We start from the raw sequence: 57,473 nt of genomic DNA on the forward strand, positions 1-57,473 counted from the left end.
GTGTTGTCGTGTCCGTGGACAAGGAATTCCCGGTTGCGTCAACCACATATCCAATATCGGCGCCGGCTGTCCATCCGCTGGAACGGCGGAAATCGTTCAGCGCGTCTTCGGTCATGAAGAACAGGATATGCGCATATTGCTGCGCACCGATTTGCAGACCTGCGGTTCCGGAAACTGCGGAATAGTAATCGACCGTGGCGCCGTTGATGCGCAGCGCGCCTTGGCCATAGGCACCGCCAAAGAAGATCAATCCGGCGTCGGTGATCAGGGGCATAACCAACATGCCGTTGGCTTTGTTCGCGATTTCCACGGTGTTGGGGTACCGGCTGTACATTTCGGTCAGCGTGGCATCAACGCGGGCGTCGATCATGGCCGAGTTTGAATTGCCGACGCCGTTGCCGCATGCGGCGGTCAGGGACAGGCCTGCCATGCCCAAGGCAAAGCCGCGACGGTTCAGTCGGGGGGAGTTGGAACTGCTCATGGTTTTTTCTCTGTAACTGTGCCTGATATGTCGGGTGATCCCGATCTTGCCGGCAAGGATACGCCGATTAGGGCCTTGTGTCACGGGAAAGCTGCCCGCTCAAGGGGGCATGTCGGCGAAAAGTTGCGACTCTTCGGGGTTTTAGCCTTGCAGAATGCGGGCAACCTGAGGCGAGAAATAGGTCAGAATGCCGTCGCACCCGGCGCGCTTGAAGGCCAGCAGGCTTTCCAACATCGCCTTTTCTCCGTCGACCCAGCCATTCTGGGCGGCCGCCTGGATCATCGCGTATTCTCCCGATACCTGATAGGCATAGGTGGGCGCGCCAAAGCAGTCTTTCACACGACGGCAGATATCTAGATAGGGCATTCCGGGTTTGATCATCACCATGTCCGCGCCTTCGGTCAGATCGCGTTCGATCAGGCGCAGGGCTTCGTTCGAGTTGGCCGGGTCCATCTGATAGGTTTTCTTGTCACCGGTCAGCGCGCCCGAGGCGCCGACGGCGTCGCGGAAGGGCCCATAAAAAGCGCTTGCGTATTTCGCGGCATAGCTGAGGATCATCACGTTGTGATGCCCGGCACCTTCCAATGCGCGGCGCATTTCCCCGATCCGGCCGTCCATCATGTCCGACGGTCCTATGATGTCGGCACCGGCATCGGCCTGGGCAAGGGTCATCTTGACCAACGCTTCGATGGTCTGATCATTCACGATCTCGCCGTCGACGACATAACCGTCATGACCATTGATATTGTACGGGTCCAGCGCCACGTCCGTCATCACCGCAATGTCAGGGGCTGCCGCCTTGATCGCCCGGATCGCCCGGTTCGACAGGTTGTCGGGGTTCCAGGCCTCAGCGCAATCCTCGGTCTTGAGCGCGGAATCCGTGTAGGGAAAGATGCATATCGCCGGGATTCCAAGCGCTTGCGCTTCGACGGCCGCTTTTGCAATCAGATCCACCGACCGGCGAACCACGCCCGGCATCGAGGGAACGGGTTCTTCAACCCCTTCGCCGTCGCGGACGAAAACGGGCCAGATCAGGTCGTCCGTGGTCAAGGTGTTCTCGCGCACAAGTCCGCGGATTGCCCGGGATTGACGGGCACGCCGAAAGCGGGTCATGGGATAGGGGGCAATGGTCGGTTTCATGGCGCGTTCTCCTTGAACATTCGTGCATTGGGTGGCATGAATTCACAAAGGTCTCAAGGGTATCAATGGACGCGGCAGCGTGGCCAATCCTCCCTGAGTGGTTTGAATAAAGGGTTGGGTTTGGACTGGTACTCTTCGATCTTTGAAGTCATCGACATGCGCAGCTTTTCGAATCTCTGGTTCTGGATCGTGCTGGCGGTTGTCTGGTCTTCGGCGAGTCACTGGGTAATGGGCATTCCCTACGATCTGGTGGTGCGTGCCCGACGCATTGGCGGGCAGGTCGAGATCGACCTTCTGGACATCGTTCGCATACACACCAACCGGATCTTGTTGATCGTCGACATGTCAGGCACCATCCTGTTGGCATTCGGGTGTTTCCTGTTCACCGGGCTGGCCACGCTTGGTTTCTATTACGGCGTCGAATTCGCGCAGGCCGTGTTCCTTCTTCTGTTTCCACTGACGCTTGTTCTGTTGGTGAACATCGTGCACGCGCGACGATTGCGGCGGCAGGAACTGACGCTCGAGTCCGTTTCGAAAACCATTGCGCGCTGCCGGCTCTATACCCAGATCATAGGCATGATCTCGATACTGGTCACTTCGTTCTGGGGCATGTATCAGAACATCTCGATTGGCGTTCTGGGATAGCAAAATCTGAAAGGCGAGGCGATGAAGGCTCCGAACCACGTGACAGTTGGCGGCGCCCCCGAAGGGTTTGACGCGCAGCTTGTGCTGAACGAAATCGCCCGCAGCAACGGGCCGGTGGCCCATGTCGCACGTGACGACAAGCGGATGGAGGCGATGCGCGCGGCATTGGCCTTTTTTGCCCCCGACATGCCGGTCTTCGTGTTTCCGGGCTGGGATTGTCTGCCCTATGACCGGGTGTCACCCAATGCCGACATTTCAGCGGCCCGCGTTGCCACGCTGGCGGCTCTGGTTCACCAGATGCCGCAGAAATTCGTGTTGTTGACGACATTGAATGCGGCAACCCAACGCGTCCCGGCACGAGACGTGCTGCGCGAAGCTGCGTTCACCGCCCGTGTCGATCAGCGCATAGATGAGGCCGCGCTGCGCAACTTCCTGGTGCGCATGGGCTTCACGCAAAGCCCCACCGTGATGGAGCCGGGCGATTACGCCATTCGCGGCGGTATCATCGATATCTTCCCGCCGGGTGAATCGGGCCCGGTCCGTCTGGACCTGTTCGGAGACGTACTAGACGGCGCGCGCCGTTTTGATCCCGTGTCTCAGCGCACGACCGAAAAGCTGGACGTGGTTGAACTTGCGCCGGTGTCCGAGGTCATTCTGGATGATGCGGCCATCACGCGGTTCCGCCAGAACTACCGGATCGAATTCGGCGCCGCGGGCACGGATGATCCGCTCTACGAAGCGGTAAGCGCCGGTCGCAAGCATCAGGGTATCGAACATTGGCTGCCCTTCTTCCACGAGAAGCTTGAAACACTGTTTGATTATCTGCCGGATGCCACGATCACCGTCGATGATCAGGTTACACCGGCCAGACTGGCCCGATGGGAGACGATTGCCGATCAATACGAAACCCGGCGTCTGGCGCTGGAAAACCGATCCCGCATGGATACGGTCTATAAACCCACACCTCCGGGGTTGCTGTATCTGGATGATGCCGCGTGGGAGGCGGCTGTCGCGGATCGGCGCGTCATGCAGTTCAGTCCTTTGCCGCAGGCCTCGGGTCCGGGTGTCATCTATGCCGGTGGGCGGATTGGGCGCAACTTTGCTCCGGAACGTCAGCAGGAAAGCATCAGCCTGTTCGGTGCTCTGGCCAGCCACATCACCGCCAAGCTTGACAAAGGTCCGGTGCTGATCGCGTCCTATTCAGAAGGTGCGCGCGAACGTCTGACCGGCCTGATCGAGGATGAAGGTCTGGCCAAGGCGATTCCCATTGCCAATGGAACGCGCATCGGAAAGCGCGGCCTGCACCTTGCTGTCTGGGCGCTGGAACACGGTTTTGAGACGCCAGACCTGACGGTGATCGCCGAACAGGATGTTCTGGGCGACAGGCTGATCCGCCAACCCAAAAAACGCCGCAAGGCCGAGAATTTCCTGACCGAGACCCAATCCCTGAGCCCCGGTGATCTGGTGGTGCATGTGGATCACGGCATTGGTCGTTATATGGGGATGGAGGTCGTCACGGCCGCCGGTGCCGCCCATGAATGCCTGCTGCTGGAATATGCCGAGCAGGCAAAGTTGTACCTACCGGTCGAAAACATCGAACTGCTTTCGAAATACGGCCATGACGAAGGGCTCTTGGATCGACTCGGCGGTGGCGCCTGGCAGGCCAAGAAGGCCAAGCTGAAAGAGCGCATTCGCGAGATGGCGGACAAGCTGATCCGCATCGCGGCGGAACGTGCTTTGCGTAAAGCCCCCGTGATGGACCCTCCGCCGCACGCGTGGGAGGAGTTCAGCGCGCGTTTCCCCTATCAGGAAACCGATGACCAGTTGCGCGCCATCGCCGAGGTGATGGAGGATATGCACTCGGGCGCACCGATGGACAGGCTGATCTGCGGCGACGTCGGCTTTGGCAAGACCGAGGTGGCGATGCGCGCCGCCTTTGTCGCGGCCATGTCCGGCGTGCAGGTTGCGGTCGTGGCACCGACAACACTGCTTGCTCGACAGCATGCCGCAAGCTTCAGAGAACGGTTTCGCGGCTTCCCTCTGGAAGTGCGGCAATTGTCGCGTTTCGTCTCGTCCAAAGAGGCGCAGCAGACACGTGACGGGCTGGCAAAGGGCACGGTCGATATCGTGATCGGGACCCATGCGCTGTTGGCCAAGAACATACGGTTTCACAATCTGGGTCTGCTGATCATCGACGAAGAACAGCATTTCGGCGTGGGGCACAAGGAACGGCTGAAGCAACTGCGCAGTGACATCCATGTTCTTACCCTGACCGCAACCCCGATTCCGCGAACCTTGCAATTGTCGCTGACCGGGGTGCGCGATCTGTCGATCATCGGCACACCGCCCATCGACCGTCTGGCGATCAGAACCTATGTCAGCGAATTCGACGCGGTCACGATCCGAGAGGCGCTGCTGCGCGAACACTATCGCGGCGGGCAAAGTTTCTATGTGGTTCCGCGCATCTCGGATCTGCCCGAGATCGAGGAGTTCCTGAAAAGCCAACTGCCGGAACTGACCTATGTGGTCGCACATGGCCAGATGGCGGCGGGTGAACTCGATGACCGAATGAACGCGTTCTACGACGGTAAGTATGATGTGCTGCTGGCGACGACAATTGTGGAAAGCGGTTTGGACATTCCAACGGCGAACACGATGGTGGTGCACCGCGCTGATATGTTCGGTCTTGCGCAGCTCTACCAGATCCGGGGCCGGGTGGGGCGGTCCAAAACCCGGGCCTATGCCTATCTGACCACCAAGCCACGGCAGAAACTGACGGCCACGGCCGAGAAACGTCTGCGGGTTCTGGGCTCGCTGGACACGCTGGGTGCCGGGTTCACTCTGGCCAGCCAGGACCTCGACATTCGGGGCGCTGGCAATCTGCTGGGCGAAGAACAGTCTGGCCAGATGCGCGACGTGGGCTATGAGCTTTATCAATCGATGCTGGAAGAAGCGATTGCCAAGATCAAGGCGGGCGAGATGGAGGGGCTGTCGGATGCTGACGATCAATGGGCCCCGCAGATCAATCTGGGCGTCCCGGTTCTGATCCCCGAGGACTATGTACCCGATCTGGACGTGCGTCTGGGTCTCTATCGACGTCTGTCGTCGCTGTCGACCAAGGTTGAGCTGGAAGGTTTTGCCGCGGAATTGATCGACCGTTTCGGCAAATTGCCGAAAGAAGTTAATACTCTGATGCTGGTCGTGCGCATCAAGGCCATGTGCAAAAGGGCGGGCATCGCCAAACTGGACGGAGGCCCGAAAGGCGCGACGATCCAGTTCCACAACGACAAGTTCGCATCCCCTCAGGGATTGGTTGAATTCATTCAGAACCAGCGCGGCATGGCCAAGGTCAAGGATAACAAGATCGTCGTGCGCCGGGATTGGAAGAAAGACAGCGACAAGATCAAAGGGGCTTTTGCGATTGCCCGCGACCTTGCTGAAAAAGTGGTCGCGGAAAAGAAGAAGACCAAGGCTGGTTGATAGGCAGGATGGGGCTCTGCCCCCGATGCGCGTTCCGCGTATCTCCCCCGGGATATTTACGGCCAGATGAAGTCACGGATCCCAGCTTCATCTGGCTGAAAGTATCACCGCCGGAGGCATCGCGCGGCAGCGCGATCCCGCCTATACTTGCATTGCAGCCTGCGCGCAGAAGCAAGACGCTGCAACCGCCCGATCAGCACGGGCCAGAGCCAGATCCAGGCGTTGTTTGACCTGTCGGATTTCAACATCTTCCCCGCGGGCTTTGAGACAATCGTACAGCCCCTTCAGGCTCCAGACGTTGTCGGGATGGATCGAAGCGCGGCTGAGCGAGCCGCCTAGCCCAAGATCTTCGCGATAGACGGCCTCTGCTTCTGCCGCATGACCTTGTTCGAACAGCAATGCGCCAAGCGCGTGGCGGGTGGGCTGCATCCAGCCCCAGGGCTCGTCATAGGGCAAGGTGTCGTCCAATTGGACCGAGCGGCGCAGATGGGCAAAGGCGATCTCGAAATTGCCCTTTCGGTACTCGATCTCACCGCGCAGCATCTCCCCCGCGATTTCCAGCAGGTCGATCACACGATTGTTGTGCAACCGGCGTGTTTCCGGAACGCATTCCCTGGCTGCCAGAAACAGGTTCTCTTCCGCTTCGGCATGGACAACGTCACCGGTTGCGGCATGTGCGATGGCGCGGGCGTAATGGGTCGTGGCCGTCAGGGTGCGGTAGAGATCCGGATCGGAGGGCAGCTCCAGCGCCTTGGCCTCTTCCCAGCGGCCAAAGCGGATCAGGATGTGCGGCCCCATGGACATGTAGCTTTCGAAGTAATCCGCCATGGGGGGGCTTTCGATGCGCAGCATCTCCTCTGGTGTTGTATCCCACAAACCCTGATTGGCGCGCAGGGCAGGTTCGATCTGACCCAGAAACAGCGCGCCGTAGATGGCGAAGTGATAATTGTGTTGGCGGTAGCCGGTGTAGATATTGAACGCGCCTTCGCGTTCGTAATATTTCAGATCCGCATCCGAGGCTTTTTCGTTCCAATGCACCACGTTGTGATAATGGCCGCACAGCACATCAATATGTGTCGGCATATGCACCAGGTGCCCCGCATCGGGCACCAATGTGCGCAGGACATCACCGGCTTTCAAAGCTTTTTCCGGCGTGGGCGACATCTCCATCAGGTGAACATAAAGATGCAGCAGGCCGGGATGTGACAGGGCGGCCGGATCGTTGGCCATGGCCCATTCCAACGCCTCTTGCGCTTCAAGCGTTGCAGCGCCTTCTGCCGGTTGGCCTGTTTGCAGGTCCCACATTTTCCAGGGTGTCAGGTTCAAAAGCGCCTCGACGTAGATCGTGCGCAGGTCCGCATGATCGCGGTGCGCGGCGAAGGCTGCGCGCATCGCTTCGGCAAAATCGTGATCCCACCGGTGCATGTCCTCTGCCGGATCTCGTTGCGGATAGCGCGCAGGGAGGGCTCGGATCAGAGCTTGCTCGACGGGCGTACAGCCGTCTGCCAATCGAAGGGCGTTTTGCATGGCATCATAAGCCAGCGCTAGCGCCTTGCGGCGACCCCGCTCGTCCTGCAAGTCCCATGGCAGGTTGTAATTCGGTCCCGCCGCGTAGGCGACGCCCCAATATGCCATGGCGCATTGGGGGTCATGTTCAGCTGCGCGCTGGAAACAAACCACGGCTTCTTCGTGATTGTACCCATAGGTCCAGTTCAGGCCGCGGTCGAACCACAGCTGAGCCTCGGGAACGGAGGTCGTTACCGGACAGGAATAGCTGCCCAGATCGTAGTATTCACGCATCAGAAGCCCTCCGCTTGGTTCAGGTCGAGGGTAGCGTGTTTCTGACGAGTCGCACAGATCAGGCTGGCAGACGCTCTTCAACGCGGCCCATATGCAGCATAAGCCCGAAGGCCAGAATGCACATGCTCAGGATGCCGAAGGTCAAAGGCGTGATCGAACCGTCGAACAACAGCCCGATCGGTGCGGCGATGGCAGCGGCCAGCACCGTCGATATCGATCCGATGACCGAGGCTGCCATTCCGGCAATATGCCCCATCGGCTCCATCGCGATGGCGTTCAGGTTGCCCAGCGTCACGCCGGCCATGAAAAACACCATGGTTTGCCAGAACACGAACAGCGCGAATGAGGCGTCCGGCGAAAGATGCGCGGCGTTCAGGGTCATGACACAGGTGGTAATCAGGATTTGCGCCCCCAGTGCCCATGTCACCATCCGGCGCATGCCCACACGCACCACCAGTGCCGCGTTCAGCAAACTGGCCGACCCGGACATCAGCGCCACGAACCCGAACCAGAACGGAAAGCTCTCGGCGCGGTGATGGATTACGTCATAAACGGGCTGAACCATTGTCAGCATGGTGAACAGCACCCCCATGCACAGGGTCTGAACCATGATCGAAAGGCGCACGGTCGGATGCGCAAACATTTCTTTCGTGGCCGAGAACATCAACGGAATGCGGAAGGGGCGACGGTTTTCACGGGCCAGAGATTCCGGCAACCGAACGCCCATCCAGGAAATGATGATCAACGCAAACAGAATGAAAGACACAAAGATCCCGCGCCATCCGAACAAAGCGATCACACCGGCGCCCAGCATCGGTGCCGCCGCGGGCACCAGCGTGAAAATCATCATCGCGATTGAGATGATCCGCGCCATTTCGCGGCCCGAATACAAGTCGCGAATGATCGCCATGGCCACCACGCGCGGACCTGCGGCGCCCAGGCCCTGAACCACGCGTGCAATCAAGACCAGTTCCAGTGAGGAACTGGCCCATGCGACAGCAGACGCCGCAATGTACAAAGCCGCGCCGCCGTAAATGACGGGCTTGCGTCCCAGCGCATCCGAAAGCGGGCCGGTGAAAAACGTGCCGATCCCCATGCCCAACACAAATGACGTCAGGATCAGTTGGGCACGGTTGACGTCATCGGGGCTGAGCTGCGCGCCGATCTCGGGCAGCGCAGGCAGCATTGAATCGATCGAAAAGGCGATGGTGGCGAACATCATTGCAATCAGTGCAATGAATTCCGCCTTCGACATGCGATTGGCCATGAAGACCTCCTAACCCGTTCGCGCTATCACGGCGGGTCGGCATAGGCCAGACTGGAAATTTGCACAGACCTCTGTGCTATTCTGCAGGATAAGCCTCAAGTTGAGACATGATTTCAGCGATCACTTTCTCCCACATTTCAGGAGGTTGGGCACCGGGAACTGCGTGTTGATTGGCGACAATGAAGGTTGGGACCGAGCTCACACCCATTTTGCGGGAATGAGCATCGCGGCTGCGGATATCCTCGCGGTCGGCGTCTGATTTCAGCAGCTTCATGACCACGGCGGCGTCCATTCCGGCGCTGTCCGCGATATCGGCCAAGACTTCGTGGTCGCCGATGTCGCGACCCTGCACGAAATAGGCGTCGAACAGCGCGTCGACGACGGCATTCTGCTTGCCTTCGATGCCAGCCCAATGGATCAGGCGATGCGCATCCAGCGTGTTGGGGGTACGTTTCATGGCCTCGAAGTTGATGTTCAGACCGGCCTTTTCGGCATGTTCCACCACCGGCGCATAGGCGCGAACCGCGCCGTCCTTGCCTCCGAACTTGCGCTCGAGATATTCGCGCCGATCCATTCCTGCATCCGGCATGTCAGGATTCAACTGGAACGGATGCCATTCAATGACAAAGGGGTGGTCGGGTACGTTGGCCAGCGCCTTGTCCAGTTGAGTCTTGCCAATATAGCACCACGGGCAGATCGGATCGGACAGGATGTCGAGCTTGACGGTCTGGGTCATTTTGTTGGTGCCTCGAAATAGGCCGGCAGCGCCCGGCGCAGGAGTTTGCCATTTCCGCCGGTCGGCAGGGCGGGCAGATGGATGAAGGCGCGTGGTTGTTTGTAACGCGCCAGGTTGGCTTCGACATAGGTGCGCAAGGCCGCATCGTCCAGCTTTTCCGGGCCCGTATAGAAGGCCGCTATCACAAATGTGTCCGGTTTGACCTCGACCGCGGCGGCGCCGACCTGCGTGATGCCCGGAAAGCGGGACAGGGCGGCTTCGACCTCGACCGGTGACACGCGATAGCCACCCGCGTTCATCATATCGTCGTCGCGGCCCAGATAGCTGATCTGGCCATCCACGGCCATGGCGCCCTGATCGCCGGTCAGAAACCACTCTCCCCGCATCCGCGTTTCAACCTCATCGGGTGCGTTGAGATAGGTCAGCATCAAACCGGGGTCTGCGCGGTGAATGGCGATGGTGCCTTCTTGCCCCTTCGGCACCGGGCCGTCCGGACCAAGGATCGCCACGCGACGCCCCGGTTGCGGTTGTCCCAATGCGTCGCCGCGCGCGGGGTGATCCGGGCTGGAGGAAATGAAGGTAGAGCATTCGGACATGCCATAGGCTTCGAACAACTCGGTGCCGGTGGCCTTTCGCCATTGTTCGTGCAGCGCGCGCGACAGTTTCTCACCCGCGCACAAGCCGTGGCGCAGGTCTGGCAGCCCAATCTGATCGCGCCCTTGCACCATCTTGCGATAGACCCCGGGGGCCGCTGCAAAGATCGTTGCGCCATGCTGGCGCAGCAGGGCAGGCAGGGCCGCGACTTCGGTGCCGGGCGCGGGGATCAGGGCAGTTGCGCCCATGGTCCATGGATCCATCAGGCCGGTGCCCAGCGTATAGGTCCAGTTGAAGGCTCCGGCATGGCACAGCCGGTCGGTCTCGCGCAGACCATACCAGCCATCGACCATCATCTGCCGCGCCCAGATTGCCCGGTGGGCATGGGCCACGGCACGAGGCTTGCCCGAGGTTCCAGAGGTATAGACGACATAGGCCATACGTTCCGGATCGCCCATGTCAAATTCTGCCGGGGGCAGGCTTCGCATCGCTTTCAGCGCGTCCAACCCGATCTGTTTGGAATGCGAGGCGCAGGCAACGCCCGGATCACGCAGAATCACCGCCGGAGAAAGCTCGTCGATCATCTTTGCGGTTTCGGGTTCCGTCAGTTGTGACGATGTCGGCACCGGCACGATACCCACGGCAATTGCGCCCAGATAGGCAATCGGGAAATCCACCGTGTTTCCCAACCGCATCAGGGCGATATCACCGGGTTTCAAACCGGCCCGCAGCAACCCCGTGCCTGTGCCCAGCACGGCAGTTTTCAGATCGCGATAGGTCCAGTCCTGCGCGCCGTTCGGGTGCAATATCGACAAAGCCACTTTGTCCGGCGAGTGATCGGCGCGGCCCAGAACATGGGCCGCCAGATTGAATGGCGTGGGGCAGGGTGTGGGCGACCCCTGATCGAAGATTGACAACATGGCCTCTGGCTATCGCGCCGCCTGCCGCGTTGCAAGCGTGGCTGGCCGGGCCTATAGAAGGGTCATGAGCACTCAAGACCCCAAATCTCTGATCCGAATTGCCCGCGACTCTGGCGACCATACCGAAGTCGAACCGCTGGACCTTGGCGCACGTGTGCGAGAGCTGCGCAAAGCGCGGGAATGGACATTGGAACAGGCCGCCAGTCAGGCCGGATTGGCACGCTCGACCCTCAGCAAGATTGAAAACGGGCAGATGTCGCCGACTTACGACGCGCTCAAGAAGCTTGCGACCGGGTTGGAGATCTCTGTTCCACAACTGTTTACGCCGCCCCAGCGCGATCAGGTGATCGGACGCATGGCGATCACCCGTGTGGGCGACGGCACGGCTCATGCCACGACAACCTATGAGCATGAGCTTCTGGCCGAAACCCTGACCAAGAAACAGATGCTGCCCTATCGTGCGCGGGTCCGCGCAAGATCAATGGATGAATTTGACGGCTGGGTGCGCCATGACGGCGAAGAATTCATGTATGTGCTGACCGGTGTCGTCAAGCTGTACACCGAGTTTTACGAGCCGGTTGAGATGCGCAGAGGGGACAGCGCGTATTACGACGGCAGCATGGGCCACAACGTGATTTCCGTCAGTGACGAAGACGCGACGATCCTTTGGGTTACATCACTTGCCTAAAGCGGTTCTGCTGAATTCCCGGTTCAGCCCTTCGGTGAACAGGAAATCTTCGACCTCTTCATGCGCCTCATTTATCGTAAGTTGGTGACGTTCGGCCAAATAGGCTTCAAACCCTTTTCGATCCTTCAACACGCGCATCATGTCCTTGTCACGCAGGTTAGGAAAACGCCGCTTTGCGCGTTCGCATGCCGCATTCCAGTCGTTTGTAAGATCGGTCCAGTTCATCATCAATGAGCTTCCCTTAGCAACGATTAGGACTGCTCTCCCCCGCTTCAGAGTACGGATAGGGTGCCGCAACGTAAGACATGACAAAATGTCGCAGCGCTGGACCGCGCTTTTTTCAGGGGGATTTGTGCCCGCTGCGAAGTTTCCGCAACGGACCTGCGGGCCTACATTTGGTGTGAGTGGTGGCGGGCCCGGTTGTTCTGTAATCCGCAGCGCCAGATTGTCCCGGAAGGCAGAGAGGCGGGGTCATCGCCAGCTTGTTATTAAGCCTAAATGCGCAGTATTTATGCATATTTTCCAGACAAGTAAAACTGTTTGTGGGTGTTTCTTTCCGGATCGCTTGCATGTGACGATGTTGGACGCTGATTACGATGCTTCCAATGCGGCCAAACGATATCTTGTGTGGGATGGCAATGTGCTGAAATTTGCCGATTGGTGGAAATTTCTTGAGCGCTGGGTGTATGAAACAACTGGAACTTCAAGCTTCCGTCTTTCGGAAACTTCAATTGGAAAAGACCAGCCGATTTCACATGTGCATAGGCTGGTCTTGGGTTTGCGCCTTTTACCGGGCGTCGTACCACCAGACTTCGGGCATGTACTGCGGACCGTCGCCATAGATGGGCAGAGTTTCCGGGCGCTTAAGCTCTTTGACATGCGCGATGCGCCCGATGTCAAAGCTCCAGATCGGGATGACATAGCGGCCTGCCGTCAGTACCCGGTCCAGCGCGCGGGTGGCCGCGGTAAAGTCCTCGCGGGTTTTTGAGGCCAGCATGGCATCGATCATGGCATCAACTGCGGGCGAAGATACACCCATCAGGTTGCGAGTGCCGGGGGCATCAGCAGTTTCGCTGCCCCAATAAAGACGCTGCTCATTGCCGGGAGACAGGGAAAGCGCCCGGCGGAACGTCGTGACGTCAAAGTCCAGTTCAGACGTGCGCCCGACATATTGGGCATTGTCGACCTGTTCCGTCGTGACCCGGATGCCAAGACGCTCCAGCGCGCGGGAATAGATCTCGACCACGGTTTCCATCTCGCTGTCACCCTGTTGCAGCAGGAAAGTCATCTGAAAGGCATCACCATGTGCATTGCGTAACACGCCATCCTGAACGGTCCATCCCGCCTCGGCCAATAGTCCGGCGGCCTTGCGGAGGTTTGCCCTGTTCCGGGCGGACCCGTCGCCTTTCGGCAGTTCATAGCCTTCCAGCGTGCCGGGCAACAGGATGTCAGCGAAAGGAAGCAACAGGTCTTTTACCTGCCCCTGGGCCGGGCCGGGCTGCATCGCAAGGTCGGAGCCTGAGAAATAAGACGTGATCCTTGGTTGCGCACCACCGGTTACCGTGTCGTTGATGAACTCGAAGTTGAACGCAAGCATCAGCGCTTCGCGCACGCGCCAGTCGTCGAACGGAGCCTTTCTTGTGTTCATCACGAACCCGGTCATTCCCGAAGGTTTTCCATGCGGAATTTCGGTCTTGATGACATCGCCGCGCTGCACGGCGGGAAAGTTGTATTGCGTGTCCCATTTGTCGGCGTTGAATTCACGCACGGCTGACAGCTCTCCGGCCTTGAAAGCTTCGAACAAGACGCTGCCGTCGCCGTAGAATTCGATCCGCAGCTCATCAAGGTTCATGGTGCCGCGGCGAAACGGGATGTCGTTCCCCCAATAATCCGGATTGCGTCGCAGATTCACAAAGCGCCCGGCTTCGTAGCTTTCGATCACATAAGGGCCGGTTCCAATCGGCACATCATGCAGTTGCGCATCCGCGAAATCCTTGCCTTCCCATTGCGCCTTTTGCAGGATCGGACGCATCCCGGCCAGCAGCGCAAGCTCTCGGTCGGGTTCATTGAACGTGATCCGCACCGAACGCGGGCCGGTTTGTTCGATACTGTCGAACTTGCCCCAAAGACCGCGATAGCGCAGATGCCCCTGCGTGCCCAACGTTTCGTAAGACCAGATCACATCATCGACCGTGACCGGACTGCCGTCGGAAAACCGCGCCTCCTCCCGCAGGGTGAATTCGACCCAGGACCGGTCCGGATCGGTCTCAACTGATTCGGCTAACAGCCCGTAAAGTGTGAAAGGTTCGTCCCAGGATCGCCCCATCAGGCTTTCATGGGTCCAGAAAGGCAATTGCCATGGCGAGGTGCCTTTTTGCAAAAACGGGTTCAGGCTGTTAAAGCCGCCCGTGTTTCCGAATACGGCTTTGCCGCCTTTGGGTGCATCCGGGTTGGCGTATGGGAGTGACACAAAATCCGGTGGTAGGGCCGGGTCCCCATACATAGCTATGCCATGAGACGATTCTGCATGGGCGACAGAGATCACGAAAATGGTGGCGATTCCCGCCACAAGTGATCGAAACGGACGGAGAAAATCCGGGCTCATTTTGGAAACAATCCTGCTCTGGCCTTATTTTGTTGGTATTCACCGTAGTGATGATTTTTCTTATTATCAAACTTTTAGCTTGGACCAAGGCGCAGAATTGCTTATAAAGGTTGCACTGCTCGATAGGTTTCTTGCCTGTATGAAACCTGCCTCAATAACTTAACGCCCGCTTCGTGCGGGCGTTTTTTTTGCCTGTGGAAGTCTCAGACCGGTATTTCAATCCCGCATGTTTCCCCGTTTTCTTTGCAGGTGCAGCATGGCATGGTGCGCCTGATCAACGCTTAAGGGAGAATGGACATGAGCCTGTCCGGCAAAACGGCAATCATCACGGGATCAAATTCGGGCATCGGCCTGGGCGTCGCACGCGAGCTGGCCAAGGCCGGTGCCAATGTGGTTCTGAATTCCTTTACCGATCGCGATGAAGATCACGCGCTTGCCGCGCAGATTGCGAAAGAGACCGAAACCAATGCGCGCTACATCAAGGCCGACATGTCCAAGGGCGAGGAATGCCGATCCTTGATCGAACAGGCGGGGTCTTGTGACATTCTGGTGAACAATGCCGGGATTCAGCATGTCTCACCGATCGACAAATTCCCGGTTGATAAATGGGATGCAATTATCGCAATCAACATGAACTCGGCCTTTCACACCACGGCGGCCGCGTTGCCGATGATGCGCAAGGCGGGTTGGGGACGTGTAGTTAACATCGCCTCGGCCCACGGTCTGACGGCATCCCCTTTCAAGGCGGCATATGTTGCGGCCAAGCACGGTGTGGTTGGAATGACCAAGACCGTAGCGCTGGAAACTGCGCAGGAGCCGATCACCTGCAACGCCATCTGCCCGGGATATGTGCTGACGCCGCTGGTCGAGTCCCAGATTCCCGACACGATGAAAGAATACAACATGAGCCGTGAAGACGTTGTGAAGAACGTTCTTTTAGAACGGCAACCGTCCAAGGAGTTTGCCACGGTCGAGCAACTGGGTGGAACGACTATCTTCCTGTGTTCGGACGCGGCAGCTCAGATCACCGGAACCACAATTTCCGTCGATGGTGGCTGGACCGCGCTTTGAGGTTTTGCGGGGGCGCTGCCCCCACACCCCCAGAGTATTTTGGAAAAGATGAAGGGTTTGCGGCATGAAGCGGATCAATCTGGCTTTGCAGGGGGGTGGGGCGCATGGCGCGTTCACCTGGGGTGTGCTCGACCGGCTGCTGGACGAGGACGACATCGAGGTCGCTGCAATTACCGGAACTTCCGCAGGGGCGCTGAACGGTGCGGCCTACAAATCTGGTATGGTTCATTCCGGGCGCGAAGGCGCGCGGGCACGCCTGGACGGGTTGTGGAAGCGCACGGGCGCTATTGGCGACATGCGCTTTGCCAACTGGTTTCGCGGCCTTGAACCGGCGGCCATTGCGCAGGCGATGGAATATTCGGTGCCGTTTTCGATTGGGGATGCCTGGTCGCGGATGGTGTCGCCCTATGCGTACGGGCCGTTCTACAGCAACCCTTTGAAGCCGGTGGTGGACAGATTCAATTTCGACGAGGTGTGCGCAGATGAAGGCCCGCGCCTGTTTGTGTGTGCCACTTGTGTACGCAGCGGCAAGATCCGCGTCTTTACCGGCGACGAGATCAGCACGGATGCCATCCTGGCCTCGGCCTGTTTGCCGACCCTGTTCAAGGCGGTTGAGATTTTCGACCCGAAGACAAACCGGACCGAAGCCTATTGGGACGGAGGGTATACCGGCAATCCGGCGCTCTATCCGCTGTTCAACGATGATTTGCCGGATGACGTGGTGATCGTGAACATCAATCCGCTGGAGCGTGACGAAGTTCCGATCACGCCGCAGCAAATCCAGAACCGGATCAACGAGATCAGTTTCAACTCATCCCTGTTTCGCGAGTTGCGGGCGATCAGCTTTGTTCAGCGGCTGCTGAAAGAGGGCAAGCTGACGGCCGGAGAGATGAGCCGCGTGCTGGTCCACATGATTGCAGATAACGAGTTGATGAACAGCCTGTCGGTTGCCACCAAAACCGTGCCCAATCCGGTCATTCTGCACAAGCTGAAACAGGCCGGACGCAACGCCGCAGATGGTTTTCTTGCCAACCATAAGGACGATTTGGGTCAGACCAGCACAATTGATCTGCCTGCGATGTTCAGCTGATCACTCGGGCGGCTGTGTCGGGTCTTTTCCATTCGGGTATACAAGCCCCGCCGAAATCACCAGTTTGGCGGCGTCTTCGATGCTCATGTCCAGCAGGATCACGTCTTCTGCGGGGAAGAACAGCAGAAACCCCGATGTCGGGTTGGGTGTCGTGGGTACGAAGACGCTCAGCAGCTCGCCACCGGTTTCGGCGCGTTGGCTGACCTCACCCTTGGCGCTGGTCGAGACAAAGCCGATGGCCCAGATCCCGCGACGCGGGTACTGGATCAGGCAGGCTTTCTCAAAGGAACGCTCGGTCTGGGCAAACACCGTTTCCGAAATTTGCTTGATCCCGGAATAGACCGAGCGCACGACGGGCATCCGGTCAACAACGCTTTCGGCGAAGTGGATCAGGGAACGGCCCAGAATGCCCTTGGCGATCCAGCCGACCAGAACGGTGAAGATCAGGAAGATCACCACACCCACACCGCGCAGGTTGATGCCCACGTATTGTTCGGGCTGGAACTGTTGGGGCACCAGCGGCAGGACCGCGCTGTCTATCCAGCCGACCACCGACCAGATCAGCCAGACCGTCAACCAGACAGGCGCAATGACCACGATGCCCGTCAGAAAGGACGCGCGCAGCCGTGAAAGCATGCCCGGGCGGCGGTGAGGCTCTTCGTCGAAGGGTGTATTCATTGCGGTTCCGAATGGTTTCCGGATTTAGGTAGTCAATCCACGGCCTTGGTACAATAGGTTAACGTCACCTCTGTTTGACGAGCGCTTGCGCGATCTTGGCCGCCAAACGCGCATTGTTTCGAACAAGGGCGATGTTGGCGACCAATGACCGGCCTTCGGTCTTTTCAAAGATACGTTGCAGCAGATAGGGGGTCACGGCTTTGCCGGTGATGCGATGGGCATCCGCATCTGACTGGGCTTCGGCGATGATGGGGGCCAGTTCCTCGACCGGGATTTGATCGGGGGCTGGAATCGGGTTCGCCACCAACTGCCCGCCGGGCAGACCCAGCGCGCGGCGGGTCGTGTGAGATTTGGCGATGGCATCGGCACTGTCCATGCGCAGGGGCGCATTGAAGGGCGACTTTGCCGACCAGAACGCAGGAAACTCGTTCTGGCCATGTGCGATCACAGGCACGCCCAGGGTTTCCAGAACCTCAAGCGTTTTGGCGAGGTCCAGGATGGCTTTCGCCCCGGCTGCGACGACGGTCACGGGCGTATGTCCAAGCTCGTGCAGATCGGCTGAGATGTCGAAGGTGGTCTCGGCCCCCTGATGCACGCCGCCGATACCGCCGGTGGCAAAAACCTCGATCCCGGCATAATGCGCGGCGATCATCGTAGCGGCAACGGTGGTGGCCCCGGTACCACCGGTCGAGATGCACGCCGCCATGTCCGCGCGCGAGATCTTGGCAACGCCTTGGGCCTGACCCAGCCATTGCAGCTGATCCTGCTCCAGCCCGACATGCAATTTGCCTTCGATCACGGCCATGGTTGCAGGAACCGCACCCGCATCGCGGATGTCCTGTTCGACCTGGGCCGCGACTTCGATGTTCTGCGGATAGGGCATCCCATGGGTGATGATGGTGCTTTCCAGCGCAACGATTGGCAGGCCCGCGTCTTTGGCGGCGCGGACCTCGGCAGAGTATTGGATGTCGATCACAGTGGGGTTTCTCCGGAAACGTAGGTTGCAGCGGCGTGCAGGGCGCGGGTCAAAGCCTCGTCACTGGATGCACCGCCGGATTCTGAGGCGATATGGGCCGCCATGAAGGTATCCCCGGCACCGGTCACGCGGGTGACCAGAACGGCAGGGGGTGTTTGCGTCAGAACTTCTGTCGCGCTGCCGATGGTTGCCGAATTGCCGCCGTCGGTGACCAGCACACGCAGCGCGCCGCGATCCAGAAGACCTTTGGCCGCGGATTCGGAATCGGTGAATTCACGCTGACACAGGATACCGGCCTCTTCGAGGTTCACGTACAGTGTGGCGCGGGCGTGTTTCAGGAACGGCAGCAGTCGTTCGGCCTTGCCCGGCGATGCCGGTGCCACGCGCAGATCCGCACGCGCAAAAGCAGGGCTTTGGGCAATCTCTTCCAGCAGGTCCAGTGTCAGATTGCCATCCAGTGCGATCGGGCCCTCGAATGGTGCGTTCTCATAGCCCAGCGGCCCGTGCATCAAAGGGTGCAGTATCTTTGCGCCTGCGGCCTCCAGCGAATGCGCGTCGGCAATCGCCGCGATCAACCCGTTCGCACCTTCGACAGCCATATAGCGGTCAGTCGGCAAATCCTGCGACCGATAGATGTGATCCGTCACCATGCCGAGGCGCGAACAGGCATGGACAAGTTCGTCGCCTTCGGGATCGCGGCCAATGGCTGTCAGCAGGGTGGGTGTCATGCCGAACCGAACCAGTGTCATGGCAATGTTCATCGCAACGCCGCCGGGCAGGCGGGTGATCCGGCCCGGCACGTCCGAGCCCTGTCGCATGGCGCTGGCCGATCGGCCGATCACGTCCCACAGGACCGAACCGATGCACAGGATATTGGTGTTCTGAGTCATAGGGGACGTCATGCCGCAGCGGTGTTGCCCGTGCAAGCCGGAACGTCATCGCAACAAGAGATTCCCGACCGGCCCGGGCCGATATCGCCTTTGGGCTTGCGATCCGTAGCCTTCGCGGGAACAATCAATAGCAATGATTGGTGATTATATTTTCCTGTTGGAGCGTTTCGTATGAATGGCCCTGTCTTCCGTGCCATCCTCCGAGCCCTCAATACCTGCGCCCTGAGTTTTATCGTTCTTCTGACCTTGCATCCCGGATCCGCAAAGGCGCAAACTGCCCCGTCGACGGTCATTGATTTCTGGGTCAAGGATGACACTCTGTTTCTCGAGGTGAAACTGAACGCCGAGGCCATGCTGGTCGGTGCCGATCCGACACAACCCGACGCTTATTCCGGCAATTCAAAGTACCGATCTCTGCGGCGCATGGTGTCGTCGGAACTGGAACCGCAGATCAGAAATTTCGTTCAGGTCTGGAAGCAGAACCTTGTGGTCGAAGCGCCTGAACGCCTGGACCTGTCTTATGAAGGTGTGCGCATTCCCGTTGTGGGGGATGTGGAAAAAGTGCGTGTTTCCAAATTGTTGTTGACCGCACATTTGTCGGATCAGGCATCGAACCTGCGCCTGACCTGGCCGTTGCAAGGCGGGTCGGTCGTGCTTCGCCAGCAAAAGGTTGTGGCCCCGTATACTGGCTTTCTGGCGGCCGGAGAAATCAGCCCGTTGATCCCGTTGCAGGGCGGGGCGTCGTTGACGACCGAGCAGACATTGCAGACGTTTTTGGCAAAGGGGATCAGCCGATTTGTTCAAAGCCCCCTCAAGCCAACCGTCGTTGTTCTGACACTCGTGATGCTGACGCTGAGCCTGCGGCCTGTGATGTCTCAGGTGGCGTTTTTGGCAGCAGGGGTTTTTGTCGGGCTCGGGTTGGACATGTACGGCGTGCTGGACCTGCCGGAAAGCTTACAGGATCAGGCCTTGGTGGCTTCGATCATCATTCTGGCGCTATGGAATCTGGTGGCCCGGCACTTGCAGGTCTGGCGCCTGCTGGCCGTGCTTGCCGCGGGCTGTGTTTACGGATTGGCACTGGCTTCGGATTTGACAAAGATCGGGGTGCCGCCCGATCATCTGGCCCCGGCTGTTTTGGGGTTTGGTGTCGGAAATCTACTGCCTGTCGTCTTTGTGGCTGTTGTGGCCTTTGCCTGCGCGCTTTTAGTTGCAGGCGGGTCACACAGAAAACGAGGCCGGATTTCGGTTCTGGCCTCGATGCTGATCGCCGGGATCGGCGTATATTGGATGGCTGAACCCTGGTTGCTGACTTAAGGCATTGCCGCCAGCAGCCTGTTCAGCGCACCCAGCGGGTCGTCATCGCCCCAGATCTCGTCCCCGATGCCGAAGAAATCGGTGCAGGGGGCCAGATCACCGATCAGTTCGGGCGTCAGGCCGCCTTCGGCCACGACCGGGACTTCGATCATCTCGGACCACCATTGGAACAGATCCTTTTCGGCGCGGGTTCCGTCGCCCAACGTGGCGGTGCCCACGGGGCCGAAGGCCACATAATCCGCGCCGTGTTCACCCGCCGTCATGCCGTCATGGCTGGACGCGCCGCAGAAACTTCCGACGATCGCGTCCGCGCCCAGTTCCTTGCGCGCGGCACGGACCGAACGTGCGCCGTCATCCAGGTGCACCCCGTCCAGCCCCAGACGTTGCGCCAGCAGCACGTGGTTCGAGATAACGATGGCCACGTCGCGGGCATGGGCCACCTCGCGGCAGGCATCAGCAGCACGGGCGATGCTGTCTTCGTCGTTGCCAGCCAGCGCCAGACGGATGCAGGCGATCTCGGCCCCGTCCAGAACCGATGCCAGTTTGGCGGGGAACGTGCTCAGCTCGATGGTCGGAGGCGTGATCAGGTAAATCTGCGGCTGCTCGGGGGTGTCCATGGGCGCGTCCTTCGGCTTTTGGTCTTTGGCGCGGTTTAGCGGATTGCGGCGGGGAAGCAAACTTTTATGGCCGAGACCACGCAAATTCCAGCCCCAGCGCCTTGCCCTGCATGAGCCTGCCGATTACAGCAGGCCAAGTTTTCATAAGGTGAACCATGCCCAGCGACAAATCCCAGCCTTCCTTCGTGCTTGTTCGCCCGCAGATGGGTGAGAATATCGGTGCCGCGGCCCGGGCGATGTGGAACTTTGGACTGGACCGGATGCGCATCGTGGCGCCTCGCGACGGCTGGCCAAATCCCAAGGCGGTCGCCATGTCCAGCGGTGCGGGCCGGTTGCTGGACGAAGCGCAGCTGTTTGACGATCTGGCCGGATCGCTGGCCGACAGCACCTTTGTCTTCGCCACCACTGCACGGCAGCGCGGCCTGACCAAACCCGTCTACAGCCCCGAGCGCGCCATGCAGATCGCCGCCGAAAAGGTCGCAGCGGGTGAAAAGGTTGCGGTTCTGTTCGGCCCCGAACGCGCAGGGTTGGAGAACGAAGACATCGCCAAGGCAAACGCAATCATCTCAGTGCCTGTGAACCCGGAATACGCGTCGCTGAACCTGGGCCAATGCGTCTTGCTGACTGCTTATGAGTGGATGCGCCAGACCGGCGACGTGGTGCATGAATCCACCGATCTGGGCAAGGGGGACTGGGCCACGGGGATCGAGGTCGAGAAACTGGTGGAACACTACGAGGACCGGCTGGAAGAGGCCGGGTTCTTCTATCCCCCCGAAAAGGCCGAGGGCATGAAGATCAACCTGCGCAACCTGTGGTCGCGGATGCGGATGACGCGGGCCGACGTGCAGATGCTGCACGGGATCATGCGGCAGATGGTCCGCTGGAAAGACAAAGGCTGAGGCTGGACCTATCTTCCACCAAGCCCTAGCTTGCGACGAAATCAGGACATGAGGACAGCATGAGCGGTAAGCGCAGCATCTTCGAAGAGGTCTCGGAAACCGAAAAACAACAGGCTGTTCAACCCGGTATGATCGACCGGGGGCGTGGCGGTGCGCGCAAGGCAATCCGTGCCTGGCTGATGATCCTGTTCGCTTTGGTCGTGGTGATGATCGCTGTCGGCGGTCTGACGCGGCTGACTGACAGCGGGCTGTCGATTACTGAATGGCGCCCAATCACCGGAGCCGTTCCACCGTTGAGCGAGGCAGACTGGCAGGCCGAGTTCGACAAGTACAAGCAGATTGACCAGTGGCGCATTCAGAACCAGTGGATGCAGCTGAGCGACTTCAAAACCATCTATTGGTGGGAATGGGGGCATCGCCAACTGGGCCGCGTGATAGGGCTGGTCTGGGCCATCGGTTTCCTGGGCTTCCTCGTGGCCCGCAAGATACCCACGGGTTGGACCGGCAAGCTGCTGATCCCCGGCCTTCTGGGCGGTGTGCAGGGTGCTGTCGGCTGGTGGATGGTCGCATCGGGTGTGACGCAGGGCGAGGGGATGACCGCCGTCGCCAGCTATCGACTGGCCACCCATCTGGGGCTGGCATTCGTAATTCTCGGGTTCCTCGCCTGGTATATTTTCGAGCTTGGCCGGGAAGAACGTGACCTGATGCAGGCGCGTCGCATGAAGGAAGCGAAACTGTTTTCGTTGTCCACGGGCCTGATGCATTTCGCCTTTTTGCAAATACTCATTGGCGCGCTTGTCGCCGGGATCGACGCTGGTCGGTCTTATACCGACTGGCCGCTGATCGGCGGGCAGCTGTTGCCGCCGGACGCCACCGCGTTGGAGCCGATGTGGCGCAATTTCTTCGAAAGCCCGGGGCTTGTGCAATTCATCCACCGCTGCGCAGGTTACCTGTTGTTCATCTTTGCCATTGTGGTCTGGCGCCGCGGCAGCGCCAGCGCGCATCCTCAGACGCGCTTCGCCTTCAACGCGGCTTTCGCGGCCCTGTCGGTGCAGGTAGTTGTCGGCATCGTGACCGTCGTCTACGGAGCACCGTGGCAGATCGCCATCTTCCACCAGTTCATGGCCGTCGTAGTCTGGACCCTGATCCTGCGCGCGCGGTTCCTGACTGCATATCCAATCGCAACATCTGTGCGCGGAGTAAAATAACATGACCGCTTTCGACGAACTGATGGCTTTTCAGCGCGAAACATCGGCATTGGGCCAGATCGCCGGACGATTGGGTTGGGATCAGGAAACCGTCATGCCGCGCGGGGCCGCGCCTCAACGCGCCGAGGAAATGGCGGCGATCGAGGCCGTCCTGCACGCGCGCCGATCGGATCCGCGCGTGGCAGAGTGGCTGGATCAGGCCGCGCCTCAGGATGAAGTCGGAAAGGCGCAGCTGCGGGAAATCCGGCGCGCCTATGATCGGGCGGTCAAGGTGCCCGCTGATCTGGCCACGGCGATTGCCCGGACCACGTCCGCCGCGCAGGGAACATGGGCACAGGCGCGCGAGGACGAAGATGTCTCGGCCTTCCTTCCTGTGCTGGAAGAGGTCGTATCGCTGAAGCGTCAGGAAGGCGAGGCGCTGGCACAGGGCGGAGACGTCTATGACGCCATGGTCGAGGATTATGAACCCTATACAACCGGCGCTCAGATCGCGGCCATTTTCGATGAGATGCGCCCACGTCTTGTGGCCTTGCGTGCGGCCGTTCTGGAACGCCCGGAACCTGCCGCGCTGACCGGAAGCTTTGACGAGCTGACCCAAATGCGGCTTACGCAAAAACTGGCGGTCGCCTTCGGCTATGACCTCAACAACGGCCGTGTCGACAAGGCGGTTCACCCGTTCAGCTCGGGTTCGGGCCTGGATGTGCGCATCACCACGCGAACCAGCGAAACGGACCCATTCAACTGCTTTTATTCCACCATTCACGAGGTCGGCCACGCCGCTTACGAACAGGGGATCGACCGCGACTACCTGCTGACGCCACTGGGGCGCGGCGTGTCCATGGGTGTGCATGAAAGCCAAAGCCGGATCTATGAAAACCAGCTTGGCCGTTCGCGTGCGTTTACGGGATGGTTGTTCGATCAGATGAAAGACGCATTCGGCGATTTCGGAATTGCCGATGCAGATGCTTTCTACGCTACCGTCAACCGGGTTCACAACGGTTATATCCGTACCGAAGCCGATGAAGTGCAATACAATCTGCACATCATGCTTCGGTTCGATCTAGAGCGCGCTTTGATGGCCGGGGACTTGCAGGTCAGCGAGCTGGAAGCGGCGTGGAATGACCGGTTCAAGGCCGACTTCGGTTATGCGGTCGACAAACCGTCGAACGGCTGTTTGCAGGATGTGCACTGGTCGGTTGGACTGTTCGGTTACTTCCCGACCTATTCGCTGGGCAATGTCTATGCAGGATGTCTGTATCAGGCACTGCGCGGCGCAGTTCCTGAACTGGATGAGCAACTGGCAGAAGGTGACACAACAGGCGCAACCGCTTGGCTGCGTGAACACGTTCAGCAACATGGCGGGCTTTATGCCCCACGCGAGATTATCCAGAGGGCGAGTGGAGTAGAGCCGGGGCCCGAACCTTTGCTGGACTATCTGGAACAGAAGTTCAGCGGATTGTACGGGCTGTGACGGTATGAAACGGTAGCCGATTGGCAAGGCTTCTGGCCATATAAGCTGCAACATTGGCTTTGGCTTGAATACTCGAACCAGCGTGTCGTGCAAAAAGTTTTCACATCTGTACCAAGCAGGGGAATTCGGACGCGCGGGTATTTCATGTATGGTTTCCGGGTGACAACCCAGTGTTTTGCGTCCGAAGGGCGAATGACTATGTCCAACCGTGATTTTTCTTCATGGATATCGCGGAACGCGCAACGGGTGCTTCAGAGTGTGTTTCCTGTCACACCGGTACTTGAACGCCGGTAGGCCAGCGTCGTTCCGACCACGCTGGAAATTGAGCACCAGAATGGCCGGGGCACAGGCTGGGTTTGGAGTGACTCTCACGATAGGCGCGATGTTTCTGAATTCATTGCCAAATACGCTTGAGGAGGTGTTGGCACGATTCCCCATTGATCTGGCACAGATCGTAACCACCGGCCATTCCCGCGGCGAACCGGAAAAGTGCGCATCAACAGATTTCGACATGTATTGCCGCCATGGCTACGACAACAGCGGTACTCCCTTCGCCACGCCCGGTTCTGATTGGTTTGATCCAGGTTCTATGGGCGCCGTGGAAGCCACACTAAGGCGCGGGACCTCTGCGGGTTTTCAATGGGACCAAGTTTTTTAGCATGGTGCTATGATCGGCGCATTCCGGGGGACTATGAGACCGGTTTGAACATTTCGGTTGTTGGCTACTAAATCAGGCATGGCGTTCCAAATGGCTGGAGCGATGTGATGCGCGACTGGTTTGAAGCGGTGAATGCTTTGGACCAGAGTGCTGCGAGCACAAATCCGATCACGTGAAGATCGAGTGGAGACTGCGATATATGAAAGTCAGATTGTTTTTTGATTTCACACTGAACGCTGATTTTGGGTGGCGCGTCCTTTCATTCTGCCCAAACACTTGCCGAACAAACATGCACAGATTGACCTAAACCACTGGCACCAGTTCAATCCGGGTCGCGACGGCTGCAAAGAACAAAACGCTGCCGACCAACACAAATACGTGCCAGATCGTATTGTGGAACGGCAGCCAATCCAGCAGGTAGAAGGCGACACCGATCGTATACACGAGCCCACCGGAAATCATCAGTGTGACGATTGTGGGGGACAGATCTGCCAACATGGATTGCCCGGCCCAGACGGCTGCCCAACCCATCAAAAGGTAAAGCGCAAGCCCGAACCAACGGAACCGGTTTGGGTCTAACATCTTGAGAACTGACCCAAGCGTTGCCGAGGACCACAACCCGAGCAACAGCCCAGGAGGCTGAGCACCGGACAACAGTAGAAATGGGGTATAGGTCCCTGCGATCTTGACGTAGATGCCGGAATGATCGAGGCGTTGCAGAAACCCGCGCCATTCCTCGCTTTCAATCATGTTGTACAACGCAGAAAACGTCAGCATGAGTATCAACGTCACCCCGTAAACCGACGCGCCCAGTACCGCAGATTGATCATACCGGTAATTGATGGTCATCGTGATCAGCAGGGGAACCGCAATCAACGCGCTCGAGACACCGAGCACATGGACCACCCCGTCGCTGATACGTTCTGTGCGGCTGTAAGCTGGTCGGATATGTGCAAAAGACCACATATAAAAAAGCTAGGCGTCAGAATGGCTTCGGGCAAGCGGATCATCCCGAGAGCTATCGATATCGTGATCCAGAATGACAAAACGCCCGCAGAGCGAGCGTTTTGTTTCATATCCGTAATTTAGCGTGAGAATTATTCTTCGGTTTCCTCATCACCCTGATCGGCGATCCGGGCGACGCTGACGACCTCTTCGCCCTTACCGGTGTTGAACACTTTGACCCCGCCGGCCGAGCGCGAGCGGAACGAGATGCCGTCGACCGGAACCCGGATCGACTGTCCCTTGGAGGTGGCCAGCATGATCTGATCGTCGATTTCGACCGGGAACGAGGCCACCAGCGGGCCGCCCCGCATCGCCTTGTCCATCGCCATCACGCCCATGCCACCACGGCCGCGCACCGGATAGTCATGCGACGAGCTGAGCTTGCCGGACCCCTTGGCCGTGATGGTCAGGATCAGGTTCTCGGCCGCCGACATCTCGGCATAGCGTTCCTGCGGCAGGATGCTGTCGGCATTGCCGCCATCCTCGTCGGCTTCGGTATCGTCGGTCACGCCGGCCATCAGGCGGCGCATTTTCAGATAGGCGGCGCGCTCGTCCGGGGTGGCCTCGAAATGACGGATCACCGACATCGAGACCACGCGGTCGCCCGCGTTCAGCCGGATGCCCCGCACGCCGGTCGATTTGCGCCCCTTGAACACCCGCACGTCGGTTGTGGAGAAACGGATCGCCCGGCCGGAATTGGTGACCAGCATCACATCGTCCTCGTCCGAGCAGATACGCGCGTTGACCAGTTCCACGCCCTCGGGCAGGTCCATCGCGATCTTGCCGTTGCGCTTGACGTTGGTGAAGTCGCTCAGCGCGTTGCGGCGCACGTCGCCGGCGCTGGTGGCGAAGACGATCTGAAGGTTTTCCCATTCTTCATCCGGCACATCGACCGGCATGATCGCCGCAATGGAAACGCCGGTGGGAATCGGTAGGATGTTGACGATCGCCTTGCCCTTGCCGGTGCGCCCCGACTGGGGCAGGCGCCAGGTCTTGAGTTTGTAGACCATCCCGTCGGTGGTGAAGAACAGAAGCTGGGTGTGCGTATTGGCCACGAAGAGGGTGGTGACCACGTCCTCTTCCTTGGTCTGCATGCCCGACAGCCCCTTGCCACCCCGCTTTTGCGCGCGGAAATCGGCAAGCGGCGTGCGCTTGATATAGCCGCCCGAGGTCACGGTCACGACCATGTCTTCGCGCTCGATCAGGTCCTCGTCTTCCATGTCACCCGACCAGTCGACGATCTCGGTGCGGCGCGGTACCGCGAATTGTTCGCGGACGCTGCGCAGTTCATCAGCGATGATGCCCATTATGCGTTCGCGCGAGGACAGGATATCCAGGTATTCCTTGATCTTTGCGGCCAGGTCTTCCAGTTCGTCCGTGACCTCTTTGACGCCCAGTTGCGTCAGGCGTTGCAGGCGCAGGTCAAGGATGGCGCGGGCCTGAACCTCGGTCAGGTTATAGGTCCCGTCGTCGTTCATCTTGGACAGCGGATCGTCGATCAGGCGCAGATAATCCGCGATGTCCGCGGCCGGCCAGCGCCGGGTCATCAGCTTTTCGCGTGCCTCGGCCGCGTCGGCCGAAGACCGGATCGTGGCCACGACCTCGTCAACGTTCGAGACCGCCACGGCCAGACCGCAGAGGATATGGCTGCGTTCCCGCGCCTTGCGCAGGTCAAAGGCGGTGCGGCGGGCAACGACATCTTCGCGGAAATCGATGAAGCTGGTCAGGAAACGGCGCAGGGTCAGCTGCTCGGGGCGGCCGCCGTTCAGCGCCAGCATGTTGCAGCCGAACGAGGTCTGCATCGGCGTGAAGCGGTACAGCTGGTTCAGCACCACCTCGGGCGTTGCGTCGCGTTTCAGCTCGACCACCACCCGCACGCCGTTGCGGTCGGATTCGTCCTGAACATGGCTGACACCTTCGATGCGCTTTTCGCGCACCGCTTCGGCGATCTTTTCGATCATCGAGGCCTTGTTCACCTGATAGGGGATTTCATCTACGATGATGGCATAGCGATCCTTGCGCAGCTCCTCAACGCGGGTCTTGGCGCGGATGATGACGCTGCCGCGGCCTTCCAGATAGGCCTTGCGCGCGCCGGAACGGCCCAGCATCACGCCGCCGGTGGGGAAATCAGGGCCGGGGACGTATTCGATCAGTTGCTCGGACGTCAGGTCCGGGTCGTCGATCAGGGCCAGCGTCGCATCGACCACTTCACCCAGGTTGTGCGGCGGGATGTTGGTGGCCATGCCCACCGCGATACCGCCGGCGCCGTTGACCAGCATGTTGGGGAACCGCGCGGGCAGGACGGTGGGTTCCTTGTCCTTGCCGTCGTAGTTGTCCTGGAAGTCGACCGTCTCTTTTTCGATATCCGCCAGCAGGGCGGCGGCGGGCTTGTCCATCCGGACCTCGGTGTAACGCATGGCCGCCGGGTTGTCGCCGTCCATCGAGCCGAAGTTGCCCTGACCGTCCAGCAGCGGCAGCGACATCGAGAAATCCTGCGCCATCCGCACCAGCGCGTCATAGATCGCGCTGTCGCCGTGCGGGTGATACTTACCCATCACGTCACCCACCGGACGGGCCGATTTGCGATAGGGTTTGTCATGGGTATTTCCGGTCTCGTGCATCGCATAGAGGATGCGCCGATGCACCGGTTTCAAGCCGTCGCGCAGATCGGGGATCGCGCGGCTGACGATGACCGACATCGCATAGTCCAGATAGGACGTGCGCATCTCGGATTCGATCGAGACCGTCGGGCCGTCATAGACAGGGCGCTCGGGCGGGGTTTCATCCATGTTTTCGGGGATTTCTGGCGTATCGCTCACGTAAACTGCCCGTATTTTGTGCTGGGTCTATATCTTGTGGATGCACCTTATCAGACCCCGCACATAAGGTGCAAGCAAGCAGCGCTGTCCGAGGTTCGAATCCTCGGTAACACCCAAGTAACATATTGTTATCTAAGTATTAGGGGGTTTTCGTGCTAGCCTGAGAATACTGTGCAACAAACCGGAGGTCTGCATGAAGACAAGTGAAACCGAATTGATGCTCAAGGGCTATGGCCTGACAACGGCCGAGTTTTTCTATCACATGCCCGATTACGTCCACGTCCTGAATACCTTCATCTGGCAGGAATATGACCTTGCGCCGGATCATCCGAAACTCTTCGAATTCATCGAGTTTTGGCAACGAGAAATAGAAGGGCCGCTGCATTCCGTGAAATTCACGCACCGCAAGATGATCGCACCGGGCGAGTGGCGCAACATGGTTGGCGAGTTTCGCGTGAACTGAGTGATTTGCCAGGTCCGCCTGTGCGTCGGAATTCCTGTTCTCATTAGAGGCAAGTCGCGTATGGTGACTGCCAATCTGATGGCGTCACAGGAAAAAACAATGATCAGAGCCGTTCTCTTTGTTGCAGCGCTTTGCATGACCAGCCCCGTTTTTGCCGAGGGTGTTCTGGACAAGATCAAAAAGGGCGCCGAGAGCGTCGGGAAGACGATCGACAAAGGTGCCGAAGCGGTTGACGATACGATCACGTCCACTTCGGAGCTGCTGTCCAACGAGGCAACACCGGAAGAGACGCGCGCAAAGCTCGACGCGATGGCAGGCGAGATTCTGGATCAGCTTTTGGCGGAAAACCCCGATGCGCGGCCACTTTATGACGTCAGTGCCGGGTATGCGGTGTTCGACTCTCGTAAGGTTACAGTATTCCCTGTGTCGGCGGGCTATGGCCGGGGCGTCGCCGTGTCGAAAGACACCGGGCAACACACATACATGAACATGGGAACGGGCGGCGTTGGCGGCGCCATCGGCATCGGTGGGTTCGAGACCAAATTCGTGATCCTGTTCGAAACTCCTGCTGATCTGGATAAGTTCATAAACCAGGGCTATGACGCGACCGCAGAAACCGGGGCCATGTATGGCGAGGACAAAGCGGGCGAAACCCTGCGTTTTACTGACGGTCGCTCGTTCTTTGTTCTCAACAAAAAGGGCTGGCGCGTATCAGCCGGCGCGTCCGGCACCAAGTTCTGGAAATCGCCCGAGCTGAACTGATCAGCCAGAACAGCTGGCCCCGCCCAAAACGCAGAATTTGGCGCAATGAGGGTGGTTCAGATGCACGTCCGCCTCGGCCTCGGCCAGGGTATGGCCCATCTCGAACTCGGGCTCATAGGGCAGCAGGGTGCAGGCCAGGACAGCAGGTTTTTCAGCCCCCTTGCGTTTGACCACCATACGGGCGCTGGCGCACATGACGTCGTTTGGGGATTTGTTCAGAATTTCCCAGCACGCGGTGGTGATTTCTGGAACCTCGACAGTTTCGTCCATTTCGGGAAACAGAACGGTCTGAGCCGGGTTCTGCGGGTCAATATCAAATCCGTGCCTGGCAAAGAACCTGGCATAGCCAGCACGGCTTTCCGCGTCTGACTCCCCCCAGACCGTACGCCCGGCGATGGCCATGTTGAAACCGTGGTCGCGCAACCATTCCATCCCGGCCAGGGTTTTGTCGAAACTGCCGTCGCCGCGTTCTTCATCGTGCAGGGCCGGGCGGAAGTGATCGACCGAAATGCGCAGAGTCAACATGTGGTTGAATTCCTTTTGCAACCCCAGCAACCCTTCGCGCATTTTGCGGCGCATCATCGGCGCCATTGCGTTGGTCAGGATCAGAACCTTGTACCCTCGTTCCAGCGCGGCGCGCGTCATGTCGATCATTTGCGGGTTCATGAACGGCTCACCGCCCGTGAAACCGATCTCGTGCACGGGCCAGTTGCGGGCTTCGATCTGATCCAGGTAGTTCCGGACCTCGTCAGCGGTGATGTAAACCAAAGCGTCATTGGTCGGGCTGCTGGCGATATAGCAGTTCACGCATTCGATATTGCACAAAGTGCCCGTATTGAACCAAAGGGTCTCGGGCCGGGTCAGGGAAACCTTTGCGCGGGTCTGGCCGTCAGCTGTCACCGATTTGTTTTGAAACTTGCCGATATTGGCGAGCTGAGGGGCGTTGTCTTTCATTCCCGCATCCGGTTCTTAAAGGTCATCAATCCGATCTAGCCCTTTGTCGCGGATTTGGTAAGGGTGACGCAGCGGTTCTGACAGAGTTTTGAACAGAGTGATTTATTGCCGAATGGTTGCGCTAACATTGGACATGCCGGAAGGGGCGGGGTAAGGACAATTCATGGTTTCACGCGTCATACCTGTTGATCCTTTTGATCTGATCATTTTCGGCGGCACCGGCGATCTGGCGCAGCGCAAGATTCTGCCCGCGCTTTACCGTCGGTTTTGCGCCGGGCAATGGCATGAGGATGCAAGGATTATCGCAGCAGCGCGGGCGGGCCATTCCGCGGAAGATTTCCGACAGATGGTCGCAGAATCGCTGCACCGGTATGCTGCGGTCCGCGCTTCGGAGTCCCAGAGAGTTTCTCGTTTTCTACAGCGGGTCGATTATGTCCCGCTGGATGCAGTATCAGCCGAAGGATGGGAGTTGCTGGGTGAAAAACTGTCGCCCAACCGCGTGCGCGCGTTCTATTTCTCGGTCGGCCCCAGCCTGTTCGGCCCCTTGGCCGAGCGGGTCCGGGCCTATGACCTGGCGACCGAAGATACGCGCATCGTGGTGGAAAAACCGTTCGGGCATGATCTGGGCAGCGCGCGAGAGCTGAATGCCACACTGGCTGCGCATTTTGATGAAAGCCAGATCTACCGAATCGATCATTATCTGGGCAAGGAAACCGTCCAGAACCTGATGGCCGTACGGTTTGGCAATATGCTATTCGAACCGCTGTGGAACAGCCAGTATGTCGATCACATCCAGATCACCGTTGCCGAAACCGTGGGCATCGATGGGCGCGAAGAATATTATGAACGCGCCGGCGCGATGCGGGACATGGTGCAAAACCACCTGATGCAGCTGCTGTGCCTGATTGCCATGGAACCCCCGGCGAAGTTCGATCCGGACGCGGTGCGGGATGAAAAGCTCAAGGTGATCCGGGCGCTTGATCCGGTGGAGCCGCATCACATCGTGCGCGGCCAGTTTTCGGCAGGGCCCGAGGGGGCGGGATACCGCGAATGCGTTGGCAATCCACGCTCGACCACTGAAAGCTATGTGGCGCTGAAGGCGCATGTCAGCAATTGGCGATGGGCGGGCACGCCGTTTTATCTGCGTACGGGCAAACGGCTGGTGGCGCGCTCGTCGATTATCAATGTGATGTTCAAGGACGCGCCGCATTCGATTTTCGGGGAAGAGGCCGGGCGTCACGCCAATGCGCTGTCGATCCGGTTGCAACCCAACGAAGGGATCACGCTGAAAGTGACGATCAAGGAGCCGGGACCGGGCGGTATGCGGCTGATCGACGTGCCATTGGACATGAGTTTCGCCGAAGCGCTGGGGCCCGAGAATCAAGATCCGCCAGATGCTTACGAACGCCTTATCATGGACGTGATACGGGGCAACCAGACGCTGTTCATGCGTGGGGACGAGGTCGAGGCCGCCTGGGCCTGGACCGATCCGATCATCGCCGGATGGCTGGCGCGCGGGGAAGTGCCGAAACCTTATGACAGCGGCAGCACAGGGCCGGGCGACGCCGAGCTGCTGATGAAACGTGACGGTCGCCGCTGGCAGGGAATAAAGCCATGAACATTCAGGAATATGCCGACCGGGAAATGCTGGCCATCGATGTGGCAAACGCGTTGGCGGGTGAGCTTGAGGCCGCTTTGTTGCACAATGACACCGTTGCATTGGCCGTCCCCGGCGGGACAACACCGGGGCCGGTTTTTGACAGCCTGTGTGCCGCCGATCTCGAGTGGGACCGTGTGCGTGTTCTGCCTACGGACGAACGCTGCGTGCCGGCTGATCACGAACGTTCGAACGAACGTCTGATCCGGGAAAGACTGCTGACAAACCGGGCATCCGTGGCGCAGTATCTTCCACTTTATGTTCCGGGCGCAGAGCCTGAAGCGGCGTTGCCGGAAATTGAATCGCTGATCGCGCCGGTGCTGCCTTTGTCGGTTCTTGTCCTCGGGATGGGGGAAGACATGCACACGGCCTCGCTGTTCCCGGGAATGGACGGGCTGGACAAGGCCCTCGACAGCCAGGCGCCGACCTTGATCGTCGCCCGGACCGATGTGCAGCCTGAGCCCCGGATTTCTTTGACGGCCCCTGTTCTGGACGGGGCCTTGTCGAAACATCTGATCATCTACGGGCAGGCGAAGCGAGACGTTTTGGAAAAGGCCATGTCGATGCCACCGGAAGAGGCACCGATCGCTGCGGTCCTCAGTGGCATGACGGTTCATTGGGCGGAGTGAGGCAATGCAGTTGGATGCTTTGAAGGCGCTTGCAGCAGCTGACCGCCGTATCGTCGACCTGTTTGCAGAGGATGCAACCCGGGCCGGGTCGTTTTCAGCCTCGACCGGGGATTTGCTGTTCGATTATTCAAAAACGCAGATCGATGAAGACGTGCGCGCTGCGCTGCTGCAATTGTGCGAAGATGCCGGGCTTGCGACGCGGCGCGACGCCATGTTTGCCGGGAAGAAGATCAACGAAACCGAAGGGCGCGCAGTGCTGCACACCGCCCTGCGCAACCTTGATGGTGGGCCGGTTGACGTGGACGGTCAGGACGTCATGCCCGGGGTTCTGGACACGCTGCATCGGATGCGTGTTTTTGCCGAGGAAGTACGCGGCGGCGCCATTGCGGGGGCAGGGGGCAGTTTCACCGATGTGGTGAATATCGGCATCGGGGGGTCCGACCTTGGCCCGGTGATGGCCACCCACGCACTGGCCCCTTATCACGATGGCCCACGGGTGCATTACGTCTCGAACGTGGATGGGGCCCATATCGCGGACACGCTACGCCCGTTGGATCCGGCGCGGACGCTTGTGATTGTCGCGTCCAAGACATTCACCACGATCGAAACGATGACCAATGCGCGCACGGCCCGCGCCTGGATGTCCGAGGGCGGAGGTGATCCGTCCCGCCAGTTTGCCGCCGTATCCAGCGCGCTGGACAAGACGCAGGCTTTCGGCATCCCCGAGGCCCATGTGTTCGGTTTCGCCGATTGGGTGGGCGGGCGTTATTCGGTCTGGGGGCCGGTCGGATTGCCGGTCATGATTGCCGTCGGTTCAAATGCATTTGATGCGTTTCTGCGGGGCGGGCAGGCGATGGATCTGCATTTCCGCTCGGCGGATTGGGTGGAAAACATGCCTGTGATGCTGGCGCTGGTCGGCATCTGGCACCGTCAGGTTCTGGGTTGTACCAGCCGCGCTGTGCTGCCCTATGATCAGCGGCTGCTGCGCCTGCCAGCCTATTTCCAGCAGTTGGAAATGGAATCGAATGGCAAATCTGTCGCGATGGACGGGTCTTCGCTGGCTGTCCCCTCCGGGCCGGTGGTCTGGGGTGAGCCGGGCACCAATGGCCAGCATGCGTTCTATCAGCTGATCCATCAGGGGACGGATGTCATTCCCTGTGAATTCATGGTCGCCGCCGAAGGGCACGAACCCGAGTTGACCCACCATCACCGCCTGCTATTGGCCAATTGTCTGGCCCAGTCAGAGGCTTTGATGCGTGGCCGGTCTTTGGATGAAGCCCGTGAACGCATGGCGGAAAAAGGCCTTGATGGCGACGAACTTGATCGGCAGGCGCGACACCGCGTGTTCCCGGGCAACCGCCCTTCCACAACGCTGATCTATCCGAAGCTTACACCGTTCGTTCTGGGGCAGATTATCGCGCTGTACGAGCATCGAGTGTTCGTTGAAGGTGTTCTGCTGGGCATCAATTCCTTTGATCAGTGGGGTGTGGAATTGGGCAAAGAGCTTGCCAACTCGCTTGGACCTGTCGTGGATGGTGTTGCTAGCGCTGACGGTAAAGACGGATCAACCGCCGCATTGGTCGCCTATGCGCTGAAACACCGAAACTAAGAGCAAAAAAATGCCGCCCACGGCCGTGTTGGGCTGCATTCTTTTATTGTCAGACAATTAAATGATTGGCAGGGTTCCTCCGTAGGAAACGACTGTATTGACGCATCGGGTCACGCCCCAAGCCGTCAATGCCAGATGGACAAGGCAGAGGCCATCCAAGGTCTCGCCAAGGACGGGAGGATGTCCATGCTAGGACAGATGATGACGCAGCCCTTGCTGGTTTCGTCGCTGGTCGATCACGCAGACCGCTATCACGGCCAGACCGAGATTGTTTCGGTTGAAACGGACGGAACGGTCACTGAAACCAACTGGTCCGGGATTGCGGTGAATGCCCGACGGATGGCGTCGGCCTTGACCAATCTGGGGCTGGAACCGCAGGACAGGATCGGGACACTGGCCTGGAACAATCGGCGGCATCTCGAGATCTATTTTGCCACGTCGGGCGCGGGCTATGTCTGTCACACGGTCAATCCCCGCCTGTTCCCCGAGCAGCTGACCTTTATCATCAACCATGCCCAGGACAGGGTTCTGTTCTTTGATGCGACTTTTGTTCCGCTGGTGGCTGCCTTGCATGATGCCCTGTCCGAAGTTCGGCATTTTGTCCTCATGGGGCCTCGCAATGAAGAGGCTGCGGCTCAGGTTCCTGATCTGAAATTCTATGACGAGTTGCTGGAGACCGGGGATGCAGGTTTCCAATGGCCCGACCTGGATGAAAAGACGGCCTGCGGTCTGTGCTATACGTCGGGAACCACAGGCAATCCAAAGGGCGTATTGTATTCTCATCGGTCGACACTGCTGCACAGCTTTGCATCGAACACACGGGATGTGATCGGGTATTCAGCGATGGATGTTGTCATGCCGGTTGTGCCGATGTTCCATGTCAACGCCTGGGGGTCGCCCTACGCCTGCGCCATGTCGGGATCGCGGCTTGTGTTGCCTGGGCCGGATTTGCACGGCGAGGCGCTGGTCAATCTGATCGACACCTATGGCGTGACCTTGGCCATGGGCGTGCCGACCATCTGGCAGGGCTTGCTGGCCTATGCTGCGGCATGCGGAACCGAACTCAAAAGCCTTGAACGCACGGTTATCGGCGGCGCCGCGTGCCCTCCGTCGATGATCGAAACGTTCCGCGAAACCTATGGCGTTGACACGGTCCACGCCTGGGGCATGAGCGAGATGAGCCCGCTGGGCACGACGAATTATCCATTGGCCAAACATCTGAAGCTGCCGCCGGAAGACCAGCACAAGATCCGCCTGAGTCAGGGCAGACCACCCTTTGGGGTCGAATTGAAAATCGTGGACGAAGATGGGAATGATCTGCCGCATGACGGCGAAACCCAAGGCGATTTGATGGTGCGGGGTCACTGGGTACTGGACAGCTACTTCCAGTTGCAGGATCAGGAACTTTTGCAGGATGGCTGGTTCGCTACCGGGGATGTGGCCACTTTGGACCCGGATGGCTACATGACCATTCGCGACAGATCCAAGGACATCATCAAATCCGGTGGGGAATGGATCAGTTCGGTCGAGCTTGAAAACATCGCCGTGGCCCACCCCCAGCTTGCAACGGCCGCCGTGGTTGGTGTTCCGCATCCGAAATGGGATGAACGCCCCTTGCTGGTTGCCGTGAAAGCCGATGGTGAAGAGCCCAGCGAAGAGGATTTGCTTGCCTTTTTCGACGGCAAAATCGCCAAGTGGCAGATCCCGGACAGGGTAGTCTTTGTCGACGCATTGCCGCTGAGCGCGACCGGAAAGGTATTGAAACGCAAGCTTCGGGCAGAGTTCGGCGACGCCCTGACAGGCTAGGTCTGCTGCGTTTTGGGGAATTGGCTCCGGCGGTAGGGATCGAACCTACGACCAATTGATTAACAGTCAACTGCTCTACCGCTGAGCTACGCCGGAACGGTTCGCGCCATATAGCAATCCGGTTTCCCGACGTCCAGAGGGTGCGTGTGTTTTTCGACGAAAAAAACCGGCCTAAATCGGTGTGATTTTTGACGCCAATGCAGGTCTGAACGAAGGGGGATTTTGGCTCCGGCGGTAGGGATCGAACCTACGACCAATTGATTAACAGTCAACTGCTCTACCGCTGAGCTACGCCGGAACTGAGGCGCATATAGCAACCCCGATTCCGGACGTCCAGAGGTTAAGTACGAGAACCATCAAAAAATTATGCAGTTTTAGCGAACCCGCCGAAAAACAGATGAAACTGACAGGGGGCCAATGGGGTCCACTTTGTTTTTCCCCGTCAGATCAACGAGATGAGCAAAGACGTTGCGCTCGGCCGCGGGCAGCAATGCCGCTGGCGTATCCGTATAGATGCGCTCGGCCAGATGCCGCGCTGTCCCGTCTTCTTCTTCCAATGCGCCCAGAATCTGGGCCTCGCGGGTTTGGCGATGTGCAATCAGCCAATCCAAACGTTGGGCAGGGTTGGTGATCGGTGCGCCATGGCCGGCGTGGAAAACCGACCAGTCGCGCGCGCGCAGCCGATGGCAGGCAGTCATGAAGTCGGTCAGGTCACCATCCGGAGGGGACACCAACGAGCTGGCCCACCCCATGACATGATCCGCCGTGAAACAGATGTTCTGCCAGGCCAGAGCAATGTGATTGCCCAGATGGCCCGGCGTGTGAATGACCTCAAGCTGCCACCCGTCGCCATTGATGGTCTCACCATCCGCCACTTCGACATCAGGGCGAAACGTGGTGTCGATGCCTTCGCCGCCGCCGGTCAGCCCCTGCGTTGCAAGATCGGTCATGACGGCGCTGCGTCCTGCCTCGGGCCCGCCATAAGCATAAATCGTCGCCCCTGTGCGCGTCGCCAGCGGAGCCGCCAAGGGTGAATGGTCCACATGCGTATGCGTGACTATGATATGACTGATCCTTTGACCCGGCGCCAAGGAATCCAGAATTGCGCCCAGATGTGCCTCGCTTGCGGGGCCTGGATCGATGACGGCAATGTCGCGTTCACCCAACAGATACGTGTTGGTGCCACGATAGGTCATCGGAGAAGGATTCGGGGCCAGAATACGCCGCAAACCCGGATGCAGTTCCTCTGGCTGGCCGACGGGCGGATTGAAATCATCTGGTGCCTGCATTCTGTGCTCTTTCTCTTGTCCGGGCAGCCCGTTAGGTTTAGCGCATGTCTTCGCACTGGCTCAAACCCTATATGCCTCGCAGTCTTTACGCCCGGGCAGCGCTGATCCTGGTTTTACCTGTGATCGTGCTGTTGCTGGTCGTGGGAATCGCGTTCCTTCAAAAGCATCTTGAGGATGTCACCGGCCAGATGACACGCGCGGCATCCCGCGAGGTGATGCTGATTTCGACAATGATCGAGGACGCGGAAACGCAACAACAGGCGCTGGCGTCGATTCGTCCCGATTTGCAGGCCCTTGAGATGAAGGCCAGGTTTCTGGGCGTCAACGAACAGCCTGAGATTGGCGCGCGGCGATGGTACGATTTCATCGCCCCGCAGGTCGAATCCGAACTGTATGCCAGGTTGCCCAATCTGGACGCCGTGGCTTTACCCAGCAGCAAAGAGGCGCGGGTCTATCTGAAGACGCATCTGGGGCTGCTGCAATTGACGTTCGATCGGCGCAGGTTGTCGCCCGCGGCCCCGCATCAATTGATCGTCACCATGGTGTTCTTTGCGGTCATCATGACGACGATCTCGTTTCTTTACATGCGGAATCAATTGCGTCCCATTACGCGCCTCGCTGATGCGGCGCAGGCATTCGGGCGGGGGCGAATCGTTCCGTATTCACCAGGTGGTGCTATCGAGGTGCGCGCGGCGGGAAATGCGTTTCTGGATATGCGGTCCCGGATCGAACGCCAGATCGAACAAAGGACGTTGATGCTGTCGGGGGTCAGCCACGATCTGCGCACCCCGTTGACGCGTCTGAAGCTTGGACTGTCGATGTTGCCGGAAGACGAGGCCGCACCGTTGCAAAAGGATGTCACGGAAATGCAGTCCTTGCTGGATGCGTTTCTGGATTTTTCGCGTGGGGCTGCCGAGGGATCGACGGAAGAGGTCCAACCGGATGAATTCCTCCGCCAGATCGTGGATGATGCAAAACGGGCCGGTCATCAGGCAGAGCTGATCGCGGTCGAGGGGCAGGGGACGGTCATGATACGCCCCATGGCTGTACGCCGGGCGGTGGAAAACCTGATTGGAAATGCCATGCGTTATGGAAGCCGGGCCGAGCTCAGCTTGTTTCTAAACGCGAAATCGATGCGCATCCGCGTTGAGGATGACGGCCCTGGTATACCTGCGGACCAACGTACAGAGGCGGTAAAGCCTTTCACGCGACTCGACCCGGCTCGCAATCAGAATCAGGGCAGTGGCGTTGGCCTTGGTCTTGCGATTGTGGCGGATGTCGCGCGCGCGCACGGTGGAGCTTTGCGTCTGTCGAAAAGTGAACGTCTCGGAGGGCTCTGCGCGGACATTATTATCGGGCGATAGACCCCCTGTTATGTCTGCGCATGGGGTTCAATTTTGTTAATTTGTCTCGCCATGGCATCCTGTCCCCATAGTTTTTTGCTTTTTTGGGGGCGCATAGGATGGTTATCGCAGGATTCGTGAAATTGGCCGAAAAGGGGTTTGTCGGGTGCGCGACACTTGCGGCCTTGCTGCCTCTTTGGCAGTGGTATGACGAAACCGATGAAAGGCGGGTGGAACGCCTGACCGGTTTTATCGGGGCAGGCGATACATGTTTGAAATGGTTGCGGTCCGACCTGATCGAGCCGTTGGCATCCGAGTTGTGGCATGCGTCGCAGCAGGACGTGGTGGAAGGCGACGAGGATCTGGCACCTCTTCCGGTTCAGGTGCGTGCCAATATGGCGATATTTTGCGCTGAAATGCTGGACTATTTGCAGAATGACTTCGGCAAGTTCGATGAGCCTCTTGCCTATGATTACTACATGATGATCATGGATGCGTCGTTCTGGGTCGATCCTGATGAATTCGAGACCTATTTGGAGGCGGTGCATCAAGATCCGAGCCTGTCCGGCAGTCACGAGGATTACAGCTTTGGTGGGCGCGACGGCTATTCCTATGAATGGCAAGTAACCCAAGATGAGCTCGACGCCTATTTTGGGTTCGAAGATTCGGACGGATAAGCCAGCGCATCAACGTCCAGACGGCAACAACCCACTCGGATGTTTCGGCGAAATGGTAGGCCCGGAGGGACTCGAACCCCCAACCAAAGCGTTATGAGCGCTCTGCTCTAACCAATTGAGCTACAGGCCCGCCTAGGCGCTTGGGTATCACGGTGAACGGCCGCGTCAAGCCTGACCGTTGCAACAAACGCCACAATCGACTAACCCGCCCGCAAAGCTTTCTTGAGGGACCGGACATGACAGCGGGTAAAAACGGAATCACCTATGCCGATGCAGGTGTGGATATCGACGCGGGCAACGCCCTGGTCGATCGGATCAAACCCGCCGCCAAGCGGACCAACCGCCCCGGTGTGATGAGCGGCCTGGGTGGATTTGGCGCGCTGTTCGATCTGAAGGCTGCCGGATACCAGGACCCGATCCTGGTCGGTGCGACGGATGGCGTGGGCACCAAGCTGCGGATTGCGATTGATACCGGCGTCGTGGACGGGGTCGGCGTCGATCTGGTGGCCATGTGCGTGAATGACCTGATCTGTCAGGGTGCCGAGCCGCTGTTCTTCCTCGATTATTTCGCGACCGGCAGGCTGGATACCGATACGGCGGCGCGGATCATCGAAGGGATTGCCGAAGGCTGTGCGCAGTCTGGCTGTGCCCTGATTGGTGGTGAAACCGCCGAGATGCCGGGAATGTATCCTGATGGCGATTTTGATCTGGCCGGGTTTGCGGTCGGTGCGATGGAACGCGGCGCAGATCTGCCTGCGGGCGTTCAAGCCGGTGACGTCCTTTTGGGTCTGGCCTCGAACGGGGTGCATTCCAACGGCTATTCGCTTGTGCGCAAGCTGGTCGAACTGTCTGGTCTGGGCTGGGATTCGCCGTCGCCCTTTGGAGAGGGCAACCTGGGTGAGGCACTTCTGACGCCCACACGCCTTTACGTAAAACCGGCTTTGGCTGCGGTTCGTGCGGGTGGTGTTCACGCGCTGGCGCATATCACCGGCGGCGGGTTGACCGAAAATCTTCCGCGCGTGCTGCCCCAAGGGCTGGGGGCCCGGATCGATCTGGGCAGCTGGCAACTGCCCCCTGTCTTCGGCTGGATGGCGAAGACCGGCAGTATCGTTGAGGCGGAAATGCTCAAGACCTTCAATTGCGGCATCGGCCTTATTGTCGTGTGCGCCGCGGACAAGGCGGACGAGTTGTCGGCCCTGTTGGCGGATGCCGGTGAAACCGTTGCTCGGATCGGTACTGTCACGGAAACGCCCGGCGTTGCCTATTCGGGCAAACTGCTGTGAGCCAGAAGCGCGTCGCGATCCTGATCTCCGGGGGCGGGTCGAACATGGTGTCGCTTGTTGACAGCATGACCAAAGATCATCCGGCGCGGCCCTGTCTGGTGCTGTCCAACGATGCGCAGGCAGGCGGGCTGAAAAAAGCTGCGGACCGTGGCATTCCGACCGCAGTGGTTGATCATCGCCCTTTCAAGGGCGACCGCAGCGCCTTTGAAGCCGAGCTTTTGAAACCCCTGCAAGAGGCGCAACCCGACATTGTCTGTCTGGCTGGCTTCATGCGGGTTCTGACCGCGGATTTCGTGTCTCGGTTTCAAGGGCGGATGCTGAATATCCACCCTTCATTATTGCCAAAATACAAAGGGTTACACACCCATGCCCGCGCGATACAAGCCGGAGATTCCGAACACGGCTGCTCGGTGCATGAGGTGACGGCGGCACTGGATGACGGCCCGATTCTGGGCCAGGCAAGGGTGCCGATCCAAGCCGATGATACACCGGAATCGCTGGCTGCGCGGGTGCTGGTGTGGGAACACAAACTCTACCCTGAAGTGCTGCGGCGCTTTGCAGAAGGTAACAGGTCGCCCGTCCTGTTGCCGTGAATGCTCTGTGGGTGATTTACACCCGTGCAATAATCGGCCTATGGTCGTCGACAACGCTCGGGACGAGGACAAAAACGGGCAGGCACAAAAACAAGAGCGATACTAGTACGGCGCATGAAAACCCTTACGACGACGCAAGAGCTGGCCGATTTCTGCAAGGCCGCCGAAGGCTATCCCTATATCACGGTCGATACCGAATTTCTGCGCGAGCGGACGTATTACTCCAAGCTGTGCCTAGTGCAATTGGCTGTCCCGTCCGAGGATGAAGACAGCGCGGTTCTGGTCGATCCGCTTGCCGATGGCTTGTCGCTTGACCCGCTTTACGATCTTTTCCGGAATGAAAGCGTGGTCAAGGTGTTCCATGCCGCCCGCCAGGACCTTGAGATCTTCTGGGTCGAAGCTGGCGTTTTTCCCAAGCCGCTGTTCGACACACAGGTCGCAGCGATGGTGTGCGGCTTTGGCGAACAGGTTGGCTATGAAACTCTGGTCCGGAAAATCTGCAAGCAGGGCGTCGACAAGACCTCTCGGTTCACCGACTGGTCCCGGCGCCCGTTGACCGATGCTCAAAAAAACTATGCTCTTGCAGATGTGACCCATTTGCGCGGGATCTACGAGCGTCTGGCCGCAGAACTTGAAAAGACGCAGCGCAGCCACTGGGTTGCCGAAGAATTGCGGACGCTGACACAGCCTGCCACATATGACATCCGCCCTGAAGACGCATGGAAGCGGGTAAAAACGCGCACGAACTCGGCCAAGTTTCTGGCCGTGGTGCGGGAATTGGCGCAGTTTCGCGAATCTTATGCGCAGGAAAACAACGTGCCCCGGAACCGCGTATTCAAAGACGACGCGCTGATCGAACTGGCATCGACCAAACCGAAAACACATTCGGATTTGGGCGGGTCTCGCCTGTTGCTGCGCGAAGCCCGCAAAGGGGCGATCGCCGAAGGTATTCTGGCAGCGGTCAAGCGTGGCGTGAATTGCTCGCCCGACAAATTGCCCAAGGTCGACACTTCGCGCGACAAGCTCAAGGTCAATCCGGCGCTGGCTGACCTGCTGAGGGTTCTGCTGAAGTCCAAAACCGAAAGTTCAGGTGTGGCGGCGAAATTGATCGCCACAAGTTCGGACCTGGATCAGATTGCGGCCGGCGAGCGGGATGTTCCAGCCTTGTCGGGATGGCGGTTCGAGGTCTTTGGCGAGGATGCTCTGAAGCTGTGCGAAGGAAAGATTGCCCTGGCGGCCAAAGGGCAGTCGGTCAAGGTCGTGTCCCTGTAACGGCGCTTACCGGCGCCGTGATTCCAATGCGTTCTGTTGTCCGACCACGCGGACCAGCCGAATCCCTTCCAGTTCCTGCTTCGAGACGTTGATGGCGTCCGATACCATCCGGGTACGTTCCGACCCTTGCGGCGTCTCATAGCTGGGGTAGTTCACACGGAACACGAATTCCAAAGTTCCGTTCTTCTGGTTTTCTTCCTTTTCAACAGGAACCAGACGCGCGTTGAATGCCCCCTGTCGGACAGCCGTGCCAGACGCATAGATGATCGCGCCGGTGGGGGTTGGGTCGATGCGCAACTCGTCGATCTGACCAATTGGAATGCTGGTGTCTTCGGCATCGGGGCGGGAAAACAGGCCGGTTCCTCCGCCTTGCTTCGGAACCAGTGCGTCGGCGGCATTTGGGTCGGGCGGTGTTTCGGCTTCGACAGATCTGCTGGATCCGAACCAGTTTGAAGGGTTCACCCGAGAGTCACGCCAGCTGCTGCATGCAGTCAGGGTCAGCGTGGCGATGATGAGAACGGACAGAGATTTTTGCATGGACCCACAGACTTTCACACGAGTTCAGGCAATGGGTTAGCGCAATTTCTTCGCGTTGAAAAGCCACCGCGGGGGCTGGACAGTGGCGGGTCACCGGCTTAGGTCACAATTGTGAATGCAACCAAAGGATCACCGCATCATGGCCACGCCCGCCTTTGAAGAGATTGTCGAGGATTTCGAGTTTCTCGAGGATTGGGAAGACCGGTATCGCCATGTCATCGAGCAGGGCAAGGCGATGGAGCCGCTGGATGACGCATTCAAGGTTCCGGCGACAAAAGTGCATGGATGCGCCAGCCAGGTCTGGCTGCATCCGATGATTGAATCCGGCGTCTTCAAATTCGATGGTGACAGCGATGCACTGATCGTACGCGGCCTGATCGCTGTTCTTCGGTCCTTGTACAACGGTTTGCCCGTGGCCGAAGTTCCCAAGGTCGATGCGGGGGCGGAATTGGCACGCCTTGGCCTGAATGACCACCTGTCCGCTCAGCGCTCGAACGGCCTGCGGTCGATGATCGAACGAATCCGGCAGGTCGCACAGGAAAACGCCTGACCTCATCTTGGGCGGTTTGCCCAGTCCGACAGCGTGTTTTCCAGATCGCCGTAACCGGTGAACCGGCGTTCGAATTCAAGCCCCATTCGGTCTGCACATTCGCGCGCGCGTTCCGTCAGCTCTGGGCTGTCGATCTGGGCCTGATAGACAAGTTTGGTGTAATTGCCGAAATACATGTCACGCAGTTCCGGGTGGCGGTCCAGGCCCAGTGGTTTCCAGACAAAGGCGTCGAATTGCCGGGCCAGGAAATCTGTCAGATAGAACGCGGTTGTTTCGTCTTCTCCGCGGTCTTGAAAGGCCTGATTTCCTTCGAAGAAGGAATAGCAATGGGGACCCTTCACCATTTCGACCCCAAGTTTCTCGCAGGCGGCCTGAAGCAGACCCCCGGTGCCGCAATCGGCGTAAACGATGTAGATCTTGTCAAAATCGCCTTGATGCTTGGCCACGGCGTCTTCCACGGCCTGGGTGATCCGTTCCGGGTGAACGTGCAGGATCGCCGGCAGGCAGGTCAGAGCCATGTGATCCCAGCCATTTCGTGTTTTGATGTCCAGTATTTCGCGCGCAAGAGCGCCGCAGGCAATCAACAGGATGCTTCCCTTGCCCGTATCGTCATAGCCCTTCGTGGTCAGGCTTGCATCATCTGGCAGGGATTCGTTTGACATCACTTGGCATCCTCCGGGGCTTTTGCCATAGGAGGACGATTGGGGCCGTTGGGCAAGCCCCGATCCGACATCTCATGTCAGGCCGCCGACGCATGCGCTTCGAACGCGGTCAGCAGGGGCCGGGCCAGCGGGCCGTACGCGGCAACACCGTTCAGCGACAGTTCCGGAAACAGCGACAGGATTTCTTGCCGTGCGGCAGACCCGAGACTGTCCCAGATTTGCGCGCCGGGATGAAAGCTCTCGCTCAGGCAATCTTCGGCCCAGAGCAGCTCATGCCGGTCGAACAGCAAATGGATGTAGGTCACCACCCCTCCGGGTCGCAGTATGATGTCGGACCCGTTCACGAGATGTTTGGCAGGCGCCAGGGCTTCGCGATGTCCGGTGTGCAGCTCGAGACGCCAATGCCCAATCAGCATGCGGTGCTGTTGCGACACCAGAAGGTCGCGCGTGTTTCCGATGGTGCCCGCTTTGAAAAGAACAGGCGCATGCGGACCCGTTGCCTTGACGGTTCGCCGCCCCATCCAACGCAGGGGTTGCAGCCCATGGTCATGGGTTTCAATCCGGTCGCCGAAGGACAGGGTTTCAATCGGTCGTGCGCCTTGCTCGGTGCGGATCATCGTTCCGGGGGTAAAGCAGGGCACCAGATATCTTCACGGCGGGAAGTCAGGCCTGAATACCGGTTTCCGGCAAGGCTGTTGAGCGTGATCGAGCGGACAGGGCGAGCCTCCAAGGCGGATTGGTCCGAATTGTCCGAGAATTCCGGCATCAGATAGGTGTTGCCATCCACATCCTGCGCCACAACTGCGGAAATCCTGGCAGTTGATCCGTCAAAATAGGTGATCGTGGCGTTGTAGACCGAAGTGCCATCGAATGTCTGAGGCGGCCCGCCATCGATCGAAAACCGATCGTTGGCCGACATGTTGTTCATGTTGTAGTACGAACCCGGATTGCCGACCGGGCTCCAGGTGACGCTGTTGTGAGCCAATGGATCGTCGGACCCGCCAAAGGTTTTCCCCACAAGCGCCGAAGCGTTTTCAGCTGTGTTGTTGCCTTCGAAACTGTCGATATCGGCAAGTTTGCCGAGCGAGATGGCTGTGAACGTAGTCGGCACGAGACCCCCCGGGGATGTGAATGCCTCGTTCTTTTAGACCTGCTTTGGTTTAAAATTGGATAATCCGGATCCTCCGGTGACAAGGCGCTTCAGAATCGAAAAGGCCGCCCGGATCGGACGGCCTTTCAATCAGTATTGTTCGGGTCCTAGCCAGCCAGTTGATTGTGCTTGCGGCCCACGAATTCCTTGGCGGTTTCCACTGCAACAGCTGCGTCACGGCAATAGGCATCCGCGCCGATGGCTTTGCCGAACTCTTCATTCAGGGGCGCGCCGCCGACCAGAACGATGTAATCGTCGCGGACGCCCTGTTCGACCATCGTGTCGATGACCACTTTCATGTAAGGCATCGTAGTGGTCAGCAGGGCCGACATGCCCAGAATGTCGGGTTGTTCGTTTTCCAGCGCTTCCAGGTAGTTTTCGACCGGGTTGTTGATGCCCAGATCGACAACTTCGAAGCCAGCGCCTTCCATCATCATCGAAACAAGGTTTTTGCCGATGTCGTGGATGTCGCCCTTCACGGTGCCGATGACCATCTTGCCGACGCGCGGTGCACCGGTTTCGGCCAGCAGCGGCTTGAGAATGGACATGCCGCCCTTCATCGCGTTTGCGGCCAGCAGAACTTCGGGGACGAACAGGATGCCGTCGCGAAAGTCATGGCCCACGATGGTCATACCGCCAACCAGAGCCTTGGTCAGGATGTCATAAGGTGTCCATCCGCGTTCCAGCAGGATGTTGGTACCTTCTTCGATCTCTTCCTTCAGGCCATCGTAGAGATCGTCGAACATCTGCTCGACCAGTTCGTCGTCATTCAGTTCGGACAGGACGATGTCTTCTTCGTCGGACATGGGGTATTCCCTGTGCTGGGCGGGCCATTGACCCGTGGTGGCATTTTTTCCGTTTTGGCCAAAACGTCGCATCGTGACTGTGACGATTGCGACGTCGGTCGTTTCGGGACCGACCTATAAGCCAAAAAAAGGGAGGGCTCGATAGAAAAGTCTGCAAGATTATCCTGCAGACTCTTCAACTAACTTCAATCCAACGGTGATTTGGCGGGGGTTGCGCCAAATCGGCGACAGGCCTATGTTCGCGGGGGAACAAAAGAAGAACAAAAAGACATGAATATCGCGCGGACGATCAAGGCAAGAGGAACAACGACGAACGAAGCTGGTCGGTTTGAACGCTTTGCCACCACGCCCGCCGAAGACGGGTGGGACATTGAGGAAGAATTGCCGCCGCTGCGTACCGAGACAAGCGAAGAGGTTGCGCGCAGCGCTATTATTTACAACCGATCCCCTGACTTGCCCTTCGATCGGTCGATCAACCCGTACCGGGGATGTGAACATGGCTGCGTTTACTGTTTTGCGCGGCCCAGCCACGCGTATCTTGGGCTATCGGCAGGATTGGATTTCGAAACCCGCCTGATCGCTCGACCCAACATGGGGCGTGTTCTGCGCAAGGAATTGTCTGCCAGATCCTACAAAGTCGCGCCGATTGCAATTGGTACGAATACGGACCCGTATCAGCCGATTGAGAAAAAGCACATGATTACAAAGTCATGCCTTGAGGTTTTGAGTGAGTTCAACCACCCGGTCGCAATCGTCACCAAGGGTACCCTGATAGAGCGGGACCTGGAGTTGCTTGCCGACATGGCAGGCCGGGGGCTGGTGCGGGTTGGTATCTCGCTGACAACGTTGGATGCGGAATTGTCCCGCCGGATGGAACCACGGGCGCCGTCGCCCCTTCGGCGGTTGCGCGTGATCCGAACGCTGACGGAAGCGGGCGTTCCGGTGCGTGTCATGACGTCACCCATCGTGCCGGGGCTGACGGATCATGAACTGGAAAGCCTTCTGGAGGCCGGGAAAGAGGCTGGTGCGGATGCCGCAAGCTGGATCATGTTGCGCCTGCCGCGCGAGGTATCGCAGCTTTGGCAGGGCTGGCTTGCCGATCATGAGCCGTCGCGGGCGGAAAAGGTCATGTCCAAACTGCGGGAAATGCATGGAGGGCGGGATTACGATCCGCGTTGGGGGCACAGAATGCGGGGCGAGGGTGAGTATGCCGGGATTATCGCTCAAAGGTTCATGAAGACCTGCAAACGTCTGGAGCTGTCCATAAAATCGTCCCCGTTGCGTTGCGACTTGTTTGCGGTGCCACCGCAGCCCGGGGATCAGATGAGCCTTTTCTGAGGTCGTGCGCCCCGGCTTGTCCGGTGCTGTCTTGCGCGGGAAAACACCGCGTCTTCGCGCTCTCATTTCTTCAGCCCAAACAAAAAGACCCCGGCAGTACCGGGGCCTTCGAAAAAGATTGACGTGAGGCGCGTATCAGCGATTTTCGATATCCACGTAATCGCGCAGCGTTTCGCCCAAGTACAGCTGACGCGGGCGGCCGATTTTGTTTTGCGGATCGGCGATCATCTCTTTCCACTGGCTGACCCAGCCAACAGTGCGTGACAGGGCGAAGATCGGCGTGAACATCGAGGTCGGGAAACCCATCGCTTCGAGGATGATGCCCGAGTAGAAGTCGACATTCGGGAACAGCTTTTTATCAGCGAAGTACGGGTCTTCCAGCGCTTCGCGTTCCAGTTCCTTGGCAACCTGCAATTTCGGGTTGTCTTCAACGCCCAGCAGATCAAGAACTTCGTCAGCCGATTGCTTCATCACTTTGGCGCGCGGGTCGAAATTCTTGTAAACGCGGTGACCAAAGCCCATCAGGCGGAACGGATCGTTCTTGTCCTTGGCGCGGGCAATAAACTCGGGGATGCGATCAACGGTGCCGATCTCTTCCAGCATCTCCAGGCAAGCCTGATTTGCTCCGCCATGTGCCGGACCCCAAAGGCAAGCGATTCCGGCGGCGATACAGGCAAACGGGTTTGCCCCCGAAGACGACGCCAGACGCACGGTCGATGTCGAGGCATTTTGTTCGTGATCTGCATGTAGTGTAAAGATGCGGTCCATGGCGCGGCTGAGGATCGGGTTGACCTCATATTCCTCGGCAGGAACGCTGAAACACATGCGCAGGAAGTTCGACGCATAGTCCAGATCGTTGCGCGGATACACGAAAGGCTGACCGGTGTGGTACTTGTAGGCCCATGCAGCAATAGTCGGCATCTTGGCGATCAGACGATGCGATGCGATTTCACGCTGCTGCGGGTCCGAGATATCCGTTGAATCGTGATAGAAGGCCGACATCGCGCCGACAACGCCGACCATGATGGCCATCGGGTGCGCGTCGCGGCGGAAACCGCGATAGAAATACTGCATCTGCTCGTGCAGCATGGTGTGGCGTGTGATCGTGGTCTCGAATTTCTCAAGATCCTTTGCCGCCGGCAGTTCTCCGTACAGCAGAAGATAGCAGACTTCGAGGAAATGCGATTTCTCGGCCAGTTGGTCGATCGGATAGCCGCGGTGCAGCAGTTCGCCTTTTTCGCCGTCGATATAGGTGATGGTGCTGTCGCAGCTAGCGGTCGAAGTGAACCCAGGATCGTAGGTGAAGACACCGGCCTGACCATAAAGCTTTCGGATATCAATGACATCCGGGCCAGCGGTCGGAGAATGAACAGGCAACTCATACTCTTTGCCGTGAACGGTCAGAGTGGCTGTTTTGTTGCTATCAGTCATGGTTGTCCCTTCTTCATTCATGCGCACGCCAGAGATACCTCCGGTGATACGGGCAATGACTGCGCGTGGACGCGCAGTCCGGGTGTTAGCGGAGCAGCGTTACCCCTTTATGAAGCTTGGGTTATTTCGCTGCTTCAGAAAGCCGCGCCAGGGTTTCTTCCCGTCCCAGCACAAGCATCATGTCAAAAACCGAAGGCGTAACGGCCCGACCCGCCAGGGCGGCCCTCAGCGGACCGGCCAGCTTGCCGAACTTGAGCTCCTTCGACTCGGCAAAGGAATTCAGTGCCTCCTCCAGTTCGTTCCGCGACCAGCTAACATTTTGCAGATGCGGCGTCAATTCCGTCAGTATACCATCGGATACAGTTGCCAATGCCTTTGCCGCCTTTTCATCCGGAACGATCGGGCGGTTTGTCAGTGCAAAATGAGCCTTTTCAAGCAGTTCCGGGAAGGTGCGCGCCCGGTCCTTGAGGCAATACATCGCACGTTTCAGATCACTGGATTGTGTTTCGGTAAGGGGCGGAAGGTCTGCTGCGGCCAGATATGCTTCGATCTCTTGCCGCAGTGCAGCATCGTCCGAGATCGCGATATGCTGTCCACACAGGTTTTCAAGCTTTTTCAGATCAAACCGCGCAGGGCTTTTGCCGATCCCGTCCAGATCGAACCAGTCCTTTGCCTGCGCGTCCGTGAAAAACTCATCGTCGCCGTGACTCCAGCCCAGCCGGGCCAGGTAATTGCGCATCCCGGCTGCGGGATAGCCCATGGCCTGATATTCCTGAGCTCCAAGAGCACCATGGCGCTTGGACAGCTTCTTGCCATCCGGCCCGTGAATCAGCGGGATATGCGCCCAGACCGGAACGTCCCAGCCCATGGCTTCGTAGATCATCATTTGCCGCGCGGCATTGTTCAGGTGATCGTCGCCGCGGATGACATGGGTGACACCCATGTCGTGATCGTCGACAACGACTGCCAGCATGTAGACGGGTGTTCCGTCCGAGCGCAGAAGAATCATGTCGTCCAACTGGTCATTGCGGATGCTCACATCGCCCTGAACCTGATCGTGGATCACGGTCACCCCGTCCTGAGGCGCCTTGATGCGTATGGCAAAAGGTGCATCCGGATGTGTCGCAGGATCGGCGTCACGCCATGGGCTGCGGAACAGGGTTGATTTCCCTTCGCTGCGCGCCTGGTCCCGGAAAGCGGCGATTTCTTCCTGGGTCGAAAAACACTTGTAGGCTTTGCCCTCGGCCAGCAACTGATGCGCGACCTCGGCGTGACGGGCGGCCCCTTCGAACTGGCTTATCACGTCACCGTCGTGATCAAGGCCAAGCCAGGCCATGCCCTGAAGGATCGCGGCGGTCGCCTCGGGTGTCGAACGTTCGCGATCGGTGTCTTCGATCCGCAGCAGGAATTTGCCACCCCGACCACGCGCATACAGCCAATTGAACAAAGCAGTGCGCGCGCCGCCGATATGCAGGAAACCGGTGGGCGAGGGGGCAAAACGAGTGACGACCTGTTCAGTCATGGTGAGGATTAACCTTTTGGTAACCGTATCTGGCATAGTTTGAAGCCTGTCTAACGAGCCCGAAGGACGGGGGCAACCATGCGTGTTCTTGCACGGGTCGAGGCCGCGCTGCTGCACCAGACAGGCTACCTTTTCCCTTGGACGCCGGTTTTGCTGGCGACGGGGATTGGTCTCTATTTCGGCGTCCGCGTCGAGCCGGATTGGTCAGTTTATGCCGGTCTTGTCTGTCTTGGAGCCGCTCTTTTCGTCTTGCGCCGCCGGCTGCCACCGGGGGTGGGAACGTTGACAATCGGGGGGGCGCTGATCTCTGCCGGTTTCGTTCTGGCAGGCGTTCGCGCCCATATGGTGGCAGAACCGGTACTGTCGTGGCGATATTATGGCCCTGTCGAGGGGAGGGTCGTCGCCATGGATCGGTCTGCCTCGGATGCGTTGCGGTTGACGCTTGACCAGGTACGCATAGGGGATGTACCTCAGGAGCGCAGGCCGCAGCGCATCCGTCTTTCCGTTCATGTCCCAACGGGCGCAATCGCACCGGGGCAGCGTATTATGACCACGGGTCATCTTTCGCCGCCGCAGGGCCCGGTCGAGCCCGGAGGTTTCGACTTTCGCCGCCATGCCTGGTTTCAACGATTGGGCGCGGTCGGCTATACCCGCGTCCCGATCATGACCATCGCACCAGCGGCCGAGGGGATCGACGGCATTCGGGTCACTGCGATCCGCATGGCCATTTCGCAGCGGGTCAGGCAGATCCTGCCCGGTGAAATCGGTGGATTTGCCGCCGCCGTCACCACCGGAGATCGCAGCGGGATGGGGCAGGAGACGCTATCATCCTTGCGGGCGTCCAATCTGGCGCATCTGCTGGCCATTTCCGGGCTTCATATGGGGCTTCTGACAGGATTCGTGTTCGTCGCGTGTCGATTGGGGCTGTCGTTGTGCCCCCCTGTTGCGTTGCGGGTACCGGTTCGGAAGGTGGCTGCGGTTCTCGCGCTTTGTGCCGCAACCCTTTATCTGTTGTTGTCCGGGGGCAACGTTGCAACCGAACGGGCCTTTGTCATGGTCAGTGTCATGCTGGGGGCCGTGTTGATCGACCGACGCGCGATTTCACTGCGTGCGGTTGCCGTTGCCGCCGTAATCGTGCTGGTTCTTCGACCCGAGTCGCTGCTGAGCCCCGGATTTCAAATGTCCTTCGCTGCAACCACAGCGTTGGTCGCCGTCTTCGGAGCGTTGCGAGAGATGGGCCCGATGCCCGGCCCAAACTGGTTGAAGCCCGTCGTCGGTGTGGTGATGTCATCGGCAATTGCAGGCCTTGCAACAGCCCCCATAGGTGCCGCGCATTTCAATACGATGTCCCATTACGGTCTGCTGGCCAACCTGCTTTCCGTTCCTGTCATGGGTCTTTTTGTCGTGCCCTCCGCCGTCGTTGCGGCGCTTCTGGCCCCGTTTGGACTGGAGGCAATTGCCCTGACCGTCATGGGCTGGGCGTTGCATTGGATCCTTACGGTTTCCGACTGGGTATTGCACCTTGATGGCGCGCAGGGGTTTGTCGTCAGCCCGCCTTGGTACATCCTGCCCCTGGTCGCATACGGCGCCTTGTGGATGGCTTTGTGGCAGGGACAAGCACGATGGGCCGGAGCGGTGCCTGTTGTCCTGGCATTTCTGCTTTGGAACTCGGGGCACCGACCGGATGTCCTGATCGCTGAAAACGGCGGATTGGTGGGGGTCATGAGCGACAAGGGGCGGGCCCTCAGCAAAAGCAAAGGCAGCGGGTTTGTCGCCGGTGTCTGGCTTGAAAATGACGGAGACGGCGTTGATCAGATCGAGGCGGCGCTCAGATGGCCGGACAGCGACATCGTGCAACGATACCCGCTGAAGGATTTTGAGATCATCCATATCACCGGAAAACGGGCGGCGCGGGCGTTTGACGAATGTCAGGAAAACCAGATCATCATCTCGGCTGTTGCGCTTGCCCTGCAAGGTTCGTGCGGGGTGTTCGATCCGGAACGGTTGTACGAAACCGGAAGCCTGTCGGTTTCGAACGGAAAGCTGACCACGAGCGCGGACATGACCGGCCATCGGCTTTGGTCCCCGAAACCTGCCGGGGACCGTCATTCCAAGCGGGCTCAGTAGGTGCGGATCAGTCCGACCAAACGGCCCTGAACCTTGACCTTTTCTTCGGGCAGGACGCGCGTTTCATAAGCCGGGTTTGCAGCCTCGAGCGCGATTGCGTTGCCGCGGCGGAAGTACCGCTTGAGGGTCGCCTCCTGATCCTCGACCAAGGCAACCACGATGTCGCCGTTATCCGCGGTCGAGGTTTCCCGGATGACGACCACGTCACCGTCATTGATGCCAGCGTCGATCATCGAGTCGCCGCGAACTTCCAATGCATAGTGCTGACCCTGTCCCGAAACCATGGGGCCGGGAACGGCCACGTGATGCGATACATGGCTGATTGCTTCGATGGGAACACCGGCTGCGATCCGGCCCATGACCGGCAGTTCGAGCGCGTCGACCGATACAGGCTCCACGTTCGCAGGGCGGGGGCCCTTGGGCCGGTCGCCTTCGATCACACGTGGCGTAAAGCCGGCCGTCGGCTCGCCGCCAAGGCTTTCGGGCAATTTCACGATCTCGATGGCCCGAGCGCGATGGGCAAGGCGGCGGATAAACCCACGTTCTTCCAATGCGGTGATCAACCGGTGAATGCCGGATTTCGACCGCAGGTCGAGAGCAGCCTTCATTTCATCAAAACTGGGCGGAACACCGTCCGCCTGCACGCGTTTGTGGATGAATTCCAGCAAATCCAATTGCTTCTTGGTCAGCATCGCTCACACCTCGTCGCTCATGCGTTTTCTTTTGTTCTACGCATGTTCACGTTTTGTGTCAACGAATTTGAGGCTACATCAGATCGGCAGGTATTCGACCAATTCCCCGACGTCGCGCGCCGGATCGTGTGGGGCGCGGACCAACAGCGCGTTGGACTGCGCCAATACGCTGAGAAGGGAACTGTCCTGATCTGCGCAAGCTTCGATACCGGCATCCGTCACCACGGCGCGCATATAATGCTCGCGCGGGCCATTCTCGGGCAAAGGACCACTCAGCCGGGCCGTGCGGAAGGGCGGCAGCACCTGTTCAAGCCCCAGCATCCGGCGCACCATCGGGGCCAGAAACAGATAGCCGCAAACCATGGCGCTGACCGGATTGCCCGGCAACCCGACCATTGCCGCGGTGCCGATACGACCGGCCATCAGGGGTTTTCCGGGGCGCATTCGGATCTTGTAGAAGGATTGCTTCATCCCCAAGCCCTGCGAAACGTCCGACACGAGGTCATAATCGCCAACCGACGCCCCGCCGATCGTCACGACCAGATCCGCCCCCTGCGCAAGACCAAAGGCCGTTTCAAGCGACGATACAGTGTCCCGTGCGATCGGAAGCACGCGCACCACAGCCCCCAATCCTTCGAGCATTGCCTTCAGGCCAAATGTGTTCGAGGCGATGATCTGATCCGGGCCGGGTTCTTCCCCGGGCATGACCAACTCATCACCCGTCGAGATGAGGGCGACAACGGGTTTGCACGACACCGGAACGCGAGGGATGTTCATCGCGGCCATCAAGGCCACATCTTCAGCGCGGATCAATCGCGGGGCCGATATGGACGTGCCAGCCTTGAAATCCACGCCAGCGGGTCGGATGTTCGTTTTGGCGCCGGGTGTGTCCGTGATTGTCAGCAGATCACCGCGACGGTCCGTATCCTCTTGAATAACAACGAAATCCGCGCCTTCGGGCACAGGGGCGCCGGTATAGATGCGAACGGCCTGTCCGGGGCCTACAGTGCCCTCAAACCGACGCCCGGCCGCTGACTCGCCCACGACTTTGAACATGGCGTGCAGTTCGACCTCGTCAGATTTGACTGCATAGCCATCCATGGAAGAGGCGGCAAAAGGCGGCTGATCCCGCGTGGCCGTGACGTCCCGCGACAGAACGCGCCCTGCGGACTGGGCCAGTGGAACCTCTTCGGCCGGCAATGGCCCCACAAGATCGAACAACAGGGCGCGCGCCTCTTCGACAGTAATCATTTCGCCTCGTAACGCCCTGATTTACCGCCATCTTTGAGCAGAACGCGAATGCCGCCTATCTCCATCGCCTTATCGACGGCCTTGGTCATGTCGTATACGGTCAAGGCGGCTGTCGATACGGCGGTCAGCGCTTCCATCTCAACCCCGGTCTGGCCCGAGGTCTTGACGGTGGCCTGGATCCGAACACCCGGCAGGTCCGGGTCAAGAGTCAGCTCTACGGCCACTTTGGTCACCGGCAAAGGATGACACAGCGGAATGAGGTCCGGCGTCTTCTTTGCGCCCATGATGCCGGCCAAACGGGCAATGCCCAGAACATCGCCTTTCTTGGCGCGACCTTCGGAAATGATTTCAAAGGTTTCCGGCGCCATCCTGATGTGACCTTCGGCAACGGCGATGCGATCCGTCACCTCCTTGTCCGAGACATCGACCATATGTGCCTGACCTTGGGCATCGAAATGGGTCAGTGGCATCACATCACTCCGGGGATCAGCGGGTTTGACAGGATATGGCGTGTTGCCGCTTCAACATCGTCCTGGCGCATCAGGCTTTCTCCGATCAAAAAGCAGCGGGCACCATAGCGTGCAATGTCCTTCAGATCGTCTGGTGTACCCAGTCCGCTTTCGCACACGATGGTGCGATCGGCGGGCACCAGCTTGGACAGGCGGCGCGTCGTGTCGAGCGTTGTCTCGAATGTCTTCAGATTGCGGTTGTTGATACCGATCAGCGGGCTTTTCAGCTGTGCCGCGCGTTCAAGCTCTGCTTCGTCATGCACTTCGATCAGAACATCCATTCCCCAATCGAATGCAGTGTCTTCCAGTTCAGCCGCCTGATCATCACTGACCGAGGCCATGATGATCAGAATGCAATCCGCCCCCAGGGCGCGTGCTTCGACCACCTGATACGGGTCGTACATGAAATCCTTGCGCAAGGCGGGCAGGGACGTCGCCTCGCGCGCCTGCGTCAGATACTCTTTCTTGCCCTGAAAGCTGGGGGTGTCGGTCAGGACGGACAAACATGTCGCGCCACCATCTTCATAAGCCTTTGCAAGAACGGGCGGGTCGAAATCCGGCCGGATCAGTCCTTTGGACGGGCTGGCTTTCTTGACCTCGGCGATCAGGCCATAGCCTTGCCGCGAGGCGTGTTGCAGCGCATTGGCAAAGCCACGAGGCTCCGAGGCGGACCGGGCCTCACTTTCCAGTGTTTCCAGGGATTTCTGCGCTTTGTCCGCCGCGACTTCTTCCAGTTTGTAGGCTTTGATTCTGTCCAGAACGGTTTCGGTCATGCGGCTTCCTGTGTCTTGGCGGCCAAGGCCGTGATTTTGTTTTTGGCATTGCCACTGTCGATGCTTTCAGCAGCCATGGCCACGCCTTCGCGCAGATCATTTGCCGCTTCGGCGACGACCAGAGCGGCGGCCGAATTCAGTAACACCGCGTCGCGATACGCGGACGGGGCACCATCCAGCAAAGCCCGAAACGCAACGGCGTTTTCCTCGGGCGAGCCACCGATGATGTCCTCGAACGGATGCACCGGAAGACCTGCGTCTTCGGGGTGCAGTTCGACCTCTTTCACAATCCCGTCTTCCAGAGCGGCGACCCAGCTGATGCCGGTGATCGTAAGCTCGTCCGTCCCGTCCGAACCATGCACCAACCAGGCGCGGTCCGAGCCCAGCAGGCCAAGCGTTTCGGCCATCGGGCGGATCAGGTCGCGGCTGAAGGCGCCGGTCAACTGCCGTTTGACGCCGGCAGGGTTGGTCAGGGGGCCGAGAATATTGAAGATCGTGCGCGTTCCCAATTCTTGCCGGGACGGCATCACATGGGCGATGGCAGGGTGGTGCATGGGCGCCATCATGAAGCCGATACCAACATCTTTCAGCGCATTTTCAACAACTTGCGGGCCAACCATGACGTTGATACCCATCTGGCCCAATGCATCCGCCGCGCCGGATTTCGAGCTCAGGTTGCGATTGCCGTGTTTCGCGACCGTGACTCCGGCACCGGCCACGACAAAGGCGGTCGCGG

52 protein-coding genes and 3 tRNA genes (2 of these 55 running past the window's edge) are annotated in these 57,473 nt (G+C 59.0%); 24 read left to right on the plus strand and 31 right to left on the minus strand.

Features of this window, described 5'->3' with window-relative positions; translation table 11 throughout:
• Positions 1-481, minus strand: the 5' portion of a protein-coding gene (locus GOW60_RS03385; protein ID WP_171228223.1) for a YSC84-related protein. 95 nt of this gene lie to the left of the window's left edge; only the first 481 of its 576 coding nucleotides appear in the window; it begins with the start codon at positions 479-481; the stop codon falls past the left edge of the window.
• 141 nt (positions 482-622) lie between these two features.
• Positions 623-1,621 (minus strand): porphobilinogen synthase, encoded by a 999-nt coding sequence (gene hemB, locus GOW60_RS03390; protein WP_171228224.1) that lies wholly within the window; start codon positions 1,619-1,621, stop codon positions 623-625.
• A gap of 120 nt (positions 1,622-1,741) precedes the next feature.
• On the opposite strand from hemB, the gene GOW60_RS03395 reads away from it, so the two are divergent.
• Both GOW60_RS03395 and mfd read left to right on the plus strand, forming a co-directional pair.
• The gene (locus GOW60_RS03395) at positions 1,742-2,266 is read left to right on the plus strand and encodes a component of SufBCD complex (protein WP_171228225.1); all 525 of its coding nucleotides are present in this window, start codon (positions 1,742-1,744) and stop codon (positions 2,264-2,266) included.
• A gap of 21 nt (positions 2,267-2,287) precedes the next feature.
• On the plus strand, positions 2,288-5,746 hold the full coding sequence (gene mfd, locus GOW60_RS03400) for a transcription-repair coupling factor (protein WP_171228226.1): 3,459 nt from the start codon (positions 2,288-2,290) through the stop codon (positions 5,744-5,746).
• A 141-nt stretch (positions 5,747-5,887) separates the two neighbouring features.
• On the opposite strand, the gene GOW60_RS03405 is transcribed toward mfd, so the two are convergent.
• The 4 genes from GOW60_RS03405 to GOW60_RS03420 form a co-directional block, all read right to left on the minus strand.
• Positions 5,888-7,546, minus strand: a complete 1,659-nt coding sequence (locus tag GOW60_RS03405; RefSeq protein ID WP_171228227.1) for a tetratricopeptide repeat protein — start codon at positions 7,544-7,546, stop codon at positions 5,888-5,890.
• Positions 7,547-7,604: 58 nt separating this feature from the next.
• Positions 7,605-8,813, minus strand: coding sequence for a multidrug effflux MFS transporter (locus GOW60_RS03410; RefSeq protein ID WP_171228228.1), 1,209 nt, complete (start codon positions 8,811-8,813; stop codon positions 7,605-7,607).
• Positions 8,814-8,889: 76 nt separating this feature from the next.
• Complete coding sequence (locus tag GOW60_RS03415; protein ID WP_171228229.1) at positions 8,890-9,549, minus strand: DsbA family oxidoreductase; 660 nt, start codon at positions 9,547-9,549, stop codon at positions 8,890-8,892.
• A complete protein-coding gene (locus GOW60_RS03420; RefSeq protein ID WP_171228230.1) occupies positions 9,546-11,063 on the minus strand; it encodes a class I adenylate-forming enzyme family protein in 1,518 nt (505 codons plus the stop codon). Before GOW60_RS03420 ends, GOW60_RS03415 begins: the two co-directional genes overlap by 4 nt.
• A gap of 64 nt (positions 11,064-11,127) precedes the next feature.
• Here GOW60_RS03420 and GOW60_RS03425 point away from each other — a divergent pair, with 64 nt between their 5' ends.
• The gene (locus tag GOW60_RS03425) at positions 11,128-11,751 is read left to right on the plus strand and encodes a helix-turn-helix domain-containing protein (RefSeq protein WP_171167898.1); all 624 of its coding nucleotides are present in this window, start codon (positions 11,128-11,130) and stop codon (positions 11,749-11,751) included.
• Here the strand turns inward: GOW60_RS03425 and GOW60_RS03430 are convergent.
• Entirely contained in the window at positions 11,740-11,979 is a 240-nt protein-coding gene (locus GOW60_RS03430; RefSeq protein ID WP_171167900.1) for a hypothetical protein, read from the minus strand. The two genes, GOW60_RS03425 and GOW60_RS03430, sit on opposite strands and share 12 nt — an antisense overlap.
• Before the next feature lie 559 nt (positions 11,980-12,538).
• The gene (locus tag GOW60_RS03435; protein WP_171228231.1) at positions 12,539-14,356 is read right to left on the minus strand and encodes an extracellular solute-binding protein; all 1,818 of its coding nucleotides are present in this window, start codon (positions 14,354-14,356) and stop codon (positions 12,539-12,541) included.
• A 297-nt stretch (positions 14,357-14,653) separates the two neighbouring features.
• On the opposite strand from GOW60_RS03435, the gene GOW60_RS03440 reads away from it, so the two are divergent.
• Both GOW60_RS03440 and GOW60_RS03445 read left to right on the plus strand, forming a co-directional pair.
• A complete protein-coding gene (locus GOW60_RS03440; protein ID WP_171228232.1) occupies positions 14,654-15,427 on the plus strand; it encodes a 3-hydroxybutyrate dehydrogenase in 774 nt (257 codons plus the stop codon).
• A gap of 64 nt (positions 15,428-15,491) precedes the next feature.
• Positions 15,492-16,517 carry a patatin-like phospholipase family protein gene (locus GOW60_RS03445; protein ID WP_171228233.1) on the plus strand — a complete coding sequence of 342 codons (1,026 nt, stop codon included), beginning with the start codon at positions 15,492-15,494 and terminating at the stop codon, positions 16,515-16,517.
• Here the strand turns inward: GOW60_RS03445 and GOW60_RS03450 are convergent, their stop codons facing one another.
• The 3 genes from GOW60_RS03450 to GOW60_RS03460 all read right to left on the minus strand — a co-directional run bounded on the left by GOW60_RS03450 (position 16,518) and on the right by GOW60_RS03460 (position 19,061).
• Positions 16,518-17,195: a DUF502 domain-containing protein gene (locus tag GOW60_RS03450; protein WP_152458130.1), complete on the minus strand. Its 678-nt coding sequence runs from the start codon at positions 17,193-17,195 to the stop codon at positions 16,518-16,520.
• A 64-nt stretch (positions 17,196-17,259) separates the two neighbouring features.
• The gene (locus tag GOW60_RS03455; RefSeq protein WP_171228234.1) at positions 17,260-18,171 is read right to left on the minus strand and encodes a pseudouridine-5'-phosphate glycosidase; all 912 of its coding nucleotides are present in this window, start codon (positions 18,169-18,171) and stop codon (positions 17,260-17,262) included.
• Positions 18,168-19,061, minus strand: a complete 894-nt coding sequence (locus tag GOW60_RS03460; protein WP_171228235.1) for a PfkB family carbohydrate kinase — start codon at positions 19,059-19,061, stop codon at positions 18,168-18,170. The genes GOW60_RS03455 and GOW60_RS03460 overlap by 4 nt, the downstream gene beginning before the upstream one ends.
• Before the next feature lie 171 nt (positions 19,062-19,232).
• On the opposite strand from GOW60_RS03460, the gene GOW60_RS03465 reads away from it, so the two are divergent.
• Entirely contained in the window at positions 19,233-20,375 is a 1,143-nt protein-coding gene (locus GOW60_RS03465; RefSeq protein WP_171228236.1) for a HupE/UreJ family protein, read from the plus strand.
• Here GOW60_RS03465 and GOW60_RS03470 read toward each other — a convergent pair.
• Entirely contained in the window at positions 20,372-20,992 is a 621-nt protein-coding gene (locus tag GOW60_RS03470) for a thiamine phosphate synthase (protein ID WP_171228237.1), read from the minus strand. The genes GOW60_RS03465 and GOW60_RS03470 overlap by 4 nt on opposite strands.
• 155 nt (positions 20,993-21,147) lie before the next feature.
• Between GOW60_RS03470 and GOW60_RS03475 the strand changes: the two genes are divergently transcribed.
• From GOW60_RS03475 to GOW60_RS03490, 4 genes are all read left to right on the plus strand, one after another.
• The gene (locus GOW60_RS03475; RefSeq protein ID WP_170344120.1) at positions 21,148-21,891 is read left to right on the plus strand and encodes an RNA methyltransferase; all 744 of its coding nucleotides are present in this window, start codon (positions 21,148-21,150) and stop codon (positions 21,889-21,891) included.
• A 59-nt stretch (positions 21,892-21,950) separates the two neighbouring features.
• Positions 21,951-23,099, plus strand: coding sequence for a heme A synthase (gene ctaA / locus GOW60_RS03480; protein ID WP_171228238.1), 1,149 nt, complete (start codon positions 21,951-21,953; stop codon positions 23,097-23,099).
• Between the two features lies 1 nt (position 23,100).
• Positions 23,101-24,570 carry a carboxypeptidase M32 gene (locus GOW60_RS03485; protein ID WP_152458123.1) on the plus strand — a complete coding sequence of 490 codons (1,470 nt, stop codon included), beginning with the start codon at positions 23,101-23,103 and terminating at the stop codon, positions 24,568-24,570.
• Between the two features lie 382 nt (positions 24,571-24,952).
• Positions 24,953-25,228: a hypothetical protein gene (locus tag GOW60_RS03490; RefSeq protein WP_171228239.1), complete on the plus strand. Its 276-nt coding sequence runs from the start codon at positions 24,953-24,955 to the stop codon at positions 25,226-25,228.
• Positions 25,229-25,531: 303 nt separating this feature from the next.
• Here the strand turns inward: GOW60_RS03490 and GOW60_RS03495 are convergent, their stop codons facing one another.
• Both GOW60_RS03495 and gyrA read right to left on the minus strand, forming a co-directional pair.
• On the minus strand, positions 25,532-26,194 hold the full coding sequence (locus GOW60_RS03495) for a hemolysin III family protein (protein ID WP_152458121.1): 663 nt from the start codon (positions 26,192-26,194) through the stop codon (positions 25,532-25,534).
• 131 nt (positions 26,195-26,325) lie between these two features.
• A complete protein-coding gene (gyrA, locus tag GOW60_RS03500; RefSeq protein ID WP_171228240.1) occupies positions 26,326-29,052 on the minus strand; it encodes a DNA gyrase subunit A in 2,727 nt (908 codons plus the stop codon).
• Positions 29,053-29,245: 193 nt separating this feature from the next.
• Here gyrA and GOW60_RS03505 point away from each other — a divergent pair, with 193 nt between their 5' ends.
• Positions 29,246-29,515: an usg protein gene (locus GOW60_RS03505; protein ID WP_152458119.1), complete on the plus strand. Its 270-nt coding sequence runs from the start codon at positions 29,246-29,248 to the stop codon at positions 29,513-29,515.
• Positions 29,516-29,614: 99 nt separating this feature from the next.
• Positions 29,615-30,277: a hypothetical protein gene (locus GOW60_RS03510; RefSeq protein ID WP_217355446.1), complete on the plus strand. Its 663-nt coding sequence runs from the start codon at positions 29,615-29,617 to the stop codon at positions 30,275-30,277.
• On the opposite strand, the gene GOW60_RS03515 is transcribed toward GOW60_RS03510, so the two are convergent.
• On the minus strand, positions 30,278-31,231 hold the full coding sequence (locus GOW60_RS03515) for a radical SAM protein (protein ID WP_171228241.1): 954 nt from the start codon (positions 31,229-31,231) through the stop codon (positions 30,278-30,280). It abuts the gene before it with no gap.
• A 163-nt stretch (positions 31,232-31,394) separates the two neighbouring features.
• Between GOW60_RS03515 and zwf the strand changes: the two genes are divergently transcribed.
• The 4 genes from zwf (at position 31,395) to GOW60_RS03535 (ending at position 36,932) form a co-directional block, all read left to right on the plus strand.
• A complete protein-coding gene (zwf, locus tag GOW60_RS03520) occupies positions 31,395-32,849 on the plus strand; it encodes a glucose-6-phosphate dehydrogenase (protein ID WP_171228242.1) in 1,455 nt (484 codons plus the stop codon).
• Complete coding sequence (gene pgl, locus GOW60_RS03525) at positions 32,846-33,517, plus strand: 6-phosphogluconolactonase (protein ID WP_171228243.1); 672 nt, start codon at positions 32,846-32,848, stop codon at positions 33,515-33,517. Before zwf ends, pgl begins: the two co-directional genes overlap by 4 nt.
• Before the next feature lie 4 nt (positions 33,518-33,521).
• Complete coding sequence (pgi, locus tag GOW60_RS03530) at positions 33,522-35,126, plus strand: glucose-6-phosphate isomerase (protein ID WP_171228244.1); 1,605 nt, start codon at positions 33,522-33,524, stop codon at positions 35,124-35,126.
• A gap of 186 nt (positions 35,127-35,312) precedes the next feature.
• Positions 35,313-36,932, plus strand: coding sequence for a long-chain-fatty-acid--CoA ligase (locus GOW60_RS03535; RefSeq protein WP_171228245.1), 1,620 nt, complete (start codon positions 35,313-35,315; stop codon positions 36,930-36,932).
• A 21-nt stretch (positions 36,933-36,953) separates the two neighbouring features.
• Here GOW60_RS03535 and GOW60_RS03540 read toward each other — a convergent pair.
• The 3 genes from GOW60_RS03540 to GOW60_RS03550 all read right to left on the minus strand — a co-directional run bounded on the left by GOW60_RS03540 (position 36,954) and on the right by GOW60_RS03550 (position 38,221).
• Positions 36,954-37,028: transfer RNA gene (locus GOW60_RS03540), tRNA-Asn, on the minus strand.
• Between the two features lie 127 nt (positions 37,029-37,155).
• A tRNA-Asn gene (locus tag GOW60_RS03545) sits at positions 37,156-37,230 on the minus strand.
• 76 nt (positions 37,231-37,306) lie between these two features.
• Positions 37,307-38,221 (minus strand): MBL fold metallo-hydrolase, encoded by a 915-nt coding sequence (locus GOW60_RS03550; protein WP_171228246.1) that lies wholly within the window; start codon positions 38,219-38,221, stop codon positions 37,307-37,309.
• 44 nt (positions 38,222-38,265) lie between these two features.
• Between GOW60_RS03550 and GOW60_RS03555 the strand changes: the two genes are divergently transcribed.
• Complete coding sequence (locus GOW60_RS03555; RefSeq protein ID WP_171167937.1) at positions 38,266-39,585, plus strand: ATP-binding protein; 1,320 nt, start codon at positions 38,266-38,268, stop codon at positions 39,583-39,585.
• 98 nt (positions 39,586-39,683) lie between these two features.
• Positions 39,684-40,241: a hypothetical protein gene (locus GOW60_RS03560; protein WP_171228247.1), complete on the plus strand. Its 558-nt coding sequence runs from the start codon at positions 39,684-39,686 to the stop codon at positions 40,239-40,241.
• 53 nt (positions 40,242-40,294) lie between these two features.
• On the opposite strand, the gene GOW60_RS03565 is transcribed toward GOW60_RS03560, so the two are convergent.
• Positions 40,295-40,371: transfer RNA gene (locus GOW60_RS03565), tRNA-Ile, on the minus strand.
• A 106-nt stretch (positions 40,372-40,477) separates the two neighbouring features.
• On the opposite strand from GOW60_RS03565, the gene purM reads away from it, so the two are divergent.
• From purM to rnd, 3 genes are all read left to right on the plus strand, one after another.
• Entirely contained in the window at positions 40,478-41,524 is a 1,047-nt protein-coding gene (gene purM, locus GOW60_RS03570) for a phosphoribosylformylglycinamidine cyclo-ligase (protein WP_171228248.1), read from the plus strand.
• Entirely contained in the window at positions 41,521-42,117 is a 597-nt protein-coding gene (gene purN / locus GOW60_RS03575; RefSeq protein ID WP_171228249.1) for a phosphoribosylglycinamide formyltransferase, read from the plus strand. Before purM ends, purN begins: the two co-directional genes overlap by 4 nt.
• 114 nt (positions 42,118-42,231) lie before the next feature.
• Complete coding sequence (rnd, locus tag GOW60_RS03580; protein WP_171228250.1) at positions 42,232-43,389, plus strand: ribonuclease D; 1,158 nt, start codon at positions 42,232-42,234, stop codon at positions 43,387-43,389.
• 6 nt (positions 43,390-43,395) lie between these two features.
• Here the strand turns inward: rnd and GOW60_RS03585 are convergent, their stop codons facing one another.
• Positions 43,396-43,926 carry a hypothetical protein gene (locus GOW60_RS03585; RefSeq protein WP_152458108.1) on the minus strand — a complete coding sequence of 177 codons (531 nt, stop codon included), beginning with the start codon at positions 43,924-43,926 and terminating at the stop codon, positions 43,396-43,398.
• A 139-nt stretch (positions 43,927-44,065) separates the two neighbouring features.
• Here GOW60_RS03585 and GOW60_RS03590 point away from each other — a divergent pair, with 139 nt between their 5' ends.
• The gene (locus GOW60_RS03590) at positions 44,066-44,476 is read left to right on the plus strand and encodes a SufE family protein (protein ID WP_117868838.1); all 411 of its coding nucleotides are present in this window, start codon (positions 44,066-44,068) and stop codon (positions 44,474-44,476) included.
• Positions 44,477-44,478: 2 nt separating this feature from the next.
• On the opposite strand, the gene GOW60_RS03595 is transcribed toward GOW60_RS03590, so the two are convergent.
• From GOW60_RS03595 to GOW60_RS03605, 4 genes are all read right to left on the minus strand, one after another.
• Entirely contained in the window at positions 44,479-45,138 is a 660-nt protein-coding gene (locus tag GOW60_RS03595) for a DUF1638 domain-containing protein (protein ID WP_171228251.1), read from the minus strand.
• Between the two features lie 77 nt (positions 45,139-45,215).
• A complete protein-coding gene (locus tag GOW60_RS21085) occupies positions 45,216-45,779 on the minus strand; it encodes a Hint domain-containing protein (RefSeq protein ID WP_371813321.1) in 564 nt (187 codons plus the stop codon).
• On the minus strand, positions 45,752-46,249 hold the full coding sequence (locus tag GOW60_RS21090) for a hypothetical protein (protein ID WP_254443821.1): 498 nt from the start codon (positions 46,247-46,249) through the stop codon (positions 45,752-45,754). Before GOW60_RS21090 ends, GOW60_RS21085 begins: the two co-directional genes overlap by 28 nt.
• 146 nt (positions 46,250-46,395) lie before the next feature.
• Positions 46,396-47,094, minus strand: coding sequence for a B12-binding domain-containing protein (locus tag GOW60_RS03605; protein WP_152458104.1), 699 nt, complete (start codon positions 47,092-47,094; stop codon positions 46,396-46,398).
• A 270-nt stretch (positions 47,095-47,364) separates the two neighbouring features.
• Between GOW60_RS03605 and GOW60_RS03610 the strand changes: the two genes are divergently transcribed.
• Positions 47,365-48,432 (plus strand): PA0069 family radical SAM protein, encoded by a 1,068-nt coding sequence (locus tag GOW60_RS03610; protein WP_171228252.1) that lies wholly within the window; start codon positions 47,365-47,367, stop codon positions 48,430-48,432.
• A 135-nt stretch (positions 48,433-48,567) separates the two neighbouring features.
• On the opposite strand, the gene gltA is transcribed toward GOW60_RS03610, so the two are convergent.
• Together gltA and gltX are read right to left on the minus strand one after the other, a co-directional pair.
• Positions 48,568-49,863: a citrate synthase gene (gene gltA / locus GOW60_RS03615; RefSeq protein ID WP_152458102.1), complete on the minus strand. Its 1,296-nt coding sequence runs from the start codon at positions 49,861-49,863 to the stop codon at positions 48,568-48,570.
• A 121-nt stretch (positions 49,864-49,984) separates the two neighbouring features.
• Entirely contained in the window at positions 49,985-51,385 is a 1,401-nt protein-coding gene (gene gltX / locus GOW60_RS03620; RefSeq protein ID WP_171228253.1) for a glutamate--tRNA ligase, read from the minus strand.
• Between the two features lie 78 nt (positions 51,386-51,463).
• Between gltX and GOW60_RS03625 the strand changes: the two genes are divergently transcribed.
• On the plus strand, positions 51,464-53,512 hold the full coding sequence (locus GOW60_RS03625) for a ComEC/Rec2 family competence protein (RefSeq protein WP_171228254.1): 2,049 nt from the start codon (positions 51,464-51,466) through the stop codon (positions 53,510-53,512).
• Here GOW60_RS03625 and lexA read toward each other — a convergent pair.
• The 5 genes from lexA to trpD form a co-directional block, all read right to left on the minus strand.
• Positions 53,506-54,204: a transcriptional repressor LexA gene (lexA, locus tag GOW60_RS03630; RefSeq protein WP_152458099.1), complete on the minus strand. Its 699-nt coding sequence runs from the start codon at positions 54,202-54,204 to the stop codon at positions 53,506-53,508. The genes GOW60_RS03625 and lexA overlap by 7 nt on opposite strands.
• Positions 54,205-54,282: 78 nt before the next feature.
• On the minus strand, positions 54,283-55,455 hold the full coding sequence (gene glp, locus GOW60_RS03635; protein ID WP_171228255.1) for a gephyrin-like molybdotransferase Glp: 1,173 nt from the start codon (positions 55,453-55,455) through the stop codon (positions 54,283-54,285).
• Positions 55,452-55,925 carry a cyclic pyranopterin monophosphate synthase MoaC gene (gene moaC, locus GOW60_RS03640; protein WP_171228256.1) on the minus strand — a complete coding sequence of 158 codons (474 nt, stop codon included), beginning with the start codon at positions 55,923-55,925 and terminating at the stop codon, positions 55,452-55,454. The genes glp and moaC overlap by 4 nt, the downstream gene beginning before the upstream one ends.
• Positions 55,925-56,737: an indole-3-glycerol phosphate synthase TrpC gene (gene trpC / locus GOW60_RS03645; protein ID WP_152458096.1), complete on the minus strand. Its 813-nt coding sequence runs from the start codon at positions 56,735-56,737 to the stop codon at positions 55,925-55,927. The genes moaC and trpC overlap by 1 nt, the downstream gene beginning before the upstream one ends.
• Positions 56,734-57,473, minus strand: the 3' portion of a protein-coding gene (gene trpD, locus GOW60_RS03650) for an anthranilate phosphoribosyltransferase (RefSeq protein ID WP_171228257.1). Its footprint extends 280 nt past the window's final position; the window shows 740 of its 1,020 coding nt (coding positions 281-1,020); its start codon lies off the right edge, out of view — the gene reads right to left on this strand; it ends in the stop codon at positions 56,734-56,736. The genes trpC and trpD overlap by 4 nt, the downstream gene beginning before the upstream one ends.

Origin of the sequence: Ruegeria sp. HKCCA4008 (genome assembly GCF_013033125.1) — a bacterium.
Lineage (GTDB): Bacteria > Pseudomonadota > Alphaproteobacteria > Rhodobacterales > Rhodobacteraceae > Ruegeria.

Bases quoted from the DNA above. Each gene is read 5' to 3' on its own strand.
- GOW60_RS03415 (WP_171228229.1), bottom strand. From the start codon at position 9,549: ATGACCCAGACCGTCAAGCTCGACATCCTGTCCGATCCGATCTGCCCG.
- GOW60_RS03510 (WP_217355446.1), top strand. From the start codon at position 29,615: ATGATCAGAGCCGTTCTCTTTGTTGCAGCGCTTTGCATGACCAGCCCC.
- glp (WP_171228255.1), bottom strand. From the start codon at position 55,455: ATGATTACTGTCGAAGAGGCGCGCGCCCTGTTGTTCGATCTTGTGGGG.
- pgl (WP_171228243.1), top strand. From the start codon at position 32,846: ATGAACATTCAGGAATATGCCGACCGGGAAATGCTGGCCATCGATGTG.
- GOW60_RS03410 (WP_171228228.1), bottom strand. From the start codon at position 8,813: ATGGCCAATCGCATGTCGAAGGCGGAATTCATTGCACTGATTGCAATG.
- GOW60_RS03560 (WP_171228247.1), top strand. From the start codon at position 39,684: ATGGTTATCGCAGGATTCGTGAAATTGGCCGAAAAGGGGTTTGTCGGG.
- GOW60_RS03425 (WP_171167898.1), top strand. From the start codon at position 11,128: ATGAGCACTCAAGACCCCAAATCTCTGATCCGAATTGCCCGCGACTCT.
- GOW60_RS03435 (WP_171228231.1), bottom strand. From the start codon at position 14,356: ATGAGCCCGGATTTTCTCCGTCCGTTTCGATCACTTGTGGCGGGAATC.
- GOW60_RS03585 (WP_152458108.1), bottom strand. From the start codon at position 43,926: ATGCAAAAATCTCTGTCCGTTCTCATCATCGCCACGCTGACCCTGACT.
- GOW60_RS03590 (WP_117868838.1), top strand. From the start codon at position 44,066: ATGGCCACGCCCGCCTTTGAAGAGATTGTCGAGGATTTCGAGTTTCTC.
- GOW60_RS03485 (WP_152458123.1), top strand. From the start codon at position 23,101: ATGACCGCTTTCGACGAACTGATGGCTTTTCAGCGCGAAACATCGGCA.
- hemB (WP_171228224.1), bottom strand. From the start codon at position 1,621: ATGAAACCGACCATTGCCCCCTATCCCATGACCCGCTTTCGGCGTGCC.
- gltA (WP_152458102.1), bottom strand. From the start codon at position 49,863: ATGACTGATAGCAACAAAACAGCCACTCTGACCGTTCACGGCAAAGAG.
- GOW60_RS03505 (WP_152458119.1), top strand. From the start codon at position 29,246: ATGAAGACAAGTGAAACCGAATTGATGCTCAAGGGCTATGGCCTGACA.
- GOW60_RS03550 (WP_171228246.1), bottom strand. From the start codon at position 38,221: ATGCAGGCACCAGATGATTTCAATCCGCCCGTCGGCCAGCCAGAGGAA.
- moaC (WP_171228256.1), bottom strand. From the start codon at position 55,925: ATGCCACTGACCCATTTCGATGCCCAAGGTCAGGCACATATGGTCGAT.
- zwf (WP_171228242.1), top strand. From the start codon at position 31,395: ATGGTTTCACGCGTCATACCTGTTGATCCTTTTGATCTGATCATTTTC.
- GOW60_RS03495 (WP_152458121.1), bottom strand. From the start codon at position 26,194: ATGTGGTCTTTTGCACATATCCGACCAGCTTACAGCCGCACAGAACGT.
- GOW60_RS03470 (WP_171228237.1), bottom strand. From the start codon at position 20,992: ATGGACACCCCCGAGCAGCCGCAGATTTACCTGATCACGCCTCCGACC.
- lexA (WP_152458099.1), bottom strand. From the start codon at position 54,204: ATGCTGACCAAGAAGCAATTGGATTTGCTGGAATTCATCCACAAACGC.
- GOW60_RS03450 (WP_152458130.1), bottom strand. From the start codon at position 17,195: ATGAATACACCCTTCGACGAAGAGCCTCACCGCCGCCCGGGCATGCTT.
- GOW60_RS03595 (WP_171228251.1), bottom strand. From the start codon at position 45,138: ATGTCAAACGAATCCCTGCCAGATGATGCAAGCCTGACCACGAAGGGC.
- GOW60_RS03605 (WP_152458104.1), bottom strand. From the start codon at position 47,094: ATGTCCGACGAAGAAGACATCGTCCTGTCCGAACTGAATGACGACGAA.
- GOW60_RS03430 (WP_171167900.1), bottom strand. From the start codon at position 11,979: ATGATGAACTGGACCGATCTTACAAACGACTGGAATGCGGCATGCGAA.
- pgi (WP_171228244.1), top strand. From the start codon at position 33,522: ATGCAGTTGGATGCTTTGAAGGCGCTTGCAGCAGCTGACCGCCGTATC.
- GOW60_RS03460 (WP_171228235.1), bottom strand. From the start codon at position 19,061: ATGACTCAGAACACCAATATCCTGTGCATCGGTTCGGTCCTGTGGGAC.
- GOW60_RS03405 (WP_171228227.1), bottom strand. From the start codon at position 7,546: ATGCGTGAATACTACGATCTGGGCAGCTATTCCTGTCCGGTAACGACC.
- GOW60_RS03555 (WP_171167937.1), top strand. From the start codon at position 38,266: ATGTCTTCGCACTGGCTCAAACCCTATATGCCTCGCAGTCTTTACGCC.
- GOW60_RS03465 (WP_171228236.1), top strand. From the start codon at position 19,233: ATGAATGGCCCTGTCTTCCGTGCCATCCTCCGAGCCCTCAATACCTGC.
- GOW60_RS03420 (WP_171228230.1), bottom strand. From the start codon at position 11,063: ATGTTGTCAATCTTCGATCAGGGGTCGCCCACACCCTGCCCCACGCCA.
- mfd (WP_171228226.1), top strand. From the start codon at position 2,288: ATGAAGGCTCCGAACCACGTGACAGTTGGCGGCGCCCCCGAAGGGTTT.
- GOW60_RS03490 (WP_171228239.1), top strand. From the start codon at position 24,953: ATGTTTCTGAATTCATTGCCAAATACGCTTGAGGAGGTGTTGGCACGA.
- GOW60_RS03625 (WP_171228254.1), top strand. From the start codon at position 51,464: ATGCGTGTTCTTGCACGGGTCGAGGCCGCGCTGCTGCACCAGACAGGC.
- purM (WP_171228248.1), top strand. From the start codon at position 40,478: ATGACAGCGGGTAAAAACGGAATCACCTATGCCGATGCAGGTGTGGAT.
- gltX (WP_171228253.1), bottom strand. From the start codon at position 51,385: ATGACTGAACAGGTCGTCACTCGTTTTGCCCCCTCGCCCACCGGTTTC.
- GOW60_RS03445 (WP_171228233.1), top strand. From the start codon at position 15,492: ATGAAGCGGATCAATCTGGCTTTGCAGGGGGGTGGGGCGCATGGCGCG.
- trpC (WP_152458096.1), bottom strand. From the start codon at position 56,737: ATGACCGAAACCGTTCTGGACAGAATCAAAGCCTACAAACTGGAAGAA.
- ctaA (WP_171228238.1), top strand. From the start codon at position 21,951: ATGAGCGGTAAGCGCAGCATCTTCGAAGAGGTCTCGGAAACCGAAAAA.
- GOW60_RS03515 (WP_171228241.1), bottom strand. From the start codon at position 31,231: ATGAAAGACAACGCCCCTCAGCTCGCCAATATCGGCAAGTTTCAAAAC.
- GOW60_RS03610 (WP_171228252.1), top strand. From the start codon at position 47,365: ATGAATATCGCGCGGACGATCAAGGCAAGAGGAACAACGACGAACGAA.
- GOW60_RS03475 (WP_170344120.1), top strand. From the start codon at position 21,148: ATGCCCAGCGACAAATCCCAGCCTTCCTTCGTGCTTGTTCGCCCGCAG.
- GOW60_RS03535 (WP_171228245.1), top strand. From the start codon at position 35,313: ATGCTAGGACAGATGATGACGCAGCCCTTGCTGGTTTCGTCGCTGGTC.
- GOW60_RS03440 (WP_171228232.1), top strand. From the start codon at position 14,654: ATGAGCCTGTCCGGCAAAACGGCAATCATCACGGGATCAAATTCGGGC.
- rnd (WP_171228250.1), top strand. From the start codon at position 42,232: ATGAAAACCCTTACGACGACGCAAGAGCTGGCCGATTTCTGCAAGGCC.